Origin of the sequence: Paenibacillus sp. 8b26, from assembly GCF_050626875.1 — a bacterium.
Lineage (GTDB): Bacteria > Bacillota > Bacilli > Paenibacillales > Paenibacillaceae > Paenibacillus.
The window spans coordinates 4,127,200-4,184,870 of record NZ_CP192445.1 but is presented as its reverse complement, the minus strand read 5'-3'; the positions used below and the strand labels follow the sequence as shown (position 1 = coordinate 4,184,870).

54 protein-coding genes and 4 pseudogenes (2 of these 58 only partly in view) are annotated in these 57,671 nt (G+C 44.7%); 19 read left to right on the top strand and 39 right to left on the bottom strand.

The annotated features are described in order from the left end of the window. From ACQ4MX_RS19385 to ACQ4MX_RS19370, 4 genes are all read right to left on the bottom strand, one after another. Positions 1-624: the 5' portion of a NupC/NupG family nucleoside CNT transporter gene (locus ACQ4MX_RS19385; RefSeq protein WP_431086749.1), read on the bottom strand. 555 nt of this gene lie to the left of the window's left edge; only the first 624 of its 1,179 coding nucleotides appear in the window; its start codon is at positions 622-624; its stop codon lies off the left edge, out of view. A 76-nt stretch (positions 625-700) separates the two neighbouring features. Further along, entirely contained in the window at positions 701-1,096 is a 396-nt protein-coding gene (locus ACQ4MX_RS19380; RefSeq protein ID WP_044644559.1) for a cytidine deaminase, read from the bottom strand. 30 nt (positions 1,097-1,126) lie between these two features. Then, positions 1,127-1,789 carry a deoxyribose-phosphate aldolase gene (deoC, locus tag ACQ4MX_RS19375; RefSeq protein ID WP_431086746.1) on the bottom strand — a complete coding sequence of 221 codons (663 nt, stop codon included), beginning with the start codon at positions 1,787-1,789 and terminating at the stop codon, positions 1,127-1,129. A gap of 210 nt (positions 1,790-1,999) precedes the next feature. Further along, on the bottom strand, positions 2,000-2,935 hold the full coding sequence (locus ACQ4MX_RS19370) for a sugar-binding transcriptional regulator (RefSeq protein WP_431086744.1): 936 nt from the start codon (positions 2,933-2,935) through the stop codon (positions 2,000-2,002). A gap of 266 nt (positions 2,936-3,201) precedes the next feature. On the opposite strand from ACQ4MX_RS19370, the gene ACQ4MX_RS19365 reads away from it, so the two are divergent. Beyond that, on the top strand, positions 3,202-3,615 hold the full coding sequence (locus tag ACQ4MX_RS19365; protein ID WP_431086743.1) for a chemotaxis protein CheW: 414 nt from the start codon (positions 3,202-3,204) through the stop codon (positions 3,613-3,615). Positions 3,616-3,714: 99 nt separating this feature from the next. Here ACQ4MX_RS19365 and ACQ4MX_RS19360 read toward each other — a convergent pair whose 3' ends face one another. From ACQ4MX_RS19360 to ACQ4MX_RS19345, 4 genes are all read right to left on the bottom strand, one after another. Then, positions 3,715-4,833 carry a slipin family protein gene (locus ACQ4MX_RS19360; protein ID WP_431086742.1) on the bottom strand — a complete coding sequence of 373 codons (1,119 nt, stop codon included), beginning with the start codon at positions 4,831-4,833 and terminating at the stop codon, positions 3,715-3,717. A gap of 1,064 nt (positions 4,834-5,897) precedes the next feature. Next, positions 5,898-6,998, bottom strand: a complete 1,101-nt coding sequence (gene ribD / locus ACQ4MX_RS19355) for a bifunctional diaminohydroxyphosphoribosylaminopyrimidine deaminase/5-amino-6-(5-phosphoribosylamino)uracil reductase RibD (protein WP_431086739.1) — start codon at positions 6,996-6,998, stop codon at positions 5,898-5,900. Further along, positions 6,995-7,759, bottom strand: a complete 765-nt coding sequence (locus ACQ4MX_RS19350) for a GTP cyclohydrolase II (RefSeq protein ID WP_192511373.1) — start codon at positions 7,757-7,759, stop codon at positions 6,995-6,997. Before ACQ4MX_RS19350 ends, ribD begins: the two co-directional genes overlap by 4 nt. A gap of 32 nt (positions 7,760-7,791) precedes the next feature. Continuing rightward, a complete protein-coding gene (locus tag ACQ4MX_RS19345; RefSeq protein WP_431086736.1) occupies positions 7,792-8,895 on the bottom strand; it encodes an FAD-dependent monooxygenase in 1,104 nt (367 codons plus the stop codon). 351 nt (positions 8,896-9,246) lie between these two features. On the opposite strand from ACQ4MX_RS19345, the gene ACQ4MX_RS19340 reads away from it, so the two are divergent. After that, positions 9,247-9,579 carry a winged helix-turn-helix transcriptional regulator gene (locus ACQ4MX_RS19340; RefSeq protein ID WP_431086734.1) on the top strand — a complete coding sequence of 111 codons (333 nt, stop codon included), beginning with the start codon at positions 9,247-9,249 and terminating at the stop codon, positions 9,577-9,579. Positions 9,580-9,707: 128 nt separating this feature from the next. Here the strand turns inward: ACQ4MX_RS19340 and ACQ4MX_RS19335 are convergent, their stop codons facing one another. Further along, positions 9,708-10,091 (bottom strand): winged helix-turn-helix transcriptional regulator, encoded by a 384-nt coding sequence (locus ACQ4MX_RS19335; RefSeq protein ID WP_137060379.1) that lies wholly within the window; start codon positions 10,089-10,091, stop codon positions 9,708-9,710. Between the two features lie 149 nt (positions 10,092-10,240). Here ACQ4MX_RS19335 and ACQ4MX_RS19330 point away from each other — a divergent pair, with 149 nt between their 5' ends. Then, positions 10,241-10,759, top strand: a complete 519-nt coding sequence (locus tag ACQ4MX_RS19330; protein WP_431086732.1) for a DJ-1/PfpI family protein — start codon at positions 10,241-10,243, stop codon at positions 10,757-10,759. A 35-nt stretch (positions 10,760-10,794) separates the two neighbouring features. Here the strand turns inward: ACQ4MX_RS19330 and ACQ4MX_RS19325 are convergent, their stop codons facing one another. Next, positions 10,795-11,871 carry a DUF1835 domain-containing protein gene (locus tag ACQ4MX_RS19325; RefSeq protein WP_431086730.1) on the bottom strand — a complete coding sequence of 359 codons (1,077 nt, stop codon included), beginning with the start codon at positions 11,869-11,871 and terminating at the stop codon, positions 10,795-10,797. Positions 11,872-11,985: 114 nt separating this feature from the next. Here ACQ4MX_RS19325 and ACQ4MX_RS19320 point away from each other — a divergent pair, with 114 nt between their 5' ends. Further along, positions 11,986-12,690 (top strand): YoaK family protein, encoded by a 705-nt coding sequence (locus ACQ4MX_RS19320; RefSeq protein ID WP_134912489.1) that lies wholly within the window; start codon positions 11,986-11,988, stop codon positions 12,688-12,690. Positions 12,691-12,697: 7 nt separating this feature from the next. Here the strand turns inward: ACQ4MX_RS19320 and ACQ4MX_RS19315 are convergent, their stop codons facing one another. Beyond that, on the bottom strand, positions 12,698-13,873 hold the full coding sequence (locus ACQ4MX_RS19315; RefSeq protein ID WP_431086728.1) for an alanyl-tRNA editing protein: 1,176 nt from the start codon (positions 13,871-13,873) through the stop codon (positions 12,698-12,700). 22 nt (positions 13,874-13,895) lie between these two features. Continuing rightward, on the bottom strand, positions 13,896-14,771 hold the full coding sequence (locus ACQ4MX_RS19310) for a LysR substrate-binding domain-containing protein (RefSeq protein WP_431086726.1): 876 nt from the start codon (positions 14,769-14,771) through the stop codon (positions 13,896-13,898). Positions 14,772-14,888: 117 nt separating this feature from the next. Between ACQ4MX_RS19310 and ACQ4MX_RS19305 the strand changes: the two genes are divergently transcribed. From ACQ4MX_RS19305 to ACQ4MX_RS19290, 4 genes are all read left to right on the top strand, one after another. Next, positions 14,889-16,049 (top strand): CynX/NimT family MFS transporter, encoded by a 1,161-nt coding sequence (locus tag ACQ4MX_RS19305; RefSeq protein WP_431086723.1) that lies wholly within the window; start codon positions 14,889-14,891, stop codon positions 16,047-16,049. Between the two features lie 114 nt (positions 16,050-16,163). Continuing rightward, positions 16,164-16,694, top strand: a complete 531-nt coding sequence (locus tag ACQ4MX_RS19300) for a MarR family winged helix-turn-helix transcriptional regulator (RefSeq protein ID WP_149095238.1) — start codon at positions 16,164-16,166, stop codon at positions 16,692-16,694. Positions 16,695-16,827: 133 nt separating this feature from the next. Then, positions 16,828-18,147: an HlyD family secretion protein gene (locus ACQ4MX_RS19295; RefSeq protein WP_431086721.1), complete on the top strand. Its 1,320-nt coding sequence runs from the start codon at positions 16,828-16,830 to the stop codon at positions 18,145-18,147. Beyond that, entirely contained in the window at positions 18,131-19,378 is a 1,248-nt protein-coding gene (locus ACQ4MX_RS19290) for an ABC transporter permease (protein ID WP_431086719.1), read from the top strand. Before ACQ4MX_RS19295 ends, ACQ4MX_RS19290 begins: the two co-directional genes overlap by 17 nt. Positions 19,379-19,466: 88 nt before the next feature. On the opposite strand, the gene ACQ4MX_RS19285 is transcribed toward ACQ4MX_RS19290, so the two are convergent. Then, positions 19,467-20,027: an NAD(P)H oxidoreductase gene (locus ACQ4MX_RS19285; protein WP_431086718.1), complete on the bottom strand. Its 561-nt coding sequence runs from the start codon at positions 20,025-20,027 to the stop codon at positions 19,467-19,469. A 164-nt stretch (positions 20,028-20,191) separates the two neighbouring features. Here ACQ4MX_RS19285 and ACQ4MX_RS19280 point away from each other — a divergent pair, with 164 nt between their 5' ends. Next, positions 20,192-20,587, top strand: coding sequence for a winged helix-turn-helix transcriptional regulator (locus ACQ4MX_RS19280; protein ID WP_431086716.1), 396 nt, complete (start codon positions 20,192-20,194; stop codon positions 20,585-20,587). Between the two features lie 100 nt (positions 20,588-20,687). Here ACQ4MX_RS19280 and ACQ4MX_RS19275 read toward each other — a convergent pair whose 3' ends face one another. Beyond that, positions 20,688-21,272: a LysE family transporter gene (locus ACQ4MX_RS19275; protein ID WP_431086715.1), complete on the bottom strand. Its 585-nt coding sequence runs from the start codon at positions 21,270-21,272 to the stop codon at positions 20,688-20,690. Positions 21,273-21,384: 112 nt separating this feature from the next. On the opposite strand from ACQ4MX_RS19275, the gene ACQ4MX_RS19270 reads away from it, so the two are divergent. The 3 genes from ACQ4MX_RS19270 (at position 21,385) to ACQ4MX_RS19260 (ending at position 24,410) form a co-directional block, all read left to right on the top strand. Further along, on the top strand, positions 21,385-21,939 hold the full coding sequence (locus ACQ4MX_RS19270; protein ID WP_431086714.1) for a helix-turn-helix domain-containing protein: 555 nt from the start codon (positions 21,385-21,387) through the stop codon (positions 21,937-21,939). Positions 21,940-22,224: 285 nt separating this feature from the next. Then, positions 22,225-22,998, top strand: a complete 774-nt coding sequence (locus tag ACQ4MX_RS19265) for an alpha/beta fold hydrolase (protein ID WP_431086713.1) — start codon at positions 22,225-22,227, stop codon at positions 22,996-22,998. 185 nt (positions 22,999-23,183) lie between these two features. Beyond that, entirely contained in the window at positions 23,184-24,410 is a 1,227-nt protein-coding gene (locus ACQ4MX_RS19260; protein ID WP_431086711.1) for a sugar efflux transporter, read from the top strand. A 9-nt stretch (positions 24,411-24,419) separates the two neighbouring features. Here ACQ4MX_RS19260 and ACQ4MX_RS19255 read toward each other — a convergent pair whose 3' ends face one another. After that, the gene (locus ACQ4MX_RS19255) at positions 24,420-25,637 is read right to left on the bottom strand and encodes a macrolide family glycosyltransferase (protein WP_431086710.1); all 1,218 of its coding nucleotides are present in this window, start codon (positions 25,635-25,637) and stop codon (positions 24,420-24,422) included. A gap of 235 nt (positions 25,638-25,872) precedes the next feature. Next, positions 25,873-26,718: pseudogene (locus tag ACQ4MX_RS19250) on the bottom strand (pectinesterase family protein); the annotation flags it as partial. Between ACQ4MX_RS19250 and ACQ4MX_RS19245 the strand changes: the two are divergent. Next, a pseudogene (locus tag ACQ4MX_RS19245) lies at positions 26,717-26,962 on the top strand (helix-turn-helix transcriptional regulator); the annotation flags it as partial. The pseudogenes ACQ4MX_RS19250 and ACQ4MX_RS19245 overlap by 2 nt on opposite strands. Positions 26,963-27,191: 229 nt before the next feature. On the opposite strand, the gene ACQ4MX_RS19240 reads toward ACQ4MX_RS19245, so the two are convergent. The 13 genes from ACQ4MX_RS19240 to ACQ4MX_RS19180 all read right to left on the bottom strand — a co-directional run bounded on the left by ACQ4MX_RS19240 (position 27,192) and on the right by ACQ4MX_RS19180 (position 39,571). After that, on the bottom strand, positions 27,192-28,229 hold the full coding sequence (locus tag ACQ4MX_RS19240; RefSeq protein WP_431086708.1) for a threonine aldolase family protein: 1,038 nt from the start codon (positions 28,227-28,229) through the stop codon (positions 27,192-27,194). Beyond that, a complete protein-coding gene (locus ACQ4MX_RS19235) occupies positions 28,216-28,644 on the bottom strand; it encodes a MarR family winged helix-turn-helix transcriptional regulator (protein ID WP_431086705.1) in 429 nt (142 codons plus the stop codon). The genes ACQ4MX_RS19240 and ACQ4MX_RS19235 overlap by 14 nt, the downstream gene beginning before the upstream one ends. Before the next feature lie 207 nt (positions 28,645-28,851). Continuing rightward, positions 28,852-29,319: a hypothetical protein gene (locus ACQ4MX_RS19230; RefSeq protein ID WP_431086704.1), complete on the bottom strand. Its 468-nt coding sequence runs from the start codon at positions 29,317-29,319 to the stop codon at positions 28,852-28,854. Continuing rightward, a complete protein-coding gene (locus ACQ4MX_RS19225; RefSeq protein WP_431086702.1) occupies positions 29,312-31,351 on the bottom strand; it encodes a S9 family peptidase in 2,040 nt (679 codons plus the stop codon). Before ACQ4MX_RS19225 ends, ACQ4MX_RS19230 begins: the two co-directional genes overlap by 8 nt. A gap of 56 nt (positions 31,352-31,407) precedes the next feature. Beyond that, on the bottom strand, positions 31,408-32,412 hold the full coding sequence (locus ACQ4MX_RS19220; RefSeq protein WP_431086701.1) for an ABC transporter ATP-binding protein: 1,005 nt from the start codon (positions 32,410-32,412) through the stop codon (positions 31,408-31,410). Beyond that, entirely contained in the window at positions 32,409-33,386 is a 978-nt protein-coding gene (locus tag ACQ4MX_RS19215) for an ABC transporter ATP-binding protein (protein ID WP_431086700.1), read from the bottom strand. The genes ACQ4MX_RS19220 and ACQ4MX_RS19215 overlap by 4 nt, the downstream gene beginning before the upstream one ends. Before the next feature lie 23 nt (positions 33,387-33,409). Then, positions 33,410-34,342, bottom strand: coding sequence for an ABC transporter permease (locus ACQ4MX_RS19210; protein WP_431086699.1), 933 nt, complete (start codon positions 34,340-34,342; stop codon positions 33,410-33,412). A 17-nt stretch (positions 34,343-34,359) separates the two neighbouring features. Next, complete coding sequence (locus tag ACQ4MX_RS19205; protein WP_431086697.1) at positions 34,360-35,277, bottom strand: ABC transporter permease; 918 nt, start codon at positions 35,275-35,277, stop codon at positions 34,360-34,362. Between the two features lie 84 nt (positions 35,278-35,361). Then, entirely contained in the window at positions 35,362-36,915 is a 1,554-nt protein-coding gene (locus ACQ4MX_RS19200; RefSeq protein WP_431086696.1) for an ABC transporter substrate-binding protein, read from the bottom strand. A gap of 70 nt (positions 36,916-36,985) precedes the next feature. After that, a complete protein-coding gene (locus ACQ4MX_RS19195; RefSeq protein WP_431086694.1) occupies positions 36,986-38,170 on the bottom strand; it encodes a M20 metallopeptidase family protein in 1,185 nt (394 codons plus the stop codon). A 50-nt stretch (positions 38,171-38,220) separates the two neighbouring features. Further along, complete coding sequence (locus ACQ4MX_RS19190) at positions 38,221-38,946, bottom strand: FadR/GntR family transcriptional regulator (protein WP_431086693.1); 726 nt, start codon at positions 38,944-38,946, stop codon at positions 38,221-38,223. A 241-nt stretch (positions 38,947-39,187) separates the two neighbouring features. After that, on the bottom strand, positions 39,188-39,358 hold the full coding sequence (locus ACQ4MX_RS19185) for a hypothetical protein (protein WP_431086690.1): 171 nt from the start codon (positions 39,356-39,358) through the stop codon (positions 39,188-39,190). An 18-nt stretch (positions 39,359-39,376) separates the two neighbouring features. Further along, positions 39,377-39,571, bottom strand: coding sequence for an H-type small acid-soluble spore protein (locus ACQ4MX_RS19180; protein WP_431086688.1), 195 nt, complete (start codon positions 39,569-39,571; stop codon positions 39,377-39,379). A 236-nt stretch (positions 39,572-39,807) separates the two neighbouring features. Between ACQ4MX_RS19180 and ACQ4MX_RS19175 the strand changes: the two genes are divergently transcribed. Next, a complete protein-coding gene (locus ACQ4MX_RS19175; RefSeq protein ID WP_431086686.1) occupies positions 39,808-40,995 on the top strand; it encodes a macrolide family glycosyltransferase in 1,188 nt (395 codons plus the stop codon). A gap of 237 nt (positions 40,996-41,232) precedes the next feature. On the opposite strand, the gene ACQ4MX_RS19170 is transcribed toward ACQ4MX_RS19175, so the two are convergent. The 7 genes from ACQ4MX_RS19170 to ACQ4MX_RS19140 form a co-directional block, all read right to left on the bottom strand. Further along, a complete protein-coding gene (locus tag ACQ4MX_RS19170; RefSeq protein WP_431086684.1) occupies positions 41,233-42,648 on the bottom strand; it encodes a glycoside hydrolase family 32 protein in 1,416 nt (471 codons plus the stop codon). An 83-nt stretch (positions 42,649-42,731) separates the two neighbouring features. Beyond that, positions 42,732-43,559 (bottom strand): carbohydrate ABC transporter permease, encoded by an 828-nt coding sequence (locus ACQ4MX_RS19165; RefSeq protein ID WP_134912440.1) that lies wholly within the window; start codon positions 43,557-43,559, stop codon positions 42,732-42,734. Further along, entirely contained in the window at positions 43,559-44,443 is an 885-nt protein-coding gene (locus tag ACQ4MX_RS19160) for a carbohydrate ABC transporter permease (RefSeq protein ID WP_134912438.1), read from the bottom strand. The genes ACQ4MX_RS19165 and ACQ4MX_RS19160 overlap by 1 nt, the downstream gene beginning before the upstream one ends. 59 nt (positions 44,444-44,502) lie before the next feature. After that, entirely contained in the window at positions 44,503-45,828 is a 1,326-nt protein-coding gene (locus ACQ4MX_RS19155) for an ABC transporter substrate-binding protein (RefSeq protein ID WP_431086681.1), read from the bottom strand. A 163-nt stretch (positions 45,829-45,991) separates the two neighbouring features. Further along, on the bottom strand, positions 45,992-46,969 hold the full coding sequence (locus ACQ4MX_RS19150) for a LacI family DNA-binding transcriptional regulator (RefSeq protein ID WP_192511343.1): 978 nt from the start codon (positions 46,967-46,969) through the stop codon (positions 45,992-45,994). Positions 46,970-47,188: 219 nt separating this feature from the next. Further along, positions 47,189-47,539, bottom strand: coding sequence for a hypothetical protein (locus ACQ4MX_RS19145; protein WP_431086678.1), 351 nt, complete (start codon positions 47,537-47,539; stop codon positions 47,189-47,191). A gap of 127 nt (positions 47,540-47,666) precedes the next feature. Continuing rightward, complete coding sequence (locus ACQ4MX_RS19140; RefSeq protein WP_431086675.1) at positions 47,667-49,022, bottom strand: alkaline phosphatase; 1,356 nt, start codon at positions 49,020-49,022, stop codon at positions 47,667-47,669. Positions 49,023-49,940: 918 nt separating this feature from the next. Here ACQ4MX_RS19140 and arsM point away from each other — a divergent pair. The 3 genes and pseudogenes from arsM to bglS form a co-directional block, all read left to right on the top strand. Beyond that, a pseudogene (gene arsM / locus ACQ4MX_RS19135) lies at positions 49,941-50,240 on the top strand (arsenite methyltransferase); the annotation flags it as partial. A gap of 25 nt (positions 50,241-50,265) precedes the next feature. Beyond that, positions 50,266-50,758 (top strand): annotated as a pseudogene (locus ACQ4MX_RS19130) (arsinothricin resistance N-acetyltransferase ArsN1 family A). 532 nt (positions 50,759-51,290) lie between these two features. Next, positions 51,291-52,004, top strand: coding sequence for a beta-glucanase (gene bglS / locus ACQ4MX_RS19125; protein WP_149095261.1), 714 nt, complete (start codon positions 51,291-51,293; stop codon positions 52,002-52,004). Positions 52,005-52,708: 704 nt separating this feature from the next. Here the strand turns inward: bglS and ACQ4MX_RS19120 are convergent. After that, the gene (locus ACQ4MX_RS19120) at positions 52,709-53,926 is read right to left on the bottom strand and encodes an ISL3 family transposase (RefSeq protein ID WP_431086672.1); all 1,218 of its coding nucleotides are present in this window, start codon (positions 53,924-53,926) and stop codon (positions 52,709-52,711) included. A gap of 1,063 nt (positions 53,927-54,989) precedes the next feature. On the opposite strand from ACQ4MX_RS19120, the gene ACQ4MX_RS19115 reads away from it, so the two are divergent. Then, positions 54,990-55,130 (top strand): spore germination protein, encoded by a 141-nt coding sequence (locus ACQ4MX_RS19115; protein WP_431091366.1) that lies wholly within the window; start codon positions 54,990-54,992, stop codon positions 55,128-55,130. Between the two features lie 314 nt (positions 55,131-55,444). Here the strand turns inward: ACQ4MX_RS19115 and nfsA are convergent, their stop codons facing one another. Next, complete coding sequence (gene nfsA / locus ACQ4MX_RS19110) at positions 55,445-56,194, bottom strand: oxygen-insensitive NADPH nitroreductase (RefSeq protein ID WP_431086670.1); 750 nt, start codon at positions 56,192-56,194, stop codon at positions 55,445-55,447. Between the two features lie 142 nt (positions 56,195-56,336). Between nfsA and ACQ4MX_RS19105 the strand changes: the two genes are divergently transcribed. Beyond that, positions 56,337-56,681, top strand: coding sequence for a winged helix-turn-helix transcriptional regulator (locus tag ACQ4MX_RS19105; RefSeq protein WP_431086668.1), 345 nt, complete (start codon positions 56,337-56,339; stop codon positions 56,679-56,681). A gap of 560 nt (positions 56,682-57,241) precedes the next feature. Here ACQ4MX_RS19105 and ACQ4MX_RS19100 read toward each other — a convergent pair. Then, positions 57,242-57,671: the end of an NADH-dependent flavin oxidoreductase gene (locus tag ACQ4MX_RS19100; protein ID WP_431086666.1), read on the bottom strand. The gene runs 776 nt beyond the window's last position; only the last 430 of its 1,206 coding nucleotides appear in the window; the start codon falls outside the window, past its right edge — the gene reads right to left on this strand; it ends in the stop codon at positions 57,242-57,244.

Genomic DNA, 57,671 nt, shown 5'->3' with positions numbered 1-57,671 from the left:
AGAGATAATAAAGCCGCCGAACAGGTTCAATACCAAAGCAGTAACCACATATTTGGGGTTCAACATTTGCATGTAGGCTCCCACAATCGACATGGACACCGTAGACATCGCAGACGCACACAGTGTATACAGTCGATGTTTCGGCAGGAGACCAATTTGCTTTTTAACGGAAATAAACACCTCGGATTGACCCAGAATAGCCGAAGCTACAGCGTTGTAGGATTCCAGTTTACCCATTCCGTTTACTTTGCTCAAGACAAGCCCGATATATTTAATAATAAAAGGCAACACTTTGACATATTGCAAAATCCCAATCAGCGCGGATATGAACACGATTGGCAGCAATACACCGATAAAGAATGGCGCCGCCCCTTCATTCGCAATCCCGCCGAATACAAAGTTAATCCCTTCCATAGCGTACCCAATCAGACTGTTAAACCCTTTTGCAAAACCTTTGACCAGAATTTCACCAATCCCTGTATTCAGCAATACAAAAGCAAGTGCCGCCTGCAATACAACCATAACCACCAACGGACGATACCTGATTTTACGTTTGTCACTGCTGGCAACGTAAGTAAGTGCAAATACAACGAGCAGTCCCACCAGAGCGATTACATATTTCATTTTATTTTCCTCCTCATTACATTAAGCGCTTACATTACCCATAAAAAGAATGCGCCCCAAACGAGGCATTCTTTTTTTATTTCCCCAGATCGGCAGGTCGGAAAGCACCCGGCAGCAGTTGATCCACCGTCCACTCTTCCGTGTTGCCATGAAGGTTGGTCAGATACACTTTGGTATCTGGTTGAGCAAATTCGGAAATCACCTGACGACAGGCTCCACATGGAGACACAGGCCCTTCCGTATCTGCTACAATCGCAATGGCATCAATTTTACGGCAGCCTTCGGATACCATTTTAAAAATCGCTGTCCGTTCCGCACAATTGCATAAGCCGTAGGAGGCATTTTCCACATTACATCCTCGATAAATCGTGCCATCGCTTCCGAGAACCGCAGCACCGACCTGAAAATTCGAGTACGGAATATATGCCTGTTTACGCGCCTCAAGCGCTTCCTGAATCAATTGATCCTTCATCGCGAATCCCTCCATGACTTTAAAATGAACTTAGTAGGAAGATGTAGACTGCTGGCCCTCGATGATTGTCACACCGGAACTTGCACCGATACGGCTTGCGCCCGCTTCTACTAATTTCTGTACGTCTTCCAGACTACGTACGCCGCCGGAAGCCTTAACACCAATCTCAGGTCCTACGGTTTTGCGCATCAAAGCCACGTCTTCCACAGTAGCTCCGCCTGTAGAGAAGCCTGTCGAGGTTTTCACGTAATTAGCTCCTGCTTTGACGGACAGCTCGCAAGCCAGTACCTTTTCTTCATCTGTCAGCAAGCATGCTTCAATAATTACTTTTACCAGTGTACCCGCGGCTGCTTCCACGACTGCACGGATGTCCTGCTCAACGAGCTGTAAATCACGTGCCTTCAAAGCGCCTATATTAATAACCATATCAACCTCAGTCGCACCGTTAGCAATAGCATCCTTCGTTTCGAACGCTTTCGTTGCCGACGTATTGGCTCCCAGCGGGAAACCGATAACGGTGCAAATGTTCACGCCTGTACCTGCCAATTGCTCAGCCGAATAAGCTACCCAGGCCGGGTTCACACATACGGAAGCAAACTGATATTTCTTCGCCTCAGCGGTCAATTTCGTAATTTCATCCTTCGTCGCGTCTGCGCGCAACAATGTATGATCGATCAATCCTGCAATGTTCATTCTCTAAACGCTCCTTCATTGGAAAGATAGTATGAGGACTAATGTCCTTTACTTCTCTGTGATAAGACCATCATAGCACGGCATTGAACATATGTAAAACACATTTTGAAATTATGTTCAAGCCTCCGCATAAGACGTTCACCTACAGTTCAAATTACCCCATAGGCGCACGCCAAAACTGTATGTTTAGTCTGATTAATGCAAAATGATCTACTGTAAAAGTGCCTGTGCCGTAAACTGATCTGTCACCAAAATATTGGCATACTTACCACGGAGCGATGCCCGGATAGCCTCTACTTTGCGCTGTCCTCCGGCTACAAGAATGGACTTCTCCTTCTTACGCAAATCAGGCAGATCAATGCCAACGGTGCGGCTGTTAATTTCCTGACTGCATATATTGCCCTCATCATCAAAAAAGCGTGAGCAAATATCGCCCTTGCCGATTTTCTGTAACAGCTTCTGCTCCTCATGATTAAAATAGCCCAATCTGAACAGCAGCGCGTCCTCCTTGACCGTACCCACCGTAAACACGGCAATGTTCGCCTGCTTGCCAAGCTCAATGATACGCTGGATATGCCGATCCTCCTCGACCATTTTCTTGACGGCTTGACTGTCAAAAATCACAGGCAACGGCAAATACCGTGCAATCGTGTGAAAGGCTTCTGCGAACAAATTCACCGTCTCCACGGCATACGTATTGACATGTGAATGGCTTACGCCTCCTTTGAGCTGAACGACCTCGACGCCCTTAACCTGCTTTTGCTGGAGATGGAGCGCCACCGCATGCATCGTTGTTCCCCACGTCACTCCAATAATATCCGCATCTTGCACCATTTCATGCAAATAATCGGCAGCTTTTTTGCTAATATGCTTCTTGATCTCCTGATATTCATTTAACGGCGAATAGCAGACCAGAACGGTATCCAGCCCGTATTTCTTCTTGACCTGCTCTCCGAGCGCATCCATATCCTCCATCGGATCAACAATACTGATTCTCACAAAGCCCTGTTCCTTGGCAGCTTGAAGCAACCGCGATACCGTGGGACGCGATACCCCGAGTCTGACTGCAATTTCTTGCTGGCTATAGTCGTTCAGATAGTATAATCTGGCTGCCTCGATACTTAGTCGCTGCTTTTCATGATCCATTCTACCTCAACCCGCTTATCTTAAAATGTAGTGCTACCGGACACAGCCCCAATCTCCTAAAGCATCACATATTAGGAGAAATTGAGCGCCATGCCTTGGCCATTTGGAAGATTTAACTGCTATTTTGTGATATTCTGTGAATAGAACCTGGCTACATAGCACCTTCAACTTTAGCTTTCCATTTGTTAAAACGCAATAGTTACCCCATTTTACCGTCACTTCACAACCTGTGGTAGTCTTATCTGAAATGTAAGGAGAATTGGCCTATGTCCGAATTTATTGTGTGCAGACTGGCGAGCAAAACGTTCGCTTTAAACTTTGTAGAAGTGGAAGAAGTCATGAATGCCAAGAAAGGAACACCGCTTCCTTTTTCCGAGTCATGGCATGAAGGAATGGTCACTATTCGCAGTGATGTATTTACGATCCTGAATTTGCGCAAAAAACTGCTGCTCCCTGCTTCAAGCGAGTCCTCCGGGGACAAAATGATTTTGCTTAGCCGGGCGAAAATTGCTTTGCTCGTCGATCAGGTGGAGGATACCGCTTCCGTGGAAGACAACCAGTTGAAAAGCAATGAGGAAGAGTGGCAGCGTGAACTGTTTCCTACTGTTCTGGAGCATCAGGGTGCTCTCGTTCCGGTGATCGATATGGATGCTTTCCTCGCTTCGACCAAGACGAATTAAGCGTATTGATGTAAAATACCACCCAAAGCTTGAGCCGTCTCGCGCTCATCTTTTGGGTGGTATTTTGCGTTAAGGGGCTTGAAAACTACCGCTATCCCTCTATACGGTCCCCTGTCCGTCCTTCATGTGAACCAGCGTGTTCAACTGTTCCAGCAGCGTATTCCCGCCAGTCAGTGAAATCGTACCAATCTTCTCACAGATTTTTTCCAGAAACTCCAGTTCTTTGAGACGGTAAAGGGTGGCATTTTCGTCCATCAGCTTGGCGGTATTCAGCAAACTGCGAGTAGATGCTGTCTCTTCGCGCCGTGTGATGAGATTGGCTTGCGCTTTTTTCTCTGCCAGCAGCACCGTGTTCAAAATATCCTTGATATCCCCCGGCAAAATAATATCCTTCACCCCTGCCGACGTAAAAGTGACCCCATATTCGCCGCTTTGCTCATTCAGACGGGTCAAGACATATTCCGCAATTTCCTGCTTCATTTTCAGCAAATCATCCAGCTTCATCGTTCCGACATATTCTCGCAGCACCAGTTGGAGCATAATGTACATTTGCTCCTCGAATGCCCGGAATTCCAAGGCACGCAGCGGGTCAACAATGCGGTACTGACAGACGAAGTTCAGGCGCAGTGTGATTTTGTCCTCAGTCATGATTTCCTGCCCCATCAGGTCCATCTGCTGCTGTCGCAAATCTATCGTTCTGACCTCCGTGTTCACCGTCGACATCCAGAAATAATATTTACCCGGCTTCAGCTCGCCTTGCAGCACGTTATCATAATACAGGAAGCCCAGCTCATAGCTTGCCACCTGAAGCGCCTTCCAGAAGCCCTGTGTCTTGGCCAAAAAGGCTTGCCCCAACGCCTTATCAATCGCAGGCTGCCGGGTATCCGCATGAACAAAACGATGCTCCTTGAGCACGTTCCAGAAAGCATATTTACCAGCAGGCAGCAGCTCCACGAACCGATTATCCTCATAATGCAGCACATATTCATAATCCTCTACATCGACGACACTCAATTGCTCCAGCAGAACGGAATCCGTCAAAAACAAACGAATATCGTGATCTGGTACAAAAAATGGTTCGGCAACATTCAAAATCTCAACCGTTTCCTGCTGAAATGTCTTCAATACGTAAGTCCCCGGCAGCAGCAATTTGTAATAGCTTCCCTTTTTAAACAGCAGCCCGCGCTCATCCGATTTAATCGTTATTTTCTTAAACATCGTATCACTCCCAATCGTTAAAATCCTCAGCTTAAAAGTGTGCTTCTTTCTATGTGTGGCGGCTCCGCCTTAAAATCAACATACTTTTAAAATGAGGAATCTTCATTTTTATTCGTTGTAGTAGATTAGTGACCCTTGCAGAGCATCCCACCAGGGTGGTGGGCGGGGCCAAGCTTAAGGAAAAAGGAAGTCACCGCCTGTTTCCGTGTTCCAAAGATAGAGTCCATCCGTCCAACTTCGACTGTAAATTCGCACTCCCGAAGCCTCGGGGCCTGTCGGCGCTTGCTCTCTCCGGTATCCGCTGGCCGCATAGCCACCTCCCCGACTTCTGTCATGTGGACCAGAAACGGGATACTCTCCGGGTCTTTTCATTGGTTTTTTTCGATTTTTTGAATACTCTACCATGAGTCGCGTGGAAGGCGATTGGGATTCGAACCCTAATTTGGTGGATACATCAGATTTACAGGATACCTCACCCGATCAGGCAGGCACTGCGGGACCATTGGAAATCCTCACCTCGGTAATATCTTTCTGTATCAGCCTTTATCATTATCACGTACACCCGCACTCACGAACATGGCGAAAGTATTACGACCCCTAAATAAAACAAAAAAAGACACCTGAGAAGAACATTCGCTTCCCTCGTGTCTTTTGTCATATTGCAATATATGTAAACTTCTTCATTCCCTAAACCATTCACACCATTAGGTGTTCACCCTATGAGTTATTCATCCCATTAACCATTCACCCTAATAAACGTTAAGTATGCAAAAAAAAGAAGCTTCCAAGCTTTTTAGCCCTTCAGATCCTCAATCTTCGAAGTCTTTAAATCTTTAAGTCTTTTTGCCCTTCTCCCATACTACCCACCCACATTTCGGAAAAATGAGTTGCTTTGTGGCGGGTAGTAGCGGAGCGGAGGGGTTGAATCTGGAGAAGCGTGAGCGTTCGCCTTTGCAGTGGGATTCTTACCTCTACATGTCTTATACAATCCGAAGAATCCCACTGCAACAGCGATCGGAAGATCAACCCCTTCGCGGAGCCTCTCTCCCCACCCACAACCTCAATCATTTTTCCCGCCCAAAATACCCTTCTATTTTCCAGTCCACGCCGACCTGCGTTACGCTCAAATCCTGTAACGCCACCGCATCGCTCATGGCGGACACCCCTTCTCCCCCGAGAAAGCCCGGTGCTGCACGCCCTCCAACCAGCTTCGGCGCAATATACAGCACGAGCTTGTCAGCCAGTCCTTGCTGCACGAACGAAGCGTTCACCTCGGCTCCGCCCTCCACGAACACCGAAGATACCTCCGCTGCGCCCAAAATATCCAGCATTTGCGGCAGGTTGACCCGATCACTGTTTTCATCCTGTGTCGGATATACCTTTACACCCAACTGTTCCAGCTGATCCCGCTTGCCTTCATCATAAGCACGTCCTGTAAATATCCAGGTAGGTGCCTCGCCATCTGTAATGACACGGGCATCCAAAGGAATACGTAGCGTGCTGTCCAGAATGATGCGAATCGGATTCCGGCCTTCCGGCAGACGAGTAGTAAGCTGCGGATTATCGTGAATGACTGTCTGTACACCGACCAGTATCCCTACATGCTCGTTACGAAGGCGATGCACATCTTCCCGTGCCACTTCGGACGTAATCCATTTGCTTTCCGAGGTCCGGGTGGCGATTTTGCCATCCAGCGTCACCGCTGATTTGATCGTGACAAAAGGTCGCTTGCTTACGATATATTGATTAAACACTTCATTCATGCGGACAGATTCCTGCTCACATACCCCGACGATGACCTCAATACCCGCATCCTTCAGGATTTGTACCCCTCTGCCCGAAACCAGCGGATTAGGGTCCAGCGCCGCAATAACGACCCGACGAATGCCAGCCTTCACAATCGCTTCCGCGCACGGGCCTGTCCGTCCATGGTGGGAACACGGCTCCAGCGTCACATAAATCGTCGCTCCCTGAGCATGTTCACCCGCCATACGCAAAGCATGAATCTCGGCATGTGGCTCGCCGGGCTTCAGATGAGCGCCGATCCCGACGATGCGACCGTTGTTCACAATGACCGAACCAACGAGCGGATTCGGTTCTGTTTGTCCCTTGGCACTTTTAGCATTTTCCAGCGCCAGGCGCATATATTTCTCGTGAGTGGTCATAGAACCTCCCTGAAATCGAAATCCCGCAAATGGCCGGACCGTTCCACCTTCGTATTCAAATACCGTTCATTATATTGCGACACATCGCCCCACAGCGGCATACGTCCTGCCACATTCATACCGGATTGCTTCAAAGCCTCCAGCTTTTTAGGGTTATTTGTAATTAAGGTTACCGGTTTTTGTCTCAGATGACGGAGCACACTAATCGCATCCGCATAATTGCGAGTATCATCTTCAAAGCCCAATTGGTGGTTGGCTTCAACGGTATCCATGCCTTCCTCCTGCAAAATGTAAGCCATCGCTTTGCTGAACAAGCCGATCCCGCGGCCCTCATGGTTTGCCAGATAGAACAACGCACCCGTTCCGTGCTCAACAATCATTTTCATGGACTGGTGAAGCTGAAATCCGCAATCACAACGCTTGCTGCCAAAAATGTCTCCAGTATGGCAAATGCTATGCATACGAACAAGCGCATTTTCCGACTGTTGAAGATCGCCATACACCAATACGCTCGATTGTTGTCCTTCTGCCAAATCCAGCGTGGACAAACGTTTCACAATCGTGTCAGCGGTGGCATTCAGCAGGTCCTGACGATCTGCCTCATCCCGTACAGGCAACCAGCAGTACCATTGGAAAACAACTGTTTCCCCTTCCAAATTAACTGGCAGCTTGATCGGTCCTACCAAAATTGTCGAAGATTGCTCGCCGCGAATCGTTTGAATTTTATCGTTAAGTAGCGTAGCTACGTCTTTTTGGTTCATCTCTCTACACCATCCTTTATATAAGCTTACTTCTATATGATTTGATGTTCTGCTTGTAAAAAATGTTCATGAAACGTGGATTCCATCGTAAGCTGTCGTTCCTGAAGCTCTGTGACAGCCTGCCGCTGCCCGTCTTCGAACGCCTTTAGGCCCGCTATGGTATATCCACCCTCCTGACGCAAACGAAGAAGCTCACTCGCCAGTACATCGGCATCCTTCAATGCTGCATTCAAGCCAAAAGCCCCGGTAGGTGTCATGGTATGCGCCGCATCTCCAATAAGAACCAGTCCGTTCTGCGACCACGTATCACTGCGGCTACTGAAAATATCCAACGGTACAAAGTCCTTCCACGAACGAATGTGATCATGCACGTTATGCTCCAGATCGGGAAATGCCTCCGCCAACAACTGAATGAATGGTTCAAATGACTGCTTAAACAAGGTAGGAAAGCTGCCTTCCTCTACATTCCAGCCAATCTGAATATAGCCCTCAGCCTGCGAAAATAAAGACAACTGCCGCCCGTTGACCAATGCCAGACGTGTGACAGGCTCCCATCCGGCAGGTGCCGTAATTTTGGCCCACAGCAGATCATAGCCGTGTCTGATATTCGTCACTGGCATTTGCGCCAGCTTGCGCACGGTCGAATAGCGACCATCTGCCCCGACAATAACAGAGCTGCGAATCGTAACCTCATCGCCGTTCTTATCGCGGGCGGTCAAGCCTGTGTAGCCATGCTCGCTGTTGCCTTCCAGCGCAGTCACCGTCGTACCCGCCAAATAACGGAAGGACTCATACGTAGCCGCCTGCTTGAGCAGAGCCTCCAAAAAACGAGGCTGTGGAATGTGAACTCCCACATTACCTTCCGCTGGCTCCATCGTCTTCACCTGCTGCTGATGCTCCCAATATTCGATTCTCGTCGAAGCGAGGACGTACTCCTCATGAATTTGTTCGAGCAGCTTATGCTTTTGGATCACTTGCAGACCCTCATCATTTAAAATTTCGCCGCGAAAAGCCTTTCCCGCCACGCTCTGCCGCTCAACCAATATCGTCGCAATACCTTGCTCCGCCAACAAACAGGATAACAAGGCCCCGGCTGGTCCCCCTCCAACTACGCACACTTCACATTCCAGCTTCATCTGACTTCCTCCTGCACCTAAACCATGACCTCAGCAATTAGTCCGTACCTGTCAATTTAATTGCATCGTTATAATATCAAATTTTAAGCATTTTGCAACAATCCCAAGAGCGATTTCAAATCAGCAATATATAGATCGAAACGGTTTAGTTCGTCTATCTATTGTACTTTCGAGCGTTGGGAATCGAATGATGCAAAATGCTATATATACGTCCGTATCGAATCCATTAAGTTACTTTATGTAACAAAGTATATTTATATCATTCTGTTTCGTCAAGTAATAAATTTATGTAAAGTAAAATCATTTACTTTTAACAGTGGATCGTTAATAATAGGTGTATGAGGTGATCACATGAACATACCGCAAATGTGCCCACGGTTTGAAAAAGCTATGGAGTTACTGAGCAAGCGTTGGACGGTGTTAATCGTATTTCAGCTAACTAACGGTCCGCAACGTTTCGTCGCTATTGAGAATTCAATTCCCAATTTAAGCGGGAAGGTCCTTTCCGATCGCTTGAAAGAGCTTGAGGAAGAAGGCATTATAATACGTATGGTCTATCCCGAAAAGCCTGTTCGGATCGAATACTCCCTTACGGATAAGGGACGCGATCTAGCCCCATTGTTTGATCATATCGGCACTTGGGCTACCCGCTGGGTTGAAGTTTTGCCAGCAATTGAGCAGTAATAACCTGCGTTAAACCAACACAGACTCAGACTGCTAACATGCCAAAGAACGCCTTTGCCCCGAGCACAATTTGTACTCATGACGCAAGGCGTTCTATTTTTCATATGACGGATTGTCCTATGATTTACTTATATATCGCCGCGTTGCATTTCCTCGCGAATGGACTGCACCCGCTTTTTTCCCCAATCATACATCATCTCTACAATCGGTAAAATCGTCATCCCCAGCGCGGTCATTGAATATTCCACCTTTGGGGGCACCTCGGGATACACTTCCCGGTGTACAATACCATCCTCCATCAATTCTCGCAGTTGATTGGTCAGCACTTTATGAGACAGTTTTGGAAACAGCCTTTGCAAGTCACTGAACCGGTGCGGCCCTTCCACCCCCAGATGCCATAAAATGACGACCTTCCACTTGCCGCTTAACACTGACAGCGTCAGTTCTTTTTCACAGTTATAGTCTCCGTTGACGATCTTCTCCCGTATTTCTTCTCTCAGCGTATCAGACATATATCGGTTAACTCCTTCTATTCCATCATGATCTTGCACCGTAATAGTAACCTGCAGGTAACCTCCGCACTTGAAAGTGCATTCTTCACAGCCTGACGAAGCCATTCTACAATAATAGATATCGTTTCACATTCAAGGAGGAATGAAGGATGAGTAAAAAGGCTCTTTTTATTATACCCCCGGAACGCTTTAATGAAGATGAATTGTTTAAACCGAAGGAAGCGCTGGAGCAAGCAGGCGTTACTGTGACGCTGGCCAGTACCCAAACAGGCGAAATTACCGGTGACTACAATGGGAAAGCAACCGCGAATCTGGTTATTACAGACGCGGTCCCTGCTGATTATGACGTAGTCGCAGTAATCGGTGGATCAGGCACGAATGATCATCTGTGGAACAACGCGGATCTCCAAGCCCTGCTGAAACAAACGCATGAGCAAAAAATTCTGTTGTCCGGCATCTGCGCAGGCTCTGTAGCCGTGGCTCAAACCGGGCTGCTCTCCGGCAGAACGGCAGCATGCTATCCAGTGGATGTGCAAAAGGATCAGTTCCAGACGCATCAAGTCGAATATGTGACTCAGCATGTGGTTGCCCATAGCGACATCATCACTGCTGATGGTCCAGACGGCGCACAGGAATTTGGCGAAGCCCTCGTCTATGCCTTGCAGTAGGTTCGAGCCGAGCCCCAACATTATAGGTAATACGATCAAGCATTTTCAGGCCCTTTTTTTATTGGACTTGGAGATGCATTCTTTCTAATACTATAACGTCTCATGGCTCCTGGAACGCCTTTGATTTCCAGCATTCCCTCATAAATCAGGGTTCGAAGCCGATATTCGAAAAACTCATCTCCCATCTGCTGATCCAGGTGTCCCATAGCTTCTCCGATCACTCTTGCTGATTTGATAAAATCAGGCTGTGCTTGCTGCTTGTGCAACTTGTCCACCTTACTCAAAATATAGGCATCATAATAGTTTTCTTCTACATTAACGATGCTTCCATCCTTCCATATACGTAGCACCTCAGGCTTCATCGCCAGCTTACACCATTCTTCCGCCATTCGTTCTCTTTCTTCTGGTGTTAAAGAAACACCCTTGTCCTCTCGACTTAGAATAGCTTGTAGTTTGTCGGCAGGTATCTCGCCTGATCTTAAGCCTGTAGCATCCGGACGTTTAAATACGCGGCTGTAAGCATCTGCCGCATTTTTAATCCGAATATCGTTAGACATATTCCTCAGCAGGTACATGCTCAAACGAAGCCCCACCTGCTCAGGGGCATTGCTCCCCGTCCAGATCGTAATATCCGCCTGCGCTGGAATAGCAGTAAACTGCTCCAGCAACAGAAAATCATCCCTTTCAGCATCCTCATCATGCTCATCATGCTCATCATAAATATGATCTCTGAACCATTCCCGCCGTTGCCTACGCCCCATTTCCTGCTGAAGCTGCCACAATGGGCCGATGGCATAGTTATCCCGAAAAGAAATAACCCGATGTGTATCTTCCCATCCCAGTTGTTTGAGTGCTATTTTCATACTCCCTGCAAAAGAATCGCCAATCACGATATGCACCTGCGTGCCACCCTCGTCAGGCTCCCACCAGGAGCGTCTGTTTTGAGTCTCAAGCAAGTAATCATATAACTCTGACACTTGCTCATATAAATCATCTTTAGAAGCTTTGTTCCGTTTCACAGCTTCTGTCACTTGTATGATATCTATCAGCCATAATCTTTGTTCGCCCGCAGTCATGCTGCGAATTGCCTCCACAAATCCTTTATTCTCCATGACTTTTTCTCCTTTTACACCTGTTTTTCGTGCCGCAGTGTCCAATGGAATTGTCGAATCAGAATAGTCGTGCTATGTTAGGGGAATCGACGTTGTGCATAGGAGGCTTATGCCGTGAATATGAAAGGCAAAATCCATTTACATCAAGTAACGTCCGAATCGTTACGACTGGGCGCTTTACTTTCATTAGTAGGGGGTTTTCTGGACACATATACGTTTGTCGGAAGAGATGGCGTGTTCGCCAATGCTCAGACAGGCAATATCGTATTGCTGGCTGTCAAAGCCATTCAGGGAAACTGGGGTCAGGCGCTAGCACATATCCCGCCCCTGATCGCCTTTTCGCTGGGTGTTTTTATAGCCGAAGGGATTAAGAGAAAATCCACCCACCGCCTGACACCGGACTGGGCTCGTGCCATTCTACTGCTGGAAATTTTCATTTTTTTCATCGTGGGTCTGATTCCGCAGGGGGTTCCCAATACGGTGGTGACGGTGATCGTCTCATTCGTTGCTTCCGTTCAAATGACTTCCTTCCGCAAGCTCATTGATGCGCCGTACACTTCCACCGTCAGCACCGGGAACCTCAGATCTGCCACAGAGGCGGTGTATATCGCCATTACGACCAAGGACACGAATGCTGCCATTCGCGCCATGCGTTACGGTGTCATCCTGATCACCTTTCTGGTCGGGGCTTTTCTGGGAGGATTTTTGACGTTGGCTATTGGGGATAAAGCCATCTGGGGCGCTGTCGTGGCACTCATTTTTTCTTTTATTTTATTTACGGAAAAAGAACATAAGTGGAAGCTACCCCTGAGCCACTAATCCTGCATTAGCCCTGAATAAACTGTCGCTGGGCGGTTTCAAAAAAGTTCAAAAGGTCTTCACGGGACGAGAATGCTGCCTGAGCCGATTGGTTGCTGCCGCCACCCTTACCCTGAAACGCGCCCAGATGCTCTTTAAAGTATGCTCCGCAGGCAATATGCTGTGTGCCGTTATGCGTCAGAATGATTTTGTTTTCTGCTGTTGTGGCTAATAGTACAAGTAAATCATGTTCAGATGTCAGCTTGGCAGCCATTTGCTGTACTTCCAGAAAGGTTTTTTGTTCAAAAATATGAGCCAGAACCTGCCCCTGAACAGCAGAAAGCAGCTCTGCTGCCTGATACGAAGCATTTTCCTCTTGCAGGATGTCCACTTGTGCCTTGAGCTGCTTGTGCTCCTGCACCCACTTTTCAAAGCGGGTCAAAATATCCTTGCGCCCGGTATTAAACCTCGCAGACAACACGTCCAAAATCCGAAGACTGTCGTTAAAATCCTGAAGCGCGCGAAGGCCACATTTAAAATGGATTCTCGCCAGCCCCTTTTGCTTCTCCCATTTCAGACATTTGATCATTCCAATTTCCCCGGTTCGGCCGACATGTGTACCGCCGCAAGCATTGTATTCAATACCTTCAATCTCGACAATGCGGATATTCTCCGTTACTTTAGGCATTTTTACAAGTGGAATGTCCTGCAATTGCTCGTTCGTCACTATATAACTTTGGATGCTACGGTTACTATAGATTTGCCGATTCACTTCCTGCTCAATGGCCGATAGCTGCGCAGGTGTCAGTTCAGAACAGTTTACATCAATTGTGGCGTACTCTTGTCCCAGATGAAAGCTTTCCGTCCGCGCTCCCAGCAGCTCCCGACAAATCGCCGACAACAAATGCTGTCCACTATGCTGCTGCATATGATCAAATCTGCGCTCCCAATCCAACGTACAAGCTACCTTCTCACCCTCCGGCAGACATTCGACCTGATGCCAAATATCGCCCTCTTCCAGAAAAACATCCACCACCGGAACGCCCTGAATCGTTCCCGTATCACATGGCTGACCCCCTCCATGCGGATAAAAAGCCGTTTCCTCCAGCATAACAAAATATCCGCCGTCTCTTTCCATGCTGCGTGTAATATGAGTCTCCCACTCCGTAAGGGTCGGAGAAGAGTAATATAGTTTTGTCGTCATTCAAGGTTCCTCACTTTGGATTTCAATTTTTAAAAAACGTCTCCATTTTTTGAATGAAGGCCTTTGCGGCTGGACTTACATATTTATCTACACGATAAAACATTTCTAAATGTCGGGTAGGCGCATGCTTGATCGGAATAGCACGAACCCCCAGTGACCCGAAGCTTTCAATCAGTTGGCTCGGCTGAATCGTAGCTCCTATGCCTTCTTTCACCAGTTGAAACAGGGACGTGGCTGATCCTGTTTCCATCAAAGGATGGATCAAAATGCCTTGATCTTCACACCAACGATCCACCAGATCACGCCCGACAAATCCTTTGGGAAACATCACTAAAGGCACTTTGGCCAAATCTTCCGGTACCACCATATCTCTGTCTGCTAAATCATGTTCTGTATTCACATACAAGCTGTGCGTTTCCGTATAAAAAGGAATCCGGTGCAAACGATGATCCGAATGAATCCCCAAGCCTACTCCAATATCCACTTTATTATCGAGCACTTCATTGTAAATATCAATCGAGGGAATGACCTGAACCTTCGTATGAGGAAACTCCTTGTGAAAGCTGATCAGTACAGGAGTCAGCCGATAATCCAGGTCAGAGGGCAGAACCGCAACACGCAAATGACCGGTATGGAGATGGGTCAGATCAGATATGGCGTTTTTCGCATTTTCCAATTGCTGAATGACTTGTGAAGCGTAGTGCTCCAGAAGCTCGCCTGCTTCCGTCTTTACGGTTTTTTTGCCGATACGGTCAAACAAAGGGACTCCCACCTCATCCTCTAATACCCGTATTTGCTGACTCAGCGTAGGTTGCGAAATCCCCAGCTTGTAGGCAGCCTCGGAAAAATGCAGCTCTTTGCACAATCGGAGAAAATATTGCAATTGCCGAATTTCCATGGAATCTCGCCTCCGAATCATAGTTTATAACTATTGTTTATATAGAATAAATAGTATTGATCTATTATAGATCGAAACCTACAATGAGTTCAATGTTAAAGAAAAGAGGTGTTTTGTATGCGTTTGGTGTATCTCATCCTGATTATATTTTTTATCTCCTTAAATCTAAGACCCTCCATTACTTCCGTCGGGCCTTTACTGGATATCATTCAAGCTCATTTGGGTTTAAGCGGGGTGACTGCCAGTTTAATTACAGCGCTGCCTATTTTCTGTATGGGCCTCTTCTCTCTCTCATCTATCTGGCTCCAGCGTCGCTTAGGTGTGGAAAGATCTTTGCTTGCAGCCATGCTGTTGATCCTCATAGCCACGTTCCTGCGCATGTTCGTTCATCATACGTTTTTCTTGCTCGCTACCGCTGTATTCTCTGGAGTGGGCATCGGAATCGCTGGACCCTTAGTTGCGGGGTTTATCAAAAAATATTTTCCCGAGAAACCAGGGTTAACCGGGCTTTATTCCGTTTCCATGGTAATCGGAGCAGCCGTTGCATCCAGCTTTTCTGTCCCACTTTTCCGGCAAATGGACTCTTGGCAGCACGCTCTGAGCTTCTGGAGCATTTTAGCGGTTCCCGCCTTGTTACTCCTTCTCCCCCTGCTCCAAAAAAGAGAAGCTTCAACAAAAAACCTGCGGATTTCATCTTTCTCGATCAGGAATAAACGGGTACATTTATTTACTTTATTTTTTGGCTGTATGGCGGCTATTTTTTACGCTGTGACTGCTTGGTTGGCCCCTATCGCGCAAGCTGCAGGTTTAGACCATGCTCAAGCCGGTATGGTGCTTACCCTATTTACCTTGATTCAAATCCCGGTAAGCTTTTCCATCCCTCTTCTTGCTGGTAAATCTGGAAACAGAACAACATGGCTGCTTCTATGTGGCTTATCTGAATTGATCGGCATTGTCCTGCTGATGATACACTCTTCTCCCTGGGTGGCTGCTATTTTCCTGGGCATTGGAGCTGGTGGACTGTTTCCTTTAGCGCTACTTATTCCAATCGAAGAAGCAGCGCATACAGAAGAAGCCACCTCATGGTCTGCCATGATGCAATTTGGAGGATATTTGCTAGGCTCTCTGGGACCTGCCTTGATCGGGCTGAGCTTCGACCTGTTTCAAACGTTTGTGCCAACCTTGTTCATACTGGCTATGATCATATGTACGATGATGGTGGCGGGCATAAAAATAGGGAACAAATCTAAACTTCCGCTTTCCGATAAAATTTTATAAACTCCGTAAACAAAGAATCTCATTAAAATTTAGCTTGTAATTAAAATATTATTGTATTATGATTAGCCAGCTAACAAAATTTTAAATATAACTTCCAGTCGAAAGGAGAACCCTATGGATTTTGATTTACGGGATTTGCCCACTCGTGAAGCACTTCAAGAATTTTCTATGCGTATTCCTGAGATTGATATCAGAGCCACAGAAGCCATGCTTTTCTTTATGCGCGTATCCTCCAGCACTTTTAAAGTCAGTTTTGAGGGCTTTGAGAAATTCGGTATTTCACACGGGAAGTTTTCAGTATTGATTCTCTTGTACCGAAACACGAATACAGGACTGATGGCTACAGAGCTTGCAGAGAAAGTGGGAATAAGCAAACCTACCGTTACCGGACTCATTGACCGCCTAGAGCGCGATGGTTTTGTCATTAGACAAAGTCACCCTTCTGACCGCCGTATGAGTATCGTCAAACTGACTGACCAAGGGACAGAATTGATGGAGCGGCTACTGCCTGTACATTTTACAAGCACCTCCAAGCTGATGAGCCACCTATCCACCGATGAAAAAGAGTTATTGCTGACGTTACTGCAAAAAATAGAACTCGGCATTCCCCAAGCACAAGAAATATATAAAAAAGCGAAACCATAATAACTCTAAAATTTAAATTTTAGTTAGCCGGGTTACTTTTTAATTTTAAAATAAATAATATCCTACATACCCTATTATTTATTCTATTTTCATGCCTAAGCCAATTAATTACTTAAAGGAGCGTATTTACTCAATGAATCGCACACAAGTCACCAGTCTCATTATTCCTCTAATTTCTATTGCCTGTCTTATTGGCGGAGGTTTTCTACTTCAAACCAACGGACAAGACCAAGTCAATGCTTCACGATCTGTTAAAGGTACAACACTGAATTCGGACAGCATTCATGTATCCTTTGAACAAGTGGGCGGAAAAATCCTCAGTATTCCAGTAAAAGAGGAAACTCCCGTAAAAAAAGGTACTACTCTTATGACGCTGGACTCCAAAGATGTAGATTTGCAAATTGAGCAACTGCGAACACAAATTGCCCAGTTCAACACACAGATTAGCCAACAACAAAAATCAATTGACTTAGGTTATGCACGAGCTGTAACTCAAGAAAAGCAGGCACAGCTTGATATTGCGCAATCTCAAGTAACTCAAAGTAAGAGTCACGCGGCATTGCAACGGGCGGAAGCGGCTGAGCGTCAAGCCACAGCAGCAGAAAAGCATGTCAATGATGGTGCTCGACATGAGGATATTCAGCAACAGCGAATTGCAGTAGCCTCCGCAACCAAAAGCGTTCAGACGGCCCAAACTAACTATAATCGTAACAAAGCACTATATGATGCAGGAAGTGTATCCAAAGCTGCATTGGATGATGCCGAGTCATCATTGACTTTAGCTAAAAATCAGTTGAGTCAGCAACAAGAGTCTCTGCAAAAGCTACTCAATGGCGCAACCACAGAAGAACGAATGCAAGCCAAAGAGCAAACGACACAAGCATCTGTTGCTGTAAAACAAGCAGCGGAAGAAATTCGTGGTGCCCAATTGTCCGTGGATCGTTCCAAAACACAACTGGAAACCATTCAGCAAAGTCGTCAACAGCTAGCAGATCAGAAGCTGGCCGTTGATCTTCTACAGCAACAAAAGGAAACACAGGAAGTCCAGCTTAAAACGCTATTACTCAAAAAAGAACGTCTGGTGTTGAAAGCACCGCAGGATGGCAAGATCACTGCTATCAGTACCAAAGTGGGCGAAAATGTGGGACAAGGGTCTCCCGTTATTACTTTAGAAACCAACGAGTTATACTACGATCTCTACGTGAACGAAGACCAAGTGGGGAAATTTAAAGCCAATAAAGAAATCAAAACCCACATCTCCGCTCTAAATAAGGACCTGCAAGGTACTGTACGTTATGTTACATCTGCACCACAATTCGCTAATGTAAAAATGTCTCGTGAAAAAGGTGAGGCGGATACGGCTACATTCCAAGTACGTGTGTATGTACCAAAAGAGTCCTCTTTGCTACCGGGTATGACAGTTGAGGTGAATACTGATGAAATCTCTTCGTGATGAATGGACGTACCTGGTCCACTCCAAGTATCCGATCATAGCTATCATTTTCCCGCTGATTGCAGTGCTGGGATATTCACTGCTACTCCCAAGCAGCCAAATTAACGAAGCTAACGTAGTCGTGGTGGATCAGGATAACACAGCCTATAGCCGTGAGTTCATCCAGAAAATAGATGCCTCCCCTAATATGAACGTGGCTGAGGTTGTTTCATACACTGACAACCCTGAACAATATTTTTATCACGAGAAATTTTTAGCTGTTATTTCTCTGCCGAAGGGTTTGGAGGCCAATCACAATCGTTCCCTTTCCAGTCGTGTGGGGCTGATTCTGGATAACACCAATGTCCAATCTATTACTTTGATCCGCACGGCCATGCAGGAAATTAGCGTATCCGAGAATATGGGGCTGTCCGTTCCAGCTATTATGAAAACCGGAATGAATGCGGAACAGGCCCAGGGAGCCCTAAATGGTATTGCTCTGGAAGTACGTTCCCTCTTTAATCCAACCAATGATTATCAGAATACATCAGTGCTTGGATTTACCTGTATGTTCTCTTTTATGATGTTAAACATTAACAGCTTGCCTCTGATCGCCAGACTAAGGGTTTCCAAAAGGTTGGCTGCAGAACTTCAAAATCCGTTCAATATATTGCTGCGTATTCTTCCTTACACGCTGTTTTCGACGGCAGGTTTAATCTTCTCTCTCGGAGTACTTAAAATGTTTGGGGGCAGCCGATTCGAGGCCAATCCGGTTCTCTTTATCATTCCGGTTGTTCTGTACGTATTCGGTACAGTTTGTCTCAATATTCTGGTAGCATGGGGAGCCGCACATCCGGGAGGAGCCATCGGCAGAATGGTTATTGTACTCATGCCTGCTTTTGTGCTCTCGGGAGCCGTTCTTTCAAGATCGTTATTTCCGTCTTTAGCAATCCAAATCGGTGATTTCTTCCCATTTGCATGGCTGTACAAATTCGTGCGCTCGATGGGACTGCGTGGTGCGCCTTTTCAAGAAATGCTTCCCGAGCTTGGATCACTGTTACTATATGTCGGTGTACTCTCCATGCTGGTTATAGCCAGAGCGCTGTGGGAAAAGCAAAAGCTGGCCAAAAATGCTACAGGCGATGCTCCTGGAATGGGGGCAGCTCATCCCGTTGGTCCAACTAGCACGCCTGGCGGGATATCTGTACAAGGAGGACCGCCAGCGCCTATACACGAGCCAATAAAAGGATAGCTATCTTCAGTTCATACTTAAAATAAAAAGCACCTTTGAAATCACTATAAAAGTGGTTTTGAAGGTGCTTTGGGATAGCTCCCCAGGTTTACTTATATGCCAGACCTAATTGATAAGCGTGCTCCAGCAGACCTTCAATGTAATCTTTCGATTCGGACAAAGTATCATAGAAGAACTCAACCTTGGACTCTCTTACTCTTGCGTAACCACCAATACCTTTATTCAAATAATTAGTTACCATATCGTGGTATTCATACTTGATCAGATGTTCTTTCGTCCCTCCCGCCAAGCACATCCACAAAACCTGCTTTGTCGTAAACTCCTGAAGTAAACCTATGTTCCATACTTTATCCAGGTATCCCTTTAGCATGGAAGGGACACTGTACCACCATAGAGGAAACACAAAGACCAGAGCATCCGCAGCAGCAATTCTGTCCATCTCTCTCCGTGTTTCAGGAGCATATTGTTTATGAGGTGAATTCCAATCCAACTCATCTGCTGCGCTGTACACCGGATTATACCCGTCCCGATCCAAGTCCAAAATATCTACCTCGTGCTTATTCTCCTTCAATCCCTCTACAAAACGATTCATGACCGCAAGGGTAAGTGAATCTTCTCTAGGATGCGTAACGACCAATAGAACTTTCATGTTATCCGTAACCTTCTTTCTCCTTATGATTGGTGAACCCTGTCTACAAATGCTATTATGGGTGATATACAACAAGGTGTGAAGTACGCACCTCAAGGTACTGTAGGTACTTTAAGGTTCCTTAGTGCTTTTCATGTTCTACAGATCCGAGGGGAGAAAAACAAATGAAAGATAACGCCAAAACATATATGCTCGGGATTGAAGCGACCTTCGAGGTCATCGGCGGGAAATGGAAAGCCATCATCCTGCACCATCTAACCAGCGGCAGAAAACGTACATACGAGCTCCGGCAGCTCATTCCGAAAATCACCCAAAAAGTGCTCACACAGCAGCTTAGAGAGCTGGAAAAGGACGAAATCATCCACCGCATTATCTATAACCAGGTCCCACCCAAAGTAGAGTATGAGCTTAGTGAATACGGATGGGATTTTAAAGATCTGCTCGATCTTTTTTGCTTATGGGGAGAAGAACACTTAGACAGGGTTTATGGTGATAAAACAACGGTGCTGGAGGAATATTCTGTGGAAGAGCCTTGTGTGGAAAAAAGCAAAGCAGAATGAACGGCCTTTTCGCCATCGCTTCATCTGCTATCCGCCTAAATACAAAACAGTCCCAATGAAGAGTTCCTTCAATGGGGCTGTTTGTATTACTTGCATACCTTCATTCTACAAGGATCGAAATTGCACTATACACTAATAACAAAGCCATTATTATATTAAACTGACTTCTATACTTAGTTAAGAACTTTTGAAAAACGGAGCCAAACACACTCCAACAGAATGTACTCATAAAACCAACAAAAGCTAGAAATAACGAATACATCATCAAGCTGAAATTTGAATGGTGATATGGAAGGATGAAGGTTGATATAGCAGTGATACCATATAAAATTCCTTTCGGATTGATAAATTGCAAAAGCATACCTGTTAGAAAACTGTTATTCTTGCCCCCATCATTATCTTTACCATTATCTTTACTCATAATTATTTTTACAGCCAGATATAGCATATAGGCTGCACCCAGGATCGTCATCACAAATTGAATTTTGGGAATGAAATTTTCAAGCAACAAATTAAAATAACTACTCAATAACATGATTACAAAGAAACCTGCACCTACTCCTGAACAAAATCGAATTGTCTTTTTAAGCCCGAATTTATTAGCAAAGAGCATAGCCATAATGTTATTGGGGCCTGGCGTAAAGCTGGTAACAAACACATATAACAAAAACGATAATAAAGGCACTTTGGAACCCCCTCTTTGATGTATGCTATAATGTCCAAAAAGAACAATATAACGTTTTACGTTTTATTGTACAATACAGACGTTATATTGTACACAGGTACAGGAGGTATTTATGGAGACGATCAATCTGATCATTGCCAAAAACTTAAAAGCCTTTAGAGAGAATAAGAAATTAAGTCTGGAAAGGGTCGCAGAACTCACCGGAGTAAGTAAAACGATGATCGGTCAAATTGAAAGAGGCGAATCCAGTCCTACGATTACAACGATTTGGAAAATAGCCAATGGATTAAAGATTTCTTTTACTTCACTCATAAATAATCCGCAGCCAGATACAAAAGTGGTTTTAGGAAGTGAAATTCAAATATTAACGGAAGACAACGGAAAATATCGAGCCTATCCCCACTTCCCCTTCGAAGATGATAGACGCTTTGAAGTTTATTCAATCGAGATAGAACAAAACGGCTTCCTAAGTTCCGATTCGCACGGAGAGGGAACGGAGGAGTTCTTAACTGTCTTTGATGGAGAATTAACTGTCCGTGTAAATAACCTTGAATATACAATAAAAAGTGGTGATTCCATCCGTTTCAAAGCGGACAGACCCCATACCTATCATAATTCAGGTGAAACATTAACTCGATTAAGTTTGGTCATATACTATCCAATGTAAAAAGCCTCGTTCTATAAGAACGGGGCTTTGCTTCGGTTCATACTTAATCCGGTTGTTATTTATCTTATCTCAACAGTTGCTTCCTGTTGATCATCATAAACCGCACTTTGCGTACTGTCACCCATGACGATCTATATGGAATTTTTTTACAGCCTGCTCCCATGAAAATCAAGTTATAATTTCATGAATTTTTTTGATCTAATAGGCCACATTATCTCTAATGTTTATATCATGAGTTATTTTTAAAGTAAGACCAAAATCATTAAAAGGACGGGGAGTATAACGATGACTACTACAAACATAAACGGATACTCGATGCATTATATTGATTCTGGAAAAGGAATCGCCATCCTCTTCATTCATCCTCCGGTGCTCACAAGCTTAAATTTCACATACCAAATCCAAGGGCTATCGCCTCATTTTCGAACTATTGCTTTTGACATCAGAGGACACGGTAAGAGTCAGCCTTCCGAACAGACGGTTACTTACCCTCTAATCGCCCAGGATATTAAACAATTGATGGACCGGATGAGCATTGATAAAGTTTTTTTGTGTGGATATTCTACCGGAGGCTCGATAGTGCTTGAATTTCTCCTAACTTATCCGGATCGGGCATGGGGAGGCATCGTTATCAGTGGAATGTCGGAAGTAAACGAATGGCGACTAAGAAACAAAGTTTCTGTGGGCATTGCTCTCTCCAAAATCGGAGCAATCGGTACGATTGCGATTTCTAATGCTTGGTCGCAAACTAAACAATTTTCTTTATTCCGTGAGCTATTCAACGATGCGAAACAGGGAAATCCCAGAAATGTCGAACAATATTACCGGTACAGCTTGAAGTACACCTGTACCTCGCGGCTCGGGGAAATCCATCTTCCTGTCCTGCTTGTTTATGGGGAAGATGATAAGCTCTTTCATCCTTATGCCAAATTGTTACATCAACAATTGCCGAATAGTGAACTTGTTTTCATAAAAAAAGTCGATCACCGACTTCCTACGAAGGCCGCCGGACCTTTGAACGAACTGATCAAGCAGTTCGTTCATCGCTTCAGCCTTTAAGGCAAATTCTACAGTTAAATTCCACATGCACATCTCCATCCAACACTAACGCCATGTTTTTGCCTGTACATGGCCTCGCAAAAAAATAATGTTTTATACAATGTAAATATACATATTATACTAAAGTCATATATAGTTTAGATATTATGGTTCTGCTTCTAAATCTGAAAGGGTGTAAAAATGAAATGCTGAAGCGTATTAAAAATCTTTTCTTTATCCGTAACTACCCGCTATTCATGATCTGTATGCTATTGCAAGGTATGGCCATATCGATAAGCGCACCTTTTTTGGCTGTATATTTTACAACTACACTTGGCGTATCTGTTGGAACCTTTGGTGTTTTTACAGCTGTGACTTTGATTTGTGGTATATGGTTAAGCTCTCTGATTGCCAAACGTTCTGATACTGGATTAGATCGCAAACAAATTTTAGTGATTTGTACGTTATTTAATGCGATAGCATTTGCAGGATATCTTGTCATACAAAATTTTTATGTACTTTTTGTATATATGACTGTCTTCACAGCAATGGGAGCACCTGGAATGCCGCAGTTATTTGCCAGTGCACGTGAAGCGGTTGATCGCAGTGAAGCAGCAGATCATACCTTTGCCAATTCAACACTTCGTTCTATGTTTTCCCTTGGCTTTATCACGGGGCCGCTCTTGGGGTCTTTCCTGATTGCACATACCGGTTTTAAAGGTATCTTTATAGGGACGACTTCTATTTTTATACTTATAGCTATTCTTCTATTCTGTTTTATTAAGCAATCCCCATCTCAGCTCAAAAGTAAGAATCAACTTTTACTTCATCACATTAAATTACATAAAAATATTGAAATTCTGATACCATTCTCAGTTCTCACTCTGCTCTATGTGTCTCACTGGATGAACAGTTTAAATATTTCCTTGTTTATCATTCATAATTTAAAAGGAGACATGAGTGACGTTGCTCTAGTATCCAGTATTTGCGCGGTTTTAGAAATACCTTTGATGATCATGTTGGGCGTACTTGCTGCTAAATACTCCAACCGTCTGCTTGTATTTTGGGGAGCTATAACAGGGGTCGTCTATTATCTCCTCGTCCTTATGTCTACGGAGATGTGGCAGTTATTAGTGGGGCAGCTTCTTCTAGCCTTCTTTGTTGCAGTGATTTCGGCCATTGGCATCAGTTACATGCAGGATTTGTTGCCTTCTCTTCCTGGTTATGCATCGACGCTGTATTCCAATGCGACAACCATCGGAAGACTGGTGGGGAGCTTGATGGGCGGATTAACCGCTCAATGGATGGGTTACCGAAACACCTATTGGGTATGTTTGGCCCTGATCCTCTGCTCCCTTGGTCTTCTGGCGATTTCAAAGAAATTAGAGTTTGAAAAATCGGCTGCTCTACAAGAAAGGAATCACAGTCTATAGTCTGGCACCTTATTTTTCTATTGTGGAGAAATGACTCATAATGGTATCTGCCGCATGTCTGTACCCGCCAGCCTGACGTAATGATTCGCCAATCACATGGGCCTGCTGTTTATAGGTTGAATGATTCAAAACCTCTAATAAGGCAGCTCTCAAAGTAGCGGGTGTAAGCTCTTTTTTATCCACAACAACACCCGCTCCCAGCTCCTGCACCCGATTAGCGACGATGGGCTGATCTGATGTTAAAGGAATCATGACCTGCGGCACATTGTAATACAGGGCTTCACTTGTACTATTCATCCCCGCATGTGTAATAAAAGCGTCTACATGCTGCAGCATTTCCAGTTGCGGAATATAGGGCTTGATCATAAAATTGTCAGGGATACATTTTGCCAATGGCTCCATATCTGTATAATTGCCTGAAGACAGCACAAACTGCACAGGCAAATCGCGAAATGCTGCAAAACAAAGCTTATAAAATTCCAAGTCTTTATTCAAAATAGTACCCATTGAAATGTAAACCGCCTGTGGATGCAGAACACGAAGTTGTTCGAACGGGAAAGATGGAGCATCTTTACGCGGTACAATAGAAGGACCTGTAAAAATAAAACTGTGATCCAGTTTTTCGGCTTGCGGTTGAAAGTAGCGGCTTGTGTAAACTATTTTTAAGCTTCCGGCATGAGGAGCGATCTCGTCCATAGCCGGGGCGGCTACCTGAAGCTCATTAGCTAATTGATGCGTTATTTGCATCGTAGCCGTGTACAACTTTTTCACCTCCGGATCATTCTCATCCATGCCTTGCCCCGACCCCAGAGGCTCTACGAAAGCAAAAGAAGCGATAGAGCATATAGCAGGAATCCCCAGCTTCTCTGCAATAATCGTGCCTCCCCAGCCCATCAAAGAGTCAAAAATTAAATAATCATAAGTCCTGTTTTCTATAACTCTCAAAACCTCTGGAATAATCGGAAGAATCATACCTCTAACCATCATGTACACAAATTGATAATGATGTTTGTATTCTGCTGGCTTTAAATCAGAGTCTTTAGAAAAAGCATCATCAATAAAAGGGTAGGTTATCAGTTTTGCTCCCGTTTGTTGAATTCTCGTACGATATTCCTCCGTACACACATAATCCACTTCCTCACCACTGTCTACCAACCTTTTAACTAATCCTAATGTCGGATTAACATGACCTTCAGCTGGCGTGATCACTACTAACACACGTGCCATACCTTACACCTCCAACATAATAATAGATTTTAATTCGCAATAAATGTAAGGCTAGAAAGATAAAAATACATCTCTCACTTAATATATCTAGTATTTACCATAAAAACAAGTATTTTAAATATCGAGAGAAATAGAGTGATCAACAACATAATTGCAAAACACACAAATAAGCGAGGCTATTCGCTTGAAGCGAATACCCCGCTTATACATTGAACATCATTTGAACGAAGCCGATTTATCTATTCAACTGTGGATTCCAATGATCTGTCCCGCTCAGAACAGCTTCAACTGTGTACTGGCTTGCTTCATCAGCAGTAAGCTGTTTGGCCCAAGGTACACGCCCGCTACTTCCTGCACCTGGCCCAAAGTTGTCGAACTCTCCAAATCTTGCGGTCTGCTCATTGGATTCCTTGCCCCAATTGTTCCAGCCGCCCGGCTTGATATGGTCATCCATATAGGTCTTCAAAAAAGTAACATGAGCGTAAGGGCGCCATGGCCGTCCGAGATCCACCTTGCCTGTCAAGCCATTTTCTGTTGTCAGACGACATTGAATAAATACCAAACCCGGCTTGTTCTCTTCTGTTGAAGCTGCTGTCACATATCCAGCACGCAGGCTGTGTATGATCGAATTATCAAACACAACAGGTGAATTGCCAAATATAAAATCTACACTGCCACTGATGTAGCTGTCCTTAAAATATTGTCTGCCACGGTTCACCAACAACGTATCCTGTAGTCCGGTAATCCTGACATTGTGATACTTACCACGATCACCTTCAGCATATAACGCCACAGCCTGCACCTGCCCGGTTCCTTCTGTATTGGCAACCGTCACATTCTCCAACACAAAATCGGGACTTTGCACACGCATCGTGTAGCTGTTGCTTGTTCCTAATTCTTTTCCGTCCACCACGGTTTTGGCCGTATCATCAAAAGAAATGATCGTTTTGTCCCGATCTTCTCCGATAATGCTCAGATTTTTTTTGGAGGAATTCACCTTTATTTTTTCACGATACGTACCGTTTGTGAGGTGGATAACTGTCCTTGTGTCGCTGTTGTCAGGGGTTGCGTCAATGGCTGCCGCCTGCTTCTTCATTAGTCCAGCTTACCTAAGCCGCATATTTTTAAAATTGACTGGCTTCCATTTCAGCGAATACATCCGCATAGTGAGAGTCAGGGCAGCCCAAACAAGACTGCGAACCACCAAAGACAAAATCCAGCATATTGCAGAGGATGTCGGGTTCGGTCATGCTTCCCACTTTAATAAAATCTTTAAAAAAATAACCGGGGTCTCCCCTCTTCAGTACCGCAAGCAGGTTCGGTAGATATTCAGTGTAAAGAATCAGACGCCGATTTTATATATCTGCTTTTGTCTTGTTTTTCCATTCTTATATCCACTTGCTCTTTCATGGAATTGAAGTCAAACCGCTTTGGATTAAGTAAAATTACACAACAAAAAAACCATACTTCGCTGCAATACATGCAACGAAGTATGGCCTCTTACATAGTCGTTCTACATTTTTAAGATTGTATAAATCGCTTTCTTCATTACCCTTATCGCAATGCTTTAATATCCTGAATCAGCATTTCAACATTTTCTTTCTTCGTAGCCCAACTGGTACAGAATCGAACGGCACTATGTGTATCATCAACCTTCTCCCAAAAGGAGTAAGTATATTTTTCGCTCAATGCCTTTAATATACGATCTGGTAAAATCGGAAACTGCTGATTGGTTGTAGAGCGGTACTGAAAAGAAAAGCCTTGCTCAGATAATCCGTTTTGAAGCAACATTGCCATATCTATAGCGTGTTTGGAAATTTCAAAGTATAAACCGTCTTCAAACAAAGTTTCAAACTGAATGCCCAGCATTCGCCCCTTAGCCAGCAGTCCTCCTTTTTGCTTAATCATGTATCGGAAATCTTTTTTCAATGTATCATTTATAATGACTACTGCTTCTCCCATCATTGCTCCAACTTTGGTCCCGCCGATATAAAATACATCGCATAGTTTTGCTATATCTGCTAAGGTTACATCGCTATCCTCTGCAACCAAGCCATAACCCAATCGGGCTCCATCTATAAAAAGCGGTAAACTACATTCCCGACAGACTCGACTTAACGCTTCCAGCTCGGATTTAGTGTAGATCGTCCCATTCTCGGTAGGGTAAGAAATAAAAACCATACCGGGCTGTACGCTATGCTCAGGAGCGGCATCATTCCAATGAGCATCATACAGACCCTTTACCTGTTCGGCCCGGATTTTCCCATCATCACTTGGCAAAGTAAGTACTTTATGGCCAGTAGCTTCAATCGCGCCGGTCTCATGTACAGCAATATGTCCAGAATTTGCAGCAATAACACCTTGATGCGGACGCAAAATAGAAGAGATCACCGTTGTATTGGTCTGTGTACCTCCAACTAAAAAGTGTACCTCTGCATTTTGGGAGTCACATGCTTTTTTAATATAAGCTCTGGCTTTTTCACAGTGCTCGTCCAAACCATAGCCTGGGGTTTGTTCATCATTAGTCTCCAATAGTCGCTTTAATATGCGCTCATGGGCACCTTCGGTATAGTCGCATTCAAATCGAATCATTCTGTATCCTCTCCAAATTGTCCAGTTTCTTCTGAATCAACAACATAGAAGTATGTAATTCTTTAATCTCTTCTTCTGAGAGTCCTTGAACTAATTTTAGAATTTGTTCATCAGACCTTTCATTCAGTTGGTGATAGAACGCTTTTCCTTTAGGTGTCAAACGAATCAGATTTGTTCTATTATCCACCGTAGAATTTTCCTTAACAAGGAAGCCCTCTTTGCAAAGTTTAGCTATGATTCTACTCATATAACTGCGGTCAATTTTAAGAGAATCGACTAAAGTATTGGCTATACATGGCTCGATCATACCGATCTCTACAATGACGCGTGCCTCGGTAAAGGAATGTCCGCTATCCAGCACATGTTTATCTAATAAACCCAGTATATTAGTATAAAATCGGTTGAAACGTCTCATATCTGCTATGAACTCAGCATCTATATTGATTATAAACTCCCCCTATTTAGTGGACTTATGCAACAATTATATTAATATTTTTTGTGGACTGTGTCAACGAAATATGATGCAATTCAATTTATCAATTAGCCCATAAAATAAAAAACAGTCCCGATCAAAAATGCTCATCAGGACTGTTAGGCGTAGCTATGGTAACTGATCTTCCCTTTAAAAACTGTCATCATTTCGATATAAAAGCTTAATACTTACGATTCTCTGCACGCTGCCTACTTTTCCATTGTCCTCCTCAATCACCTGCCACTGTCTGCCAATCAGCCCTTGCAAGGTATCCATTTCGATAGGATCAAGGTACAGACCCTTCAACGTGATTCCATCCTGCTCATAATCTCGATCTATGATTCGATTAAAGCGAAAATGAAGCAGCCTTTTCAGTCCATTGATGTGTAAAAACTTAAATTCATAACCGCTGTGGATCGCTTCTTCCCACTCGTCCCCCATGTCTTCTGCAGTTTGACAACGTTCTTTGAAATCCATTGTTTTTTCTTTCACTTTGCCGAGTAAAGGAGAAAAGTCCTGTTTTTTAATACACTCAATGATGACGTCTTTCTGCTCACCACTTGTACGTAAGTTCTCGATCAGAAAGGCCACTGGCATCGACAATTGCACTTTACTCATCAGAGTCAACTCCTTTACTCAAGTAGGAATTAAACCAGGACACCACTTGCTCAAAGTTATCTACACGAAGGGACGGTTTACCGCTCTTCAGCAAAGAATGATTGGACCCGGGATAGCGAATGAGGCGTGTTGTTTTACCCAGCCGCTTCAGGGCTGTATACAACTCATCCCCTTGCCCAACCGGGCAGCGCAGGTCTTCCTCGCCGTGTAAAATCAGCAGTGGAGTTTCAATGTTATTTACATGTGCCAGTGGGGACTTGGACCAGAGCAACTCAGGATCTTCCCACGGGTTAGCTCCAACAATTCCCTCCGTGTAGGAAATACCGATATCGCTCAAACCATAGAAGGATAGCCAGTTGGAGATGCAACGCTGCGTAACGGCGGCGCGGAATCGGTTCGTATGAGAAATGATCCAGTTGGTCATCAAGCCTCCATAGCTGCCGCCAGCCACGCCGAGCCGGGTTTCATCGATATCATCAAACTGGTTCAGCGCAAAGTCCAAGGCGTCCAGTACATCCTGATAATCTCCTCCTCCAAAGTCCCCCCGACAGGCTTGGGCGAAATCCTGACCATAACCGAAGCTGCCGCGTGGATTGGTCATCAGCACGGCATACCCCTGTGCAAGGAGCGTCTGCATCTCATGGCTGTACGCGCCGGTATACATCGCATGGGGTCCCCCGTGAATTTGTAAAATCAAAGGAACTTGATCCCCGGAGCCTAGTCCCGCTGGCTTGAAGATCCATCCTTGTACCTTGAATCCGTCCGAAGCCTCAAACCAAAATGTCTCTGGTGAACTCACTTGCAAGGAAGCCATGTAATCGTCGTTATGGTGCGTAAGCCGTTTCTCTTCCCCTGTCTCCAGATTCATGTGATACAGCTCTCCAGGCCGATCCGCATCAAGTGCAGCAAAGACCAGATAGCAGCCATCAGCAGATAACGTGTACTGATAGATATCTCTGTTGCTTCCAGCGGTCACCGCCTGAACACCTCCGTCTATAGGCATTCGGTATACATGGACAGCACCCTGCAACGTCCCGAGCACATACATTTCTGGCTTCAACCTCGCAGGAGCATATAACGGAGATGAAGACGTACCAAAGGATTTCATATCACTTAAGGCGAAGTTGCCGATTTGCATATCCAATTCAGGAAACAATAGTCCCGGGGCTCCCCCCGTAACAGGCACAGTATACAGTCGATTCTGGCTACCACTTCCATAAATACGATCACTGGCGATCAGAGTCAATGATTTACCGTCCGGGGCATAAGAAAATTGGCTAATCGCCAAGCTGGAATCCGTAACTTTCACCAGATCACTGCCGTCGAAATCAATCGTATACACATCCGAAAACGAAAGCAGATCTGCGTCCAGCTTGTCATCTTCTACACGTTTGGACAAAAATGAAATTTGCTTGCTGTCTATGGACCATACAGGGTAAGAAGCATTCCAAGGCCCGGAGGTGACTGGAGTTACCCGGCCGTTTTCAAACTCCAGTACAAATAAATGACTAAATAGACCGTTCCACCAGCCCGATCCCTCAGCTTTGGGAGTCGTACGATCCACGATACGCCCCCGCTCACCCGATTGTTTGCTATATTCCTCAAGCGCCATGACTTCCCGTTCGGCGTTTATACTAACCATACTTGTGAATACAATATACTTCCCGTCCGGTGACCAGACGAATGCACCCACTCCCCGCTTCACCTCCGTCTGTCGCTGTCCCTCTCCACCTTCAGCCGGAACCGTCCATAGCTGTTTGCTTCCATCCGCCAGTCGTAAAAAAGCAAGCTGCGATCCATCGGGTGACCAAGCAGGAGCTGAATCCTTATTGCCATCGGTCAACAGCTTATCGTCGTTCCCAAGAAGCGATACGCCACGGATGTGCGTATGGTAATCATTCTTTGAACGATCTATGCTTTTGTGGACGTAGGCAATCGTTCCATCGGGGCTTATTACTGGATCACTGACCCACTGATATCCGTATAAATCCTCCGGTACAATCGAGCGTTTTACAGTCGAGCGTTTATTCATGAGTAGCCCTCCTTTTTCCGTTAAATCATACTGCCCGACATACCGTCAAAGGTGATCTATTCGTGAGCCATCTGCTTATGCAGAGGAAAATGACAGGCCACAATATGCCCTGGCATATGCTCTTCGAGCAGCGGGCTTTGTTGGCGGCATATCTCTTGTGCGTACGGGCAACGCGTGTGAAAAGTGCAGCCCGAGGGCGGATTGGCAGGATTGGGGATTTCACCTGTCAAGGTTATTCGCTCTTTGCGCAGCCTCGGGTCTGGGACGGGTACTGCATCAAGCAATGCTTTGGTATACGGATGCTGCGGCCTTGCAAACAACTCATCGCGATCTGCAAGCTCCACGATTTTGCCCAAGTACATCACCGCGATGCGATCACTAATATGCTTGACGGAGGGCAGACCGTGAGCGATAAAAATGTAGGTGAGCTGGAACTGCTGCTGAAGCTCTTTTAACAAATTCAAAATCTGAGCCTGAATCGACACATCCAGCGCGGATACAGGTTCATCACAAACAATGAGCTTCGGTTTCATGGCAAGCGCCCTCGCTATGCCGATTCGCTGCCGCTGTCCCCCACTGAATTCATGGGGATGCCGATCTGCTAAATGAGCACCTAACCCTACCGTCTGCAACAGTCGGAAAACTTCGGCTTTAGGCTCTCTCCCTTTAGCAATCCCGTGTACTTGCAGCGGTTCGGCGACGATATCAAAGACCTTCATTCTTGGATTCAAGGAAGAGTACGGATCTTGAAATACAAATTGTAAATCCCGTCTGACCTTGCGGACTTCTTCGTCCGTTAAATCAGACAGGCTTTGCCCTTGAAAACGAATTTCGCCTGCCGTGGGTTCCAGCAGTTGTGTAATCATTTGTCCCGTTGTTGATTTGCCGCAACCCGATTCACCTACAATACCTAAGGTTTCGCCAGGCATCACCTTAAAGCTCAAACCATCAACCGCCCGTACATAACTGCTTTTTTGGGAAAACCAGCCCTTTTTCACAGGATAGTACTTTTTGAGACCATTCACTTCGAGAAGCGGTGTTCCCTGTACTGTCTCATTCATACTGACACCTCCTCCATCCGCAGACATCTGACATAGTGTCCTTGATCCTTGGCTTGTATTTCAGGATGAATCTTGGTGCACTGTTCCTGGGCATAAGGACAGCGGGGATGAAAGGGACAGCCGCTCGGCATCTGCATCATATTAGGAACGGTACCGGGAATGGAATCCAGCCATTCTCTCTGTTCCGTAAGCTTAGGGAGTGATCCTAGTAACCCGATCGTATAGGGATGACCCGGCTTTTCGAACAAGTCAAATACGTTTGCTTCCTCAACTACTTCTCCGGCATACATCACGACCACACGATCGGCCATTTCCGCGACGACACCTAAATCGTGGGTAATGAGAATGATGCCTGTGTTCTCTTCCTTGCTTAGCTTGTGGATTAAATTCAAAATTTGAGCCTGAATCGTAACGTCCAGTGCCGTCGTCGGCTCATCGGCGATGAGCAGTTTCGGCTGGCAGGCCAAGGCCATTGCGATCATGACCCGCTGACGCATTCCTCCAGATAACTGATGCGGAAAATAACTCACCACTTTCGACGCACCAGGTATGCCTACCCTCTCCAGCATCTCTATACTTTTCTGCCGTGATTCCGATTTGCTCAGTTTCTGGTGCTGCCGGATGACCTCACTGATTTGGTTACCAATCGTAAATACAGGATTCAACGAACTCATTGGCTCCTGAAAAATCATGGATACCTCGTTTCCCCGATATTTGCGCATTTCTCCCTTGGACAATTTGAGTAAGTCTCGTCCTTCAAGCAGAATCTCCCCGCCCACGACTTTACCCGGTGCAGCCACTAAACCCATAATAGACAAGGAGGTTACACTTTTACCGGAACCGGACTCTCCAACAATAGCTAATGTTTCGCCTGGGTTTACAGTGAAGCTGACACCATTGACCGAAGGAACGATGCCATCCTCTATTTTAAAGTAGGTTTTCAAATGCTTCACTTCAAGCAATTTCGTGGTCATCTTTTCCGATCCCCCGCTTTCTGTTATTCTTTCGCCTTCATGTGGGGATCTAACACGTCGCGAAGCCAGTCACCGAGGAAAATGACCCCCAGGACCGTGATGGTAATCGCCAGACCGGGAAACGTTGCCACCCACCAGCTCGTGGCTATATACTGCCTCCCATCGCTCAGCATGCCACCCCAGGACACGGCCGGTGGTGTGATCCCTAATCCGAGAAAACTAAGAGAAGCTTCCATAATAATCGTTGTCGCCACGCTCATACCGGAAATCACAATAAACGAAGACAAGACATTGGGTAAAATGTGCTTCAACAGAATCCTACTATTTTTAGAGCCGATCGCCTTGGCTGCTTTGACAAAGTCTCGTTCCTTGATACTCAATACCTCGCCCCGGACAACCCTCGTATAAGAAACCCAATTCGTAACGCCAATAACAAAAATAAGCGTAGTCATGCCAGGACCCACCACAGCCAATACGACCAGCATCAGCAGAATGGCGGGAATGGCCAAAAACGCATCGGCAACTCTCATAATAATGGCATCCACCCATTTACCATAAAACCCGGCGAGGAGTCCGAGAATCGCGCCAATGGTGCCTGAGACCAGAACTGCACCGACACCGACGATAAGCGAAACTCTCGCCCCGTATACGATACGGCTCCACATATCCCGTCCCAGATTATCTGTACCCAGCCAATGCTCCGGCAATCCACCAGCCAGCCACATGGGCGGTTTCAGTCGGTTAAGCGGGTCAATATCCGCAGGATTGTGAGTGGCCAGCAGAGGTGCACATAGTGCCGTTAAGCAAACGAGCAGTATGATTATTGCACCGACCGTTCCGGTTTTACTTCGTAACAGCTGCTTCCATATACGCCCGATACTAGACGGTTGTGCTTGCTTTTTGCCATCCAGGTCTGGGTCTGGACCAAGGGCTTGTACATCATGAATACCTGCCACACTTCCTCCTCCCCTCTCTAGTTGTATTTAATTCTTGGATCAAGCAGTCGGTAAACGACATCGGTTAAAATATTGCTGATGACCACAATAAAGGCAATCACAAATACAGCGGCCTGGACGATAGCCATGTCATGCGTATTCACAGCGACGACAAGTAGCTGCCCCAAACCCGGCCATGCAAATACCGTCTCTGTAATCAGAGTGCCGCCGATCAAGCTCGTAAATTGCAAGCTCATAATCGTGACGACCGGAATCAATCCATTGCGAAAAGCGTGTTTTCCGATCACCACGATTTCGAGAATCCCTTTACTTCGGGCTGTTCGTATATAATCCTGATTCAAAATGTCCAGCATACTGGAGCGAATGAGTCGAGTCATCTGTGCAGAAAGGCCGACACCCAGTGTAAAGGCCGGAAGTATTAAATGATCCATTCCGCCCCGGCCGGACACCGGAAGCACTCCCAACATGACGGAGAATAATAAAATGAGCATAATCCCCATCCAAAAGTTAGGCATGGCCTTTCCGACTACGGATAAACTGGAAATGATTAAATCGGTAAAGGTATTACGTTTGACTGCTGAGATGACGCCCAACGGCACTGCAATGATGACCGCAAAAATCATGGCAGCTACTGCCAATTCAAAACTAGCAGGCAGCCGTTCCAACACTAATGGCAAAGCCGATTCACCATAGCGAAACGAGGTGCCAAAATCGCCTTGTAAGGCACTGCCAATAAATTTAATGTATTGCGTATATAAGGGCTGATCTAGCCCGAGCGCTTGTGTCAATATCGCACGATCCTCAGCTGTAGCGGTCTCCGGCAGCATAAGAGCTACAGGGTCTCCGGTTACCCTCACCAGGATGAATACAATAAGGGAGACAATCAGCAGTACAGGAATAACCTGCAGCAGTGATTTGGCGATATAAGTTTTCAATCCGTCACCTCCATAATCAGCAGGCTTTTTTTAAAAGGACGGGCAGGAACCTTCATTGAGGTCCCCGCCCGTTCACTTCTCTTTTTATTTTGCAGGTGTAATATCCTCTGCATAGAACATCTCATCACTTCTCGGTTGGAAATTCACACCGTTACCCGTGCCATAAACCCCTTCCATTTGGAAAAGATAGACGGCTGGACGATCTTTAGCCAAAATCTGCTGCACTTGCTGATACTCTTTTTCACGCGAGGCTGTATCCAGATTCGTCAGGGCATGCTGCAGCAGCTTCTCTACCTTCGGATTGTTATAATCCGTTTCGCCTTTTGCCTCTTCTACCAGATAGCGATTATAGTTGTTGGAAGCATCAAATAGGGAATTACCAATGCCGATCATAAACATTTCTTTAAAGGATTTGGAGCTGTAACGCTCACTGAAAGCACTTGGCTCCAGTACGTCCAATTTAATTTTGAAGCCTTCTTTATCTAACATGGCGGCTACGACCTCAGCATACTCTTTGTATATTGAGGATACTGAAAGGGTTAATGTTGGGCCTTCACCAGTGTAACCCGCTTGCTTCAGCAGTTCTTTGGCTTTAGTCGGATCATATAATGTTTTCTCATACAGAGAAGGATCAGCACCAAAGTTGCCTGGTGTAACGGAAGTACGGGTTACAATCCCGGCACCGCCAGCGATGCTATCCACGATTCCCTTTTTATCAATCGCGAGATCTATCGCTTCTCTCACTTTGGAGTCAGCCGTAACACTGCCTTGGCTTTGACGTAAAATCAATTGCAAGACTCGCTGTATCGGAGCCTTGACGATTTTTTTGCCCTCCTCGCCTTGAATACGTCCTATATCGGTGGATGGGATTCCAGAAGCAATGTCAATCGAGCCTGCGAGCAGCTCAGATACACGCGTAGAGGCTTCCGGGATGGAACGAAAAACAACTTGATCCCATTTCGGCTGACCTTCATAATACTTATCATTTTTAACCAGTACTACACGATCATCCTTAATCCATTGACTAAATTTATAAGGGCCTGTACCGATTGGATTTTTAAGGAATGCCTCTATCCCATTTTTCTCAATATACTTGGAAGGTAAGATCCCTGCTCCCATTTTGGATAAACGATTCAACAGCAACGGGTCTGGTCCGTCTGTTACGATGTCTGCTGTATGTTCATCTACCACTTTCACTTCTTTGATATTTTTAAAGTAGGAATTTTGTTTGAGTGTGTTATCCTTCGCTACTCTTTCTATCGTATACTTCACATCTTCCGCCGTGAATGGATCACCGTTATGGAAGGTAACCCCTTCGCGCAAGTGAAAACGCCAAGTCGTATCATTTACCTTTTCCCAAGAAGTTGCGAGTCCAGGCACTTTCTTCTGCTGACTATCATTTTTCAATAAGTAGTCAAATACGTTAACCAGGACAGCTTCACTCGCCGTATTGTTATTGTTATGAGGATCAAAGCTCTCAATATCCGTAGCATTCGCTATCGTCAGTACTTTACTGCCGGTCGATGTCGATGTTGCGGTGTCTTTACTACCGCCTGTGGATGGGGCACCGCAGCCTGCCAGGATCATCGCAGCAATCAGTAACGTAATCCCGCTTGTAAACCACTTATGTCTATTCATCTTGTCCACTCCAGTCCATTGAGGTTGTATATTGCCACACAGCTGCTTCTGAACGTCTTAATCCCAATTTTTATTTTGTCTTCAAAAAATTCAGCGCTATGGCCGACATCATGGCTACTCCATAAGGCAGTACCGATTCATCCAAATCAAACTTGGGATGATGCAATGGATAGCTTGTATCTTCATCTCCTCTCCCCGAGCCCACCCGGAAGAAAACACCGGGTACCTGCTCACAATAAAAAGCGAAATCCTCCCCGCCTGTTGACGGTTTGATGTAGTTCCACTCCTTGGAGCCAAACAGTTGCTCACTGGTTTCGGTCATTAAATCAACCATATCCGGGTCGTTCTGAACAACCGGGTAACCAAGCTGATAATTTAATTCATACCCAGCCCCGAATGACTCACATACCCCACGAACCACCTGTTCAATTAGCTCAGGCATTCGACTGCGCAGTTCCGCAGATAAAGTTCGAACGGTGCCGATCATCTCTACTTCTGGTGCAATGGCCGCTCCCATATAACCGCCACTAATTTTGCCAATCGTAATGACAATGGTTTCAAGTGGATCAACCATACGACTTGGAATGTTTTGCAGGGCAGAAATAACCTGCGCGGACACGGCAATGGCGTCTATTCCCTCATGTGGACGAGCAGCATGGCCACCTTTGCCTATAATTTTAATCGTTAAGCTATCTGCGGATGCAAAAGCCACCCCTTTGCTGACCCCAAGTGTTCCTGTCTTCAAACCCGGAAACATATGTAGTCCTGCCATAGCATCTACTTTTGGATTTTCCAACACACCGTCATCGATCATAGCTTTGGCCCCGGCCAAACCTTCTTCAGCCGGTTGAAAGACAAATTTGATATTGCCTCGTTCCGGTCTCTCCAAATTAGCAAGTAACTGCGCGGTTCCCATCAGGATCGCTGTATGGGCATCATGCCCGCATAAGTGTGCCTTACCCGGAATCTGTGAACGATAGGGAACCGTTTTTTGATCCTGAATCGGTAATGCATCCATGTCTGCCCTTAGACCGATGGTAGGTCCCGGGCTTTTTCCTCGTAACAGACCCACAACCCCGGTTTTCCCTACCTGGGTTGTTACCTCCAATCCAAGGCTACGTAAGTGCTCAGCTACAATGCCCGACGTACGAATCTCTTCATAACCCGTTTCAGGATGGAGATGAAAATCCCTACGCCAAGTGATCAATTGCTCCTGAAGCGGTCTAGATAAAGCCAAAAGCTCATGTATATTCATGTTTTCACCATCCCTGCTCAAATCGTATTCTTTTTTCTGTAGGACACCGTCTAGCCTTTTGCAACCACTCTTGCATAAATGGCATCTGCGGAATGTCCGATATGGTGCCTCATCACTTCCCGCGACTTCTCAGCATCCCGTGCCCGAAGCGCACTCAGAATTTCCGTATGGACGTCGTAGTTCACCGTCCGAATCTGATCGTCATAGGGCATGAGATCTAGCGATGGGTTAATTTTGGTCCGAATCTGCCTCACAGCGGCTTCACAAAATGGGTTGCCCGATGCTTTGGCAATGGCCAAATGAAACTTGACATCCAAGGCCCGAAACCATTCTCGGGTGCAGTCCGCTTCAATACTCTGATCCAGATAATGCTGAAGCAAGTCCAGTTCATCCGTAGTGATCCGCGTAGCCGCTAAAAAAGCCCCCTCAGGTTCCACAATCATCCGATATTCAAAGACCTTCAGCATATGCTCCCAATCTTTTGCGATTTCTGCCCGAGTACGTTTATGAGAGTTTGCTGTCACGGGAAGAACAAAGGTCCCTCCCTTGGCACCTACCCTCTTCTCAATGAGTCCCTTGGACTCCAATTGGGATAGCGCCTCACGGACTGTAATTCTGCTGGCATTAAATATTTCTGCGAGTTCCCGCTCTGTCGGTAGTTGCTCCTCGCTAAGCAACTCTTTTAGAATAATAGCCTCTTCCAACTGCTCTCTAATAAAATCACTCACTTTTTTAGCTGATACTTTTTCAAAGCGCAGAGGAGATTGGATTATCATACGAACACTCCGATCCATAAATCTTTAAGGTCTAAACCTTATACCTTTTTCAAGAACAAAAAAATAATCTGTTATTATCATAATACCTAGTAAACCTATATGCAATACTTTTTTTATATTATGATGCTTTCGAAACAAAAAAAAGAAGCAGCCCCTTACAAAGCTGCTAAATCTTTGGTTATCCTTTATGCATCATATAAAAAGCACGCAGCAGGGTATCCTGTGCGCGCTTAGTCATTCTCTATTTTTCCTCCAGCTCATCCGGTACATCGTATTTATTGATATGTGAGGTCATAGCTGCAACTGCTTCGCTGGCATCCGTCGTGGCAGGCACTTCCCTTACCACATCATCAGTACGGTCATGAAAATTCAAACGATCGGCCTCGGCCACTTTCTGTTTATTTTCTTTCATTCTCAATATCTCTCCTTTTTATTCCAGTGTCTGATCCTGTTCTGTTAACGCGTACAAAGGTACTTCCCGTTCCTCTTCCCGATTGTTCAGCGCATAGATGCGTGCCATCTCACTCTGCTCATTCACATGCTGAATATAAATGGGTAACCCATCACATAACACATTCGCCATTATGGGAGAGGACGCTATTTCTTGTGCTCTTTGGACATTCATTAGAAAGACCTCCCTTGCTGAGTACAGTTCGTCTTTACTATGCACAAGATAAATATCTGTTATACAAATTTCTTACTCACATGTCTCTGTACAATATTCTCTCGTGTTAACTCGGAGAGCTTAAGATACGTTTACAAAAAGGATATCATTTGAAAATATAAATATTATTGTTATTATAGATAGAGAGATTCAGTGAAAACTGCGATCTTCGATGAAGCGAAAAGGAGTGATGATGAATGTTACACATATTAATGGTTAACTTTCCGGCAGAAGGACATGTGAATCCTACGATTGGGATTACGCAGGCCTTTGCAGCACGGGGGGACCAAGTACATTACATTACAACTGAGAAATACAAGGACAGACTCGAAGCAGTTGGAGCAACGGTTCATCTGCACCCCGATTTGTTGAGGGCCGCTTCTATCAACGCCGCTTCTCCGGCCGGACTGAACACATTTTTGAACATTCAAATTCAGACTTCGCTAGACATATTGGAAGTTACCCAGAGGTTGTCGGAAAGCATTGATTTTGACTTTGTGTTCTATGATAGATTCGGAGCTGGTGAGTTAGTTAGAGATTATTTGAATATCCCCGGTATTGCTTCATCGCCATCTTTTCTGATTTCAAACAATCAGATGATTGTTAACCCCTTTCGTCTTGATGCTGAAGTACCGTTTCAGCTTGATGAACAGGCCACAACCTTACTACAGAACATGAAGGAAAGATTCGGTGTTGCCCCTGAGCATGTGTTTCAATTTATGAACAACTCAGGGGCTCTGAATGTTGTATATACCAGCAGATATTTCCAACCGAACGCGGACCGTCTTGGTGAGGAGAACCTTTTTATCGGTCCCAGCTTTCCTGAGCGCAAAGGAGAACATTCTTTTCCTTTGGATGTATTACATAATGACAAGGTTCTGTATATTTCGATGGGAACGCTTTTGGATCATGTTGAAGACTTTTTTAACACCTGTATTGAGGCATTTTCCGATTTTGAAGGCATCGTCGTGATTGCGGCTGGCGAAAAAGCTGACTTTACGAAAATCAATCCGGCCCCCGAGCACTTTATCATTTCACCCTATGTTCCTCAATTGGAGGTATTACATCATTCAGATGTGTTTATTACTCATGGTGGAATGAACAGCGTGAATGAAGGAATTCACTTCAATGTTCCCTTGGTTGTACTACCCCAGGACAAGGACCAGCCGATGGTCGCGCAGCGGTTAACGGAACTGCAAGCTGGCTATCGAATAACCAAAGACCATATCAATGTACAATCGTTAAGAGAGGCCGTACGTGAGGTGGTGTCGAACGCAGCGTATAAGGAGGGCGTACAAAAAATAAATGATAGCTTCCAGCAATCAGGCGGTACAGAAGAAGCCCTCGCAAAAATTGATGCTTATCTTCAAAATAAGCTCGCGTAAAGTTCCTTCTTGCTGATTTCAACATCGCACATAAGTCACATAAGGAAAGGTGAACCGACTTGAGCAAATTAACCCCCAAATCATCTGATCTAATTATCACCTTTTCCCTTTTCAAATCGTTCTAGCCTCTGCTACTCGTGGCAGTCATGCTAATACGAAAGAATAAACAATCACAATCCTCGCAAAAAAACAGGAGCCCTGGCCATCAACGGTCGGGTTCCTGTTTGTCATGCAATTCTATGTGGAGATATCCCACTTCTGAAACGAGACAATCGTACACTTTCCGCTCGCGAATGCACGAATGCCCGTTGATTCCAGTCCCGGATACACCCTTCCTGTGAGGACGTATTCACCGTCACCGATGAATATTTCCACCGAGCTTTTATCGACGAAAACCCGAAGCTCCAGACGGCCCTCGTGTAAGCCCAAGGACACTCTTCTCTCTCCGCCCGGTCCGATACCGGCACGCTCACGGTTGAAACGGAACAGACCGTCATCGGGACAGTACGACAGTACAGTCTCCTCTTCGCTGCCTACCCGCAGTTTCAAGCCGAATTCATCGGTGTTACCGGCCTCGAACTCAAATACCGCCTTCAGTTCGTAGCTATCTCCACACGTCTCCATCATCTGCTCGCCTGTCAGTAAGATATCCCGCTGCTCGAACAGATTGGATCGGTAATTCTTTACCTCTTCAAGCGGACGGAACAGCAGCCTGCCGCGGTCGATAACCGCTTCCCGCGGAAGACTCATCGCACCAGCCCAATGGTGCCCCTGCTGGGTCGGCATCTCCGACTCCCACATATCCATCCATCCGATGACGATACGCCGCCCTTTATCATCCAAGGTTGACTGCGGGGCATAGAAATCGAATCCGTGATCCACCTGAGCATACCGTTCTGCCGTAAATGTTCCGGCCACGGAATTGAAATCACCAATACCGTACATGGTGGAATGCAGATTGTGGTAAGCTTCCCCCTGGGCAGGCATCCGCTGCGGGGACAGCATAAATACGTGCCGACCGCCGAGCGGGAACAGATCGGGGCACTCCCAATTATCGCCGAAGCGACCGTCACTCACGGCCAATACATTGACATACATCCAGCTTCTCAGGTCTTCAGAACGGTAGAGCAGTACAAGCCCGTTCCCTTTGGCATCATTAGAACCGAGAACGGCGTAATATTGATCTTCGTGTCTGAACACCTTAGGGTCACGGAAGTCTTTGCGGCTGACCGTGTCTGGTACGGCGTCATAACCGATGACCGGATTGCCCTCCCACTTTTCGAACGTTACTCCGTCCTCTGATACTGCGATGCCCTGCGACTGCTTGTAATCCTGATCTTTGTCGGGCCCGGTTACTACATGTCCCGTATACATCAAAACAAGCTTCCCGTCCTGCTCAACCGCACTGCCGGAGAAGCAGCCATCCCGGTCGAACTCACCGTCCGGGGCCAAAGCGACCGGCAGATAATCCCACTTCATAAGATCGCGGCTGACTGCGTGTCCCCAGTGCATCGGCCCCCATACTGATTTATACGGGTAATGTTGATAGAACAAGTGATACTGCCCGTTATATTGAATGAAACCGTTCGGATCGTTCATCCAGCCGAATTCAGCCATTAAGTGGTAGTTCAGCCGATAATCTGGCCGAAGCATATGCTTCGATTCAGAAATAAATTGATCTGCACTCTCTCTCGTATACGCTCTACTCTGTATGATAAGGCATCCTCCCCCTGCAGTTATTTAATCGAACCTTGCATAACACCCTGAATAATATATTTCTGGGCGAACAGATAGATGATAATGATCGGAAATATCGTCAGTACCAAACTTGCCATTAACGGACCGTAATCCACTGTATAGGTCCCATAAAAGTTGTACGTGGACAACGGAAGTGTCCTTTGCTCCGGATCGACCAGAATGAGGGAAGGTAGCAGAAAATCATTCCAGACCCACAGCACATTGAGAATGGAAATGGTGGCTGTCGTGGGCATCAGTACCGGAAACACGATCCGGAAGAATGTCTGAATCCGCGTGCAGCCGTCAATCAGCGCCGCTTCCTCCAGTTCCTTCGGAATGCTCTTCACGAATCCATGATAAATGAAGACGGCCAGCGAGCTTCCAAAACCGATGTACATGTAAATCAGCGACCACTTGCTGTTCAGAAGATCAAGTGAGCCGTAAATTTTCACCAATGGAATCATGATGGCCTGAAACGGAATGATCATGGAAGCAACCATCAGCATAAACGTATATTGGTTGAACTTGGTGTTGTTTCTGACAAAATAATGAGCCGTCATCGCCGCGAACAGTGAGATAAAGAAGACACTTAACACCGTTATGACCAATGAGTTGGTGAAGGCATCGATGTAATTCATTTTATCGAACGCATTCATATAATTGACCATATTGAAGCTCTCTGGAAGCGATAACGGGTTCGAGGTGATGGCCTTGTTTTCCTTGAACGAATTGATCAGCAGAAAAACGAACGGTACGATGAACAATATGAGCACGACTGTCAGCACAATGAATTTGATCACGGAGGAAGCGGCTTTTTTGCTTGTCATTACGCCTCCACCTCCAACTTCTTACTAAAATAAACCTGGAGCAGGGTAATGAGAGCAACCATCAGGAACAGCACGAATGCTTCCGCCTGCCCCACACCATAATCACGGGAAAGGAATGCCTTTTCATACACATGCATCGACACCATTTGAGTACTGCTGAACGGGCCACCTTTCGTGAGCGCGAGGTTCACGTCATAGACCATAAATCCGCGCTGCAGGGACAAGAATATACATACGATGAAAGAAGGAACCATCAAGGGCAGCACCATTTTCCGCAGTCTGATCCAGCTGTTCGCCCCATCAATGCTTGCGGCCTCCATGATATCATTCGGCACACCGCTCAATCCCGCGATGTAAATGACCATCATGTAACCCACGTTCTGCCACACGGTTACAATCACGAGTGCCCAGAACGCTTTGTCGGGATCAGCCAGCCAAGTCGTGCTGAGCGACTGAATGCCGGCATGTTGTCCCAAATAGACAAGCACGTTGTTGAAGATAAACTGCCAGATAAAACCGAGTACAATGCCGCCGACAAGGTTGGGCAGGAAAAATCCCGCCCGGAAAATTTTCTGTCCCTTTAAACCTTTTATCAGCACATACGCCAGCATAAAAGCGACGACATTGATAAGAATAACGGTATAAAACACATACTCGAGCGTCAAGCCGAACGATTTCCAAAACTCATTATCCCGAAAAACGGCCAGGTAGTTTTGGACGCCAACCAGCGATAGTGTCGTGGAAATACCATCCCAGTTTGTGAACGTCAGATAGATGCCGTACAAAAATGGAATGATCATTACCGTTATGAAGGCAAACAAGGTTGGTCCGGTAAACAGCAGCCGTGACCGCAACCGGTTCCATACTCCTTTTTCCGCAATCATGATGATCCCTCTCTTTATTTCGGATTTCTCTCTCTATTCCGGGTGATTTGAAAATAACCTTATTTTGCTGTTTTCCAGTAGTCTTCGATTTCTTTGACCAGTGTTGCGCGGTCGCCCTGTTTCGCCAGATATTTTTGCATGGAAGATCCTGTCTTGGACCAGTGATCGGCAGGCAGCATGCTCATCGACTGCTCTGACTTGCCTTTTGCGATATAATCCTGGATGGACTTGCCAAGCGGGTCGGCCGCAGGCAGTGTAATATTTTTGAACGCCGGGATAATGTTCGCTTTGTTCACGAGGAAATCCTGGCCTTTCTCTTCATAGACGATCCAGTTCAGGAACTTTTTCGCCGCCTCCTGCTGTTCCGGAGTAGTCTTCTCCTTGTCAATGACAATACGTTTGGATACAGCGGACGAAATTTCCTGATTGCCGTAGTCATTGGCATTATTGCTGATCGGTACAGGCAGGAAACCATATTTTTTGTTAGCGGTATCAAAACTGCTGATTTGCGGCCATGCCCAGTTGCCCATGAACCAAATGCCAACTTCGCCTTTGCCGAGCAGCTCCGGTCCGCGTTCATAAGCTCCTGCCAGCGGGGAAGCCTGGTCGATATTGTATTTCATCATGACGTCGAATGTATCCATAAGTCCGTTAAATACCGGATTGTTAGCCAAATCAGCCTGGCCCGCTTTCAGTGTCGCCATGAATTTGTCCACTTTAGCCATGTCTTTGTTCTGGCCTGCATAAGCAAGAGGCAAATAATGAGCGCCAAGGGACCAGTCCATTGGTGAAATCACCAGTGCTTTCTTTCCGGATGTCTCGATTTGCTGAAACAGTTTTTCAAGGTCATTTCGGGTTTTAATTGTGGCGGGATCAAAGGTTCCGCCTACCGCTTTATCAACAACGGCTTTGTTGTAAATGAATCCGTAGCCTTCAACAGCCAGCGGAAACGCGTAATTTTTACCGTCAAATGTCGTAGCTTTCGTAGCGTTTTCAACAGTGTCCGCATTCCACTTTTCTCCGTTTAGATCGAGGATACGGTCCTTGAATTTCTCGACATCGCCTGTATCTAGCATCATCATGGTCGGTGGATTTCCGGATGCATACAATGCGGAGGCACGCTCAAAAGGCGATCCACCGTTCGGAACCGGCTGGATTTCAACAGTAATGCCCGGATTGTCTTTCTCGAATGCCTTGGCGGCATCCTCCAGCTGTGGAAGGATTTCACCTTTGGAGTTCAAAAGCGTAATTTTCACATTTTTCGAATCCGCTGATCCCCCTCCAGAAGCCGAATTACCTTCTCCACCGGAGCCACCGCATGCAGACACCACCATAACCAAAAGAAGCAGCATTACCATCCATTGAACTCTTTTGAATTTCCTCACTGTTGTCATCCCCTTATTTATATAATGGCTCTGAACACTTAAATAAAACGCTTACAAACGGATTATATGTCAAAGGTTTAACTTGTGTCAATCGTTTGACATGTTGAACTTTTAACATGTACTAAAAAAAATCTGTTCCCCTTGTTAGAGGAACAGATTTCATTCAGGTCGTTGCACGCTCAATCAGTTCAACAGGCAGCAGATTGACAGGCTGTACCTGCTCCCCCTCCGCCTGCCTGCGAATCAGCTCGACTGCCAGTCTGCCGATGTCTGCAGTCGGCTGTCTTACCGATGTAAGTTCCGGCGTCAGCCAGGATGCAGCGCTTACATCATCGAAGCCTACAATACGCACACTCCCCGGCACATGCCTTCCGGCGCGGATATATTCTTTCAACGCGAACGCGGCAATAATATCGCTTGTTGCGAACACCCCATCAACATCTGGATGTTCATGAATGAGTTTCGAGATGATTCGCTCGTACTCCTTCTGGTCAAACACATTCAAGTCCGTTTGAACGATCACATGCTGGACACTATGCTTGCCCACGACATCCCGGAATGCTTTGGTCCGCTCATTGGACAGCATGTTCAGCTCCAGATTTCCGCATATATGGGCAATTTTCCGGCAGCCTTTGCGAATGAGCAGCTCCGTGGCCAACTCGCCTCCACGATAATTATCCGAAGATATATACGGAATATACGGGTCAATCTGCCTATCAAATGTCACAATCGGTGAATTCAAATGGCGATACTCTTCTACTTCTAAAGTATGGCTACCCATAATGATACCGTCTACCCGGTTTCGCTTCAGCATATCGATATATACTTTTTCCTTCACGGGATCCATATGCGAATTGCACAGCAGGACCTTGCAGTCATGCTGATAGGCATAATACTCGACCTGATTGGCAAGCTCACCGAAGAAAGGATGAGAGACATTGGGAATAATAAGGCCAATAATATTGGACTGCTTGCGTAGCAGAGATCGTGCTATTTCATTCGGTTGATAATTAAGCTCCTCCATTGCGTCGAACACTTTTTTGCGTGTAGTTTCGCTGATATATCCCCGGTTATTCATTACACGGGATACTGTAGTGACCGACACGCCCGCTTTTAATGCTACATCATGAATTGTCGCCATATTAACCTCTTCCCGCACAAAATAAATACATACAAACTATACTCTCTCCTCATCATTTCAACAACCTTACATAACGGAAGGCCTCAAAATGGCCGTAAATGTTAGGTGACTGAACTTTGCGAATCCCAAATTAGAGGTTAAAATTGCTCTACAATCTTCAATTTAAAAACTGATATACTGTTTTCTGAGCACAACAAATAGCTTTATACGTGCCTCAGCTTATGCAAGCTTCTTCTCCATCGACTGCTCTGCTGCGGGCCTTCCCGTGCTGCCTTTTCCTCGTTGCTCTTCCAGAAGACCTGCTTCACCTTGAGAAGCCAAGGTTTTTCTCCAACGTTTTAAGCATCTATTCGGATTCTCCCGTCCGATCATATCTAAGTTGAATCCTACCTCGCTGAAGATGTCCGCAGGAGTTTTCCCCTCCTGATAGGCCTTTAGAGCTGCCAGCTTGAACGCGGGTTGGTAAGCAATAGAACGCTCTGTAATATGCAATACGTTAGCATTATCCTCAATTTGGCGGATCTGACTTTCACTAAACCTTTGTTCACCGGTAGACCAACGGTTCCCCATTTTGTATCCCCAACCTTTCATGTATGTCGATTATAAACGCAAAGAGACCCGAGAGAAGTCACTTTTTTTCAAAGTGTCCATCTTTCGGGTCACAGTTTATGAATCCAAATACCCCTTTTTTCTTTTGTTATTTATTTGTTTTTTTCAGAATGTCAAAAATGTTCTTTGCATTATCTGTATTATCGATAAGACCCGTAAACAATTCTTTCCCTGGCCCGTAAGCATAGACCGGCACATCTTCTCCAGTATGACCACCTGTTGTCCAGCCAGCAAATGAACGAGTGTTGAAGATGGCTTCAATGGCATTATCGATTTTAACTTCGTCCTTTGTAGCAGAAGCAGTTTTGACCGATTGAACTTCACTTTCTGTAAGATCTAAGGAGATATATTTCTTAAGTGTATCTTCAACACTTGCGCCAGCAACAATTTCTTTAGCCATAAAATCTGGTGTGCGCGTTGCTGCTTTAATTGGTGCTACATTAAAGTTATATTCTCCATTTGCACCGACCGAAAATCCGCCGGTAGAATGATCAGCAGTTGCAACTACTAATGTATTGCCGTCTTTCTTAGCAAAGTCGATCGTTGCTTTAAATGCCTTTTCAAAATCCGCCATTTCACTCATGGAAGCAACCACGTCGTTGTCATGACCTGCCCAGTCAATTTGGCTTCCTTCAATCATCAGGAAGAAACCATTATCATTTTTATTTAATCGGCTGATTGCAGCATTAGTCATATCTTCTAAAGAAGGCGTTTCTTTGGCACGATCGATTGCTTTATCTAGTCCACCTTCGGCAAATAGACCGAGAATTTGATCGTTTTTATTGTTCAGCAATCCTTCCCGATCAGTGACATAACCGTAACCGGCTTTCTTGAACTCTTCAGTTAAGTTTCGGTCTTTACGTACAAAATTGCTTAGTCCACCACCAAGCAGGACATCCACCTTGTGCTTTCCATTAATTTTTTCATCAAAGTAATCATCAGCAATAGCGTTCATGTTTTTACGGCTAACATCATGTGCGCCAAATGCTGCAGGAGTAGCATGAGTGATCTCAGATGTTGCAACTAAGCCGGTAGATTTCCCGTTTTCCTTCGCTTGCTCTAATACCGTTTTGACATCAGTTTTATCGTTATCTACGGCAATGGCAGCATTGTATGTTTTAACACCGGCAGACATTGCTGTGGCAGCTGAAGCGGAGTCTGTTATATTTTGAGCCTCATCTTCTGGATACGTCGTTTGAGCACCTACAAGATACTGATCAAACTCTGTTTTTTCCATCAGGGGGGTTGCCGGGTTATCTTTCATATACCGATAGGCAGAAATATATGATGGACCCATGCCATCACCAATTAAAAAAATTACATTTTTAATTTTTTTTGTGTCTGAAGCTGCTTGTGCAGAAGCTCCTCCTGACACAACGGCAGTAACTGCGATTGATGACACCATAACGATAGGTAATATTTTTTTGAAAAGATTGCCAAACATAAAGTACCCCCTATTATTTATTCTGAGATTACCGATGATAATCGGCTAACACATAGATAATATTAGTATTCGTATATGAAGGGAGAGATAGTTTTATGTAATCAAAATGTAAAGAGGAAGAAATAAGTTGTTGGTCGAATATAGCAGAGCTTGTTTGGATAAATTGATGTACTTAATCCTCTTTTACCTTATATCCAAGGAAATAGACTAGCCAGGAGTCATCCTTTGCAAATTCCTTCTTTTTTTGCTCCTCTGGACATTCCCTAGAATGCGTTATTCCTAATAATAATAAGGTGTTTTTAACGATTGCATGTGAAAATCGTTTGTTACTGGATGAAAAAGTGAATTTTGATGACATAGAAATGAAAGTAATTAAAGTAATTATTTTACTAATATATTATTAATACAATAATTTAAGTTCAAATTACAAATACTTGCTTTTAGGACACAACTTTATTATCCGTAGACAAAAGGTTAAATATTAGGAGTTTTTCTTTAATTAGGGATAAAATGACTAATTCAGCAGTATAAAAAAACCGGTCATCCTAAATTAAGACAACCGGTTTTTAAAACTCAGGAACCAACTATAATGTAACTGAACTGTTCGATTACATTATAGTTGGTAAATGAAAAAACGAGTAATATCAGTACTTTTCCAACGTTTTATCAAAAACTAAATGACATTATAGTTGGTAAATCCAAATAATACTATTGTATAAACTCATCAATATTAATGATTGAATTTGACTTTATTACTCATATTCCCTTCATTGAGATTCTATATATTCTTCACAACTCACGCAAAGTCCATCATCTTCTTGGTTTAAAACCTTATCGCATCTCATACAAACTCCTAATGTATTTAATTCCCCACATTTAAGACATTCACCCATATTGTATTTAAAATGCTTCGTCGCTAAGGTATTCAATGAAGCCTATCGTGTCTTACAAGCTGGCGGCAGATTAGCGATTTCCGATATCATCACGATCACAGAACTTCCTCCTGAAATAAAAAACGTTCTAACTGAGTTGTATTCCGGCTGTATTTCCGGCGCCTCCTCATTGGAAGAAGTAAAATCCATGCTGCAACAAAGTGGATTTACGAGTATTAGCATCGAACCTAAAGATGAATCCAAATCATTCATCAAGGATTGGGTGCCTGTAGCAAACGTGGATGATTATATTGTTTCCGCAGTTATAAAAGCCAAGAAAGCCTAATGTGCTTATGAGCGGGGGGATCAGTATGCCAATATTAAACGTTCGAACAGCAACCTCAGAAGATTTAAACCGTATTTTGGACATTTACAATAGGGATTGAAGATCGGATAGCTACACTGGAGGTGGAAGCCAAGGACTTCGACTACATGACTGACTGGTTTAAAGAACATCAAAGTCGTTATACCGTTTTGGTCGCAGAATCGGATGGGATCGTGGTTGGCTGTGCTTCTTTAAATCGTTATTCTCATCGTTGTGCTTATGATGGCGTTGCGGACCTTTCGATTTACGTAGACCGAACCTTTCGCAGTAAAGGCGTTGGTAGTGCGCTTCATTCGGAATTAGAGAAAGAAGCCCGGAAAAACAATTTTTATAAGATTATCCTGTTTACCTTCCCCTTTAATGAAAACGGTCAAAGACTTTATCGGAAGATCGGTTACCGTGAAGTCCGCGTTTTTGAAAAGCAAGAGGTTATGGACGGCCAATATATAGACGCAATGATTATGGAAAAATTGCTCTAAACCATAAAGATAGCAAGCCCCCCTTAAAAAGGTCTTGCTATCTTTTCTTTAATCATCCTTCTTTGATTCAACTTCCATAGCATGATGATGAAGCGCGGCGGAATCATGGTGCTGCTCTGTGCATGCATACATGATGAATAGCGCAGCGCCAGCGTAGCGGCTCATGATGTGTGCATGCCATCTTGGATTTGGCCCACAGCTCTTTCGCTCCGTGGGCTGCGTGAAACGAACGACAGGAACATAGAGCGCTTTGGCCGGGGTGCTCTCGCCCGGCGTAGGCGCTCTAGTTATCGGCGTGAGTAGCGGCCCAGCGGTGCATTTTTAAACCACAACTTGATAAAATTTAGGTTTTTTTTAAATTATGTTTCTAGCGTTAAGTTTGTTATAGTGTACGCCTCAATATCAAGCTACAATGAAGATACCAAATATGGAAGCGTTTTATATTTGTCCGGTAAGCCGGTCAATACTTGAAATAATGTATCATTGTCAGACGTTTCTTTCATGTTTGGTCAATCTCTTATGGAGGTGTAAAATGAAGAAGAAATCTTGGTTCACTTTAATGGTCACGGGCATTGTCTCTCTGTTTTTTTCGGTAAGCGTTTATGCGGGGAATGTTTTTTGGGAACCACTTAATGGTTTCAATTCGGGTGCATGGCAAAAGGCGGATGGATATTCCAATGGGAACATGTTTAATTGCACTTGGCGTGCCAATAATGTCAATTTTACTAACGATGGCAAAATGAAGCTTGGCTTAACGAGTTCTGCGTACAATAAATTTGACTGCGGAGAGTATCGATCGACGAACACTTACAGATACGGCTTATACGAGGTCAGCATGAAGCCTGCTAAAAATACAGGGATCGTATCTTCCTTTTTTACGTATACGGGACCTACTGATGGCACGCAATGGGATGAAATAGATATTGAATTTTTAGGCAAAGACACGACAAAAGTGCAATTCAACTATTATACAAACGGGGTCGGTGGTCACGAGAAGATTGTTGATCTGGGCTTTGATGCATCAAGAGGCTTCCACACCTATGCTTTCGATTGGCAGCCAGGGTACATTAAGTGGTATGTTGACGGGGTTCTAAAGCATACAGCAACTACGAACATACCGAGCACCCCAGGCAAGATTATGATGAATTTATGGAATGGCACTGGTGTTGACGACTGGCTAGGTCCGTATAACGGAGCGAATCCGCTATACGCCGAATACGATTGGGTAAAATACACGAGCAATTAGCCCGTAGTACAAAAGCAGCCCTGTAGTGGCTGCTTTTTTTGATGATGCATTGATTCAGCCATTTCCGGCCATGAAGAAAATCGCTGGAAGTCTATTCAAAGCTGGCGATCACCGATGCGCAGCTTGAATATAATCAGGTATTTAATAAATCCCCCGTTTAACCCATATGTTTGCGGGTGGTGTCAGCGACGCTGGTACTACCCCGTATAATCCAGAACAATTGATGTTCTACTTTTATTTTTCTCATGATATGCATATCGGGTAGCACCTATTTTGTACATCAAATGAAAATATTCTTTGCTCATAGGTATGCTGGTTTTTTAACTGTTCGGAGTCTGCATAGAGCGATCCAGATTGAGGAATTGTTGAAGCACATCGTTACGCGCCATAGCGGTAAATACTCGATTCAAGTACAATTGCGTTTCGCTTACCCATTTTCAAATATTATAAAAGAATATCCCTAACTTTAATAAAAACCCGATGAAACTTGCACATTGGGTTTTTATTTACAAATAATCACTTAATTGATTTAAACATAATATTTTACTATTTTTTATAAATAGCATAACTTTAATACATTCGTACAACAAAAAGGCTCTTCGCTCTATTGGATGGGTAAGGCCGTATAGAAATAGGTTCATAGTCAAGCTTGTTTCAGTAGATTCTTAAAGAAATGGTATAAAGGGAACGGGGTAAAGATGGGTTTAGGGCCTGTGTGCTGCAAGTGCTGGAAGCCGATGTTTATTCGCGGTCATGTAGACCATAGCTATTAGATTATGGACGTTTCTGTACCCACGTGCTTTTCGTTTGGCTGCTTGCACTAATCGATTTATGCCTTCAAGCAGACCATTGGTCATCCGGCTGTGAAACCAACGCAGAATGCCTTCTTCATGTTGTTTCACGGTCTTCGCCAGATCCATCATCGCTCCCAACTGTGAGCGCCTAGCCCAGCCTAACCACTCCCGTAAATAGACGTCAGTAAAGACGTGGGGGGTGGTCCATAGTTCCTGCATGGCTAATTTTAAGCGGTAGGCTCTGACTGTTTTTAGGTTTTTGTCCTTCAGGCTTTCCAAGGTATCTCGCTGCTCTGCCTTCAAGTTCGTTTTGTTCTTTAACCATAGATATTTGGTTCGCTTGAGCCCAGGTTCTTCTTTCTGCTCGGCTTTACGCACCTCATCCACGGCTTCATTCACCATCTTCATGACGTGGAACTTATCAAAGGTAATTTCGGCTGTGGGGAACTGCTCTTCAATACCTCGAATAAAGGCGGGAGACATATCGCAGCAGATTTCCTGTATTTGTGCTGATTCTACCCCTTTTTGTAGTAAATACTGGTTGAAACGCGCTAAGGTATCTTTGCCTTTTCCTTCGGTTGCAAAAAGTACCGTTTTGGTGTCCACATCCACAAACAAGGTAATGTAGCGGTGACCCCGACGCGAGGACGTTTCGTCGATGGCGATCCGCCGAACTAAGCTGACGTCCAGTTCGTTCATGGCTCGATTGACGTAGTGATGAAAAATTCGCCACATGCGTGTGTCATGCTCTCGTAATTCACGCGCTGCTGCGTTGACGGGCATTTCAGCCATTAAACGCATGGCCCAGGTCTCAAAATCCAAGGTGAAATGCGACAACGGCCGGGACCACTTCACGGGAATCAACGTGATTTTATTACATTGTTTGCAGTCTGTTCGGGGAACCCGGGCATGTAAATAGGTTTTCCATTTCCAAATATCGAGATGGCGCCACTGTTTTTTCTCTGCATCGTAGGCCTTGCAAGGTGCTCCACAATGCGGACAGGCAAACAGGGCCCCTCGTTCAAAATCAATAAATAAGTGCCAAGCTTCTTCTTGCGGGTCATACTCAATATCAGCTAATTTCCAGGGTTCTTCAAGGTCTAACATGAACTTGAACACATCATTCATTAGATTATCCTTTTTGCTTAATGGGGTCCACATGTTCCATCCCGTCCTCTTCCTATTATTACTAGACAGTATGGACACTTTCTCTATTAAACAGACACTCTAACATTCACTTTAGCGAAGAAGCAGAAATTATATATATCTTTATAATTAATCTTAATCTCCTCCTTTTTATTTTATAATCAGTATACTCATATAGAAAACGAAATAGACATATGATTTCAATTTAATATTTCTCAGAAATTAATCAACAATATGAAAAACTGATGGGTATCATTTCGCCCCAATTTAACAATTACAATCTAAAAAACAGGCCTGTTAATTTTCTGAGTATCTCCGTAAGTTAAACACAAGTTTCGCCTGGATACCGAAGATGCATTCTCCAAATAGCAGGATGAGATTTGAATGAGTATAGCATTTTTCTGGAAACCGGTAGCCATTTCACCTGCTACACATAAAGTAAAAATAGCCCCGAAATAGAGAACTTTTCATCGGGGCTATTTAGGTTAGATATTAAATTGTCCTATAGGTAAAAATGTGTATATCAAAACTTTATTGTAACCGAGTAAAGGTAATTTCCCTTTATATAATGTTTGTCTTACTTCTTGTTATAAAAATAAACTGTCCTTTTTCACCATAAAATTAGATAAATTAGCTCAATCATTAACAGATAATTTTGAAGTTACTGTTCCTCTAAGCAAGAATGTCCTGTTGCTCGGAAGATTCGAAGAAAAATTGCCAACTCAGCACCTTTCACGTGAAGCTATCGCAATCATGAACAGCTATACCGCTAACGACTCTCGGAAATATGTATGTTCGAGTGACAGGGATTTTATTTGGTATACAAGAAACAATTGTGTTGGAGCAACAGATGATTTAATCAAAACAATACTTGAGAACAGGGACAACTAAGACGATGAAGAAGTCCTAGCCGCACTGTAATGTGGGATGCGCTGACTTGTCTTCGACTGAGAAAGACAAAAGAAGACAAACAGACTGACCCGAAGGAAATCTGGCGACGGGGAGTTAGCAAAACTGCTACGTTTAGAGGTACCGCCATGTACGTATCAGAAATCTGTCGTATCCAACGTCAGTTACTGGCCTTTTTATTGCCCTGATTGCTCCATCCTTCTTTTTTGCTATCTCTACCTTCCACCAAGAGATGTTGCCTACCAACCAGCTCATCTGCCTAGCCGTCCATCGTTAAGGAGTTCCTTTTACTGCGGAAGATTGCCTATGAAATTTTGAGGGAAGCCGGCACCTGGATTCAAAAAAGATTGGACAGACGGTTTTCATCACCAGAACACTAGTGATCAGGCAAGCTGCTGTAGAAACAGGAATTGTATACTAATGGCGGCAGCCTTTTGGACTCTACGGTATTCTGGTGGGCGAGCTTAGATTGTCGCTCATGCCATTCTCGGAATACAGGGCCAGACTGAAAATCCGTGGATATTACCTACAGTTTATTAAAGGAGATCATATCCAGTCTCAGTAGTCTGAAGTTTGCATTATCGTCTTTTATTAATGCTTTGCCCATCCTTTTTGTGTGACGAAATCCTTCATGAACGTTCGAGGGTGAGCAAGCAGACTATTAATCGAATGCTCTGTCCAAGTGATCTGACGTTTGTTAGTAGTTCGTTGTCCAAAATAAGATTCCATCGTTTGGTCATATTGTGCAAGCTGTGCAAACAATTTATCTTTATCCATATCGTAGTGGTTTTTATGGTATATCGTCTCGAAGGGAAGTCTCGGCTTCTTCTCGTTTATTTCTTCCGGATAGCCAACAGCAAGTCCGAACACTGGAAGAACGTAATCAGGTAAACCAAGGGAAGCAGACACACCTATGACACCATCCCTCACGCCTCCGACATAGCAAACACCCAATCCCATTGATTCGGCTGCGATGGTCATGTTCTGAGCTGCGAGCGAAGCATCAATCGCTCCAAGCATAAGTGCATCTATTCCCTCAATGGTTTGAGAAATATCAGTACCCAGGTTAGTAGCGATCTCCTTGTGTCGGTATAAATCTGCACAGAACACAAAGAAGTGACCGCTTTTAACGATAAATTCCTGACCTCCTGAGCATGCCCTTATTTCTTCTCTCACCGATTCATCACTGACACCTATAATGGAATAGCTTTGTTGGAAGCTCGCAGAGGAAGCTGCTTGTGCAGCAGAAACAAGCTCCTTGATTTGTTGCTCTGTAAGAGGTTGATCAGTGAACGACCGGATAGACCTATGATTAAGAATAGTTTGTATGGCTCCAGACATAATAGGTTCCTCCGTATTTAGTAATTTTATTTGCTTGTTGAAGCAAAACTTATATTATATTATTAGGGACATTTTTAAAAGTAGTTATTTTTTTATAACATAGTCACAAAAATAGAACCATGAAGAATGAGAGGTATTTATTATGGAGAAAAAATGGTTTAATGGGCCTCCAGAGGACCAAACAGAGATTTGTCCTGTCTTAAATGCTCAACATATAATTGCTGGGAAATGGAAAGTTGTGATTTTATGGTATCTAAGCATAAATACAAGAAGATTTAATGAACTTCAAAGGTTGCTACCAGGTGTTTCGAAAGGAATACTTACACGTCAGTTGAGGGAGCTGGAAGAGCAACAAATGATACACAGAGAGGTATATAAGGAGGTTCCTCCCAAAGTTGAATATTCGCTAACATCTTTAGGGCAAAGTTTTATTCCGATACTACATTACATGGGCATGTGGGGCAAAGAATATATAAAAAATAAATAAAGAATAAATACGTCATCAGGATAAACGTACTTTTTCTATAATGTACAATGAGATATTATTTGGTAGCGTCAAGAATTATGTGTAAATTATTGGTTATATTCATGGTGAGAGAATCGTTCCTAGGATGGGCGACAACAATTAATACTTTCATGTTATCTTATTTCTCCTTTCAACATTTCAACTGTCAAGCCTTTATTTCAATTGTACCTTTTCGAACATCGAAGTTATTAATTTTAAAAGTTTAGCATACCGCCCATCCGGAGAACATACCAACGTTTAATTGTTTAATCCAGAACAAAACGGTGTTACGATGCAGTTTAGATAGTGAGCTGCATTTTAAAAAAAGGCTATCCCACCAGCCTTTGGGCTAAGCCCCGCTTGATCAGCTCCATGCTGATTCAACTCTAAAGCGGTATTCCTTACTTAAGGTCTGAAGGACAAAACTAGTTAAGAATGCAACCTATGGAACAATAAAAAAATCAAGACTTTTTTTATCAAAGTCTTGACCCCTCTATATGACAAGTTACATTATTAATGAAATCATTGTATTCTTCGTGTCATTAATTAAATATTCTTTGATCGGAAGCCATAACATAATGATCAGGAAGTTTAAGTGTATCCAGAGCATCAAGTGTTTCTTGGGGTAGAGTCCCACTACTTTCCAGTATCCATCGAACCGTTTTCACACCATAAGGGATTTTTAATTCCTCCATCCTGCCTGTAATGTTTAATGTAATTTCATCTACGCGATCAGTACGGATTTTTTCTGCGAAGTCAGGTTCTGCAATCGCTGCAGCAGCCATAGCAACTAAATCTCCATATTCAAGAGCATCAAGAGCCGCCTCTGCTGAGCCGATCCCACCAACAACAATGAGCGGACAGCGTTTGTTAATAACCGATTTGATCACTTGGTTTATCGATTGATTTTCATAAGCCCCCATTGCAGCTGTACTCTTATAGGAATCTACTCCCCACAGCGAAGAATGGATA

What these genes read in the sequence shown, in the direction of transcription:
- ACQ4MX_RS19380 (WP_044644559.1), bottom strand. Translation starts at nt 1,096, where the DNA reads ATGAAGGATCAATTGATTCAGGAAGCGCTTGAGGCGCGTAAACAGGCA.
- deoC (WP_431086746.1), bottom strand. Translation starts at nt 1,789, where the DNA reads ATGAACATTGCAGGATTGATCGATCATACATTGTTGCGCGCAGACGCG.
- ACQ4MX_RS19370 (WP_431086744.1), bottom strand. Translation starts at nt 2,935, where the DNA reads ATGGATCATGAAAAGCAGCGACTAAGTATCGAGGCAGCCAGATTATAC.
- ACQ4MX_RS19365 (WP_431086743.1), top strand. Translation starts at nt 3,202, where the DNA reads ATGTCCGAATTTATTGTGTGCAGACTGGCGAGCAAAACGTTCGCTTTA.
- ACQ4MX_RS19360 (WP_431086742.1), bottom strand. Translation starts at nt 4,833, where the DNA reads ATGTTTAAGAAAATAACGATTAAATCGGATGAGCGCGGGCTGCTGTTT.
- ribD (WP_431086739.1), bottom strand. Translation starts at nt 6,998, where the DNA reads ATGACCACTCACGAGAAATATATGCGCCTGGCGCTGGAAAATGCTAAA.
- ACQ4MX_RS19350 (WP_192511373.1), bottom strand. Translation starts at nt 7,759, where the DNA reads ATGAACCAAAAAGACGTAGCTACGCTACTTAACGATAAAATTCAAACG.
- ACQ4MX_RS19345 (WP_431086736.1), bottom strand. Translation starts at nt 8,895, where the DNA reads ATGAAGCTGGAATGTGAAGTGTGCGTAGTTGGAGGGGGACCAGCCGGG.
- ACQ4MX_RS19340 (WP_431086734.1), top strand. Translation starts at nt 9,247, where the DNA reads ATGAACATACCGCAAATGTGCCCACGGTTTGAAAAAGCTATGGAGTTA.
- ACQ4MX_RS19335 (WP_137060379.1), bottom strand. Translation starts at nt 10,091, where the DNA reads ATGTCTGATACGCTGAGAGAAGAAATACGGGAGAAGATCGTCAACGGA.
- ACQ4MX_RS19330 (WP_431086732.1), top strand. Translation starts at nt 10,241, where the DNA reads ATGAGTAAAAAGGCTCTTTTTATTATACCCCCGGAACGCTTTAATGAA.
- ACQ4MX_RS19325 (WP_431086730.1), bottom strand. Translation starts at nt 11,871, where the DNA reads ATGGAGAATAAAGGATTTGTGGAGGCAATTCGCAGCATGACTGCGGGC.
- ACQ4MX_RS19315 (WP_431086728.1), bottom strand. Translation starts at nt 13,873, where the DNA reads ATGACGACAAAACTATATTACTCTTCTCCGACCCTTACGGAGTGGGAG.
- ACQ4MX_RS19310 (WP_431086726.1), bottom strand. Translation starts at nt 14,771, where the DNA reads ATGGAAATTCGGCAATTGCAATATTTTCTCCGATTGTGCAAAGAGCTG.
- ACQ4MX_RS19305 (WP_431086723.1), top strand. Translation starts at nt 14,889, where the DNA reads ATGCGTTTGGTGTATCTCATCCTGATTATATTTTTTATCTCCTTAAAT.
- ACQ4MX_RS19300 (WP_149095238.1), top strand. Translation starts at nt 16,164, where the DNA reads ATGGATTTTGATTTACGGGATTTGCCCACTCGTGAAGCACTTCAAGAA.
- ACQ4MX_RS19295 (WP_431086721.1), top strand. Translation starts at nt 16,828, where the DNA reads ATGAATCGCACACAAGTCACCAGTCTCATTATTCCTCTAATTTCTATT.
- ACQ4MX_RS19290 (WP_431086719.1), top strand. Translation starts at nt 18,131, where the DNA reads ATGAAATCTCTTCGTGATGAATGGACGTACCTGGTCCACTCCAAGTAT.
- ACQ4MX_RS19285 (WP_431086718.1), bottom strand. Translation starts at nt 20,027, where the DNA reads ATGAAAGTTCTATTGGTCGTTACGCATCCTAGAGAAGATTCACTTACC.
- ACQ4MX_RS19280 (WP_431086716.1), top strand. Translation starts at nt 20,192, where the DNA reads ATGAAAGATAACGCCAAAACATATATGCTCGGGATTGAAGCGACCTTC.
- ACQ4MX_RS19270 (WP_431086714.1), top strand. Translation starts at nt 21,385, where the DNA reads ATGGAGACGATCAATCTGATCATTGCCAAAAACTTAAAAGCCTTTAGA.
- ACQ4MX_RS19265 (WP_431086713.1), top strand. Translation starts at nt 22,225, where the DNA reads ATGACTACTACAAACATAAACGGATACTCGATGCATTATATTGATTCT.
- ACQ4MX_RS19260 (WP_431086711.1), top strand. Translation starts at nt 23,184, where the DNA reads ATGCTGAAGCGTATTAAAAATCTTTTCTTTATCCGTAACTACCCGCTA.
- ACQ4MX_RS19255 (WP_431086710.1), bottom strand. Translation starts at nt 25,637, where the DNA reads ATGGCACGTGTGTTAGTAGTGATCACGCCAGCTGAAGGTCATGTTAAT.
- ACQ4MX_RS19240 (WP_431086708.1), bottom strand. Translation starts at nt 28,229, where the DNA reads ATGATTCGATTTGAATGCGACTATACCGAAGGTGCCCATGAGCGCATA.
- ACQ4MX_RS19235 (WP_431086705.1), bottom strand. Translation starts at nt 28,644, where the DNA reads ATGAGACGTTTCAACCGATTTTATACTAATATACTGGGTTTATTAGAT.
- ACQ4MX_RS19230 (WP_431086704.1), bottom strand. Translation starts at nt 29,319, where the DNA reads ATGAGTAAAGTGCAATTGTCGATGCCAGTGGCCTTTCTGATCGAGAAC.
- ACQ4MX_RS19225 (WP_431086702.1), bottom strand. Translation starts at nt 31,351, where the DNA reads ATGAATAAACGCTCGACTGTAAAACGCTCGATTGTACCGGAGGATTTA.
- ACQ4MX_RS19220 (WP_431086701.1), bottom strand. Translation starts at nt 32,412, where the DNA reads ATGAATGAGACAGTACAGGGAACACCGCTTCTCGAAGTGAATGGTCTC.
- ACQ4MX_RS19215 (WP_431086700.1), bottom strand. Translation starts at nt 33,386, where the DNA reads ATGACCACGAAATTGCTTGAAGTGAAGCATTTGAAAACCTACTTTAAA.
- ACQ4MX_RS19200 (WP_431086696.1), bottom strand. Translation starts at nt 36,915, where the DNA reads ATGAATAGACATAAGTGGTTTACAAGCGGGATTACGTTACTGATTGCT.
- ACQ4MX_RS19195 (WP_431086694.1), bottom strand. Translation starts at nt 38,170, where the DNA reads ATGAATATACATGAGCTTTTGGCTTTATCTAGACCGCTTCAGGAGCAA.
- ACQ4MX_RS19190 (WP_431086693.1), bottom strand. Translation starts at nt 38,946, where the DNA reads ATGATAATCCAATCTCCTCTGCGCTTTGAAAAAGTATCAGCTAAAAAA.
- ACQ4MX_RS19185 (WP_431086690.1), bottom strand. Translation starts at nt 39,358, where the DNA reads ATGAAAGAAAATAAACAGAAAGTGGCCGAGGCCGATCGTTTGAATTTT.
- ACQ4MX_RS19180 (WP_431086688.1), bottom strand. Translation starts at nt 39,571, where the DNA reads ATGAATGTCCAAAGAGCACAAGAAATAGCGTCCTCTCCCATAATGGCG.
- ACQ4MX_RS19175 (WP_431086686.1), top strand. Translation starts at nt 39,808, where the DNA reads ATGTTACACATATTAATGGTTAACTTTCCGGCAGAAGGACATGTGAAT.
- ACQ4MX_RS19170 (WP_431086684.1), bottom strand. Translation starts at nt 42,648, where the DNA reads ATGCTTCGGCCAGATTATCGGCTGAACTACCACTTAATGGCTGAATTC.
- ACQ4MX_RS19165 (WP_134912440.1), bottom strand. Translation starts at nt 43,559, where the DNA reads ATGACAAGCAAAAAAGCCGCTTCCTCCGTGATCAAATTCATTGTGCTG.
- ACQ4MX_RS19160 (WP_134912438.1), bottom strand. Translation starts at nt 44,443, where the DNA reads ATGATTGCGGAAAAAGGAGTATGGAACCGGTTGCGGTCACGGCTGCTG.
- ACQ4MX_RS19150 (WP_192511343.1), bottom strand. Translation starts at nt 46,969, where the DNA reads ATGGCGACAATTCATGATGTAGCATTAAAAGCGGGCGTGTCGGTCACT.
- ACQ4MX_RS19145 (WP_431086678.1), bottom strand. Translation starts at nt 47,539, where the DNA reads ATGGGGAACCGTTGGTCTACCGGTGAACAAAGGTTTAGTGAAAGTCAG.
- ACQ4MX_RS19140 (WP_431086675.1), bottom strand. Translation starts at nt 49,022, where the DNA reads ATGTTTGGCAATCTTTTCAAAAAAATATTACCTATCGTTATGGTGTCA.
- bglS (WP_149095261.1), top strand. Translation starts at nt 51,291, where the DNA reads ATGAAGAAGAAATCTTGGTTCACTTTAATGGTCACGGGCATTGTCTCT.
- ACQ4MX_RS19120 (WP_431086672.1), bottom strand. Translation starts at nt 53,926, where the DNA reads ATGAATGATGTGTTCAAGTTCATGTTAGACCTTGAAGAACCCTGGAAA.
- nfsA (WP_431086670.1), bottom strand. Translation starts at nt 56,194, where the DNA reads ATGTCTGGAGCCATACAAACTATTCTTAATCATAGGTCTATCCGGTCG.
- ACQ4MX_RS19105 (WP_431086668.1), top strand. Translation starts at nt 56,337, where the DNA reads ATGGAGAAAAAATGGTTTAATGGGCCTCCAGAGGACCAAACAGAGATT.